Annotated in this window: 51 protein-coding genes (2 of these 51 cut by a window edge); 12 read left to right on the top strand and 39 right to left on the bottom strand. The window is 64.5% G+C overall.

All coding sequences use genetic code 11. The features are described from left to right. Nucleotides 1–560, top strand: partial view of a CAP domain-containing protein gene (locus tag AB4Y80_RS00510; RefSeq protein WP_442211282.1) — the 3' end only. 709 nt of this gene lie to the left of the window's left edge; the window shows 560 of its 1,269 coding nt (coding positions 710–1,269); its start codon lies off the left edge, out of view; the stop codon is at nt 558–560. Nucleotides 561–587: 27 nt separating this feature from the next. Here the strand turns inward: AB4Y80_RS00510 and AB4Y80_RS00505 are convergent, their stop codons facing one another. The 9 genes from AB4Y80_RS00505 to AB4Y80_RS00465 form a co-directional block, all read right to left on the bottom strand. After that, nucleotides 588–1,304 (bottom strand): SRPBCC family protein, encoded by a 717-nt coding sequence (locus AB4Y80_RS00505; protein WP_442211281.1) that lies wholly within the window; start codon nt 1,302–1,304, stop codon nt 588–590. A gap of 2 nt (nt 1,305–1,306) precedes the next feature. Further along, nucleotides 1,307–1,927, bottom strand: a complete 621-nt coding sequence (locus AB4Y80_RS00500; RefSeq protein ID WP_442211279.1) for a winged helix-turn-helix domain-containing protein — start codon at nt 1,925–1,927, stop codon at nt 1,307–1,309. Nucleotides 1,928–1,999: 72 nt separating this feature from the next. Further along, a complete protein-coding gene (locus tag AB4Y80_RS00495) occupies nt 2,000–3,055 on the bottom strand; it encodes a zinc-dependent alcohol dehydrogenase family protein (RefSeq protein WP_442211278.1) in 1,056 nt (351 codons plus the stop codon). Between the two features lie 86 nt (nt 3,056–3,141). After that, a complete protein-coding gene (locus AB4Y80_RS00490) occupies nt 3,142–4,206 on the bottom strand; it encodes an SIS domain-containing protein (RefSeq protein WP_442211277.1) in 1,065 nt (354 codons plus the stop codon). Between the two features lie 9 nt (nt 4,207–4,215). Next, nucleotides 4,216–5,064, bottom strand: a complete 849-nt coding sequence (locus AB4Y80_RS00485) for a carbohydrate ABC transporter permease (RefSeq protein ID WP_442211276.1) — start codon at nt 5,062–5,064, stop codon at nt 4,216–4,218. Then, nucleotides 5,061–6,008 (bottom strand): carbohydrate ABC transporter permease, encoded by a 948-nt coding sequence (locus tag AB4Y80_RS00480; protein ID WP_442211274.1) that lies wholly within the window; start codon nt 6,006–6,008, stop codon nt 5,061–5,063. The genes AB4Y80_RS00485 and AB4Y80_RS00480 overlap by 4 nt, the downstream gene beginning before the upstream one ends. A gap of 3 nt (nt 6,009–6,011) precedes the next feature. Further along, nucleotides 6,012–7,313, bottom strand: coding sequence for an extracellular solute-binding protein (locus tag AB4Y80_RS00475; RefSeq protein ID WP_442211272.1), 1,302 nt, complete (start codon nt 7,311–7,313; stop codon nt 6,012–6,014). A 16-nt stretch (nt 7,314–7,329) separates the two neighbouring features. After that, nucleotides 7,330–8,229 carry a BadF/BadG/BcrA/BcrD ATPase family protein gene (locus AB4Y80_RS00470; protein ID WP_442211270.1) on the bottom strand — a complete coding sequence of 300 codons (900 nt, stop codon included), beginning with the start codon at nt 8,227–8,229 and terminating at the stop codon, nt 7,330–7,332. A gap of 166 nt (nt 8,230–8,395) precedes the next feature. Continuing rightward, the gene (locus AB4Y80_RS00465) at nt 8,396–9,619 is read right to left on the bottom strand and encodes an ROK family protein (protein WP_442211268.1); all 1,224 of its coding nucleotides are present in this window, start codon (nt 9,617–9,619) and stop codon (nt 8,396–8,398) included. Nucleotides 9,620–9,825: 206 nt separating this feature from the next. On the opposite strand from AB4Y80_RS00465, the gene AB4Y80_RS00460 reads away from it, so the two are divergent. The 5 genes from AB4Y80_RS00460 (at nt 9,826) to AB4Y80_RS00440 (ending at nt 16,311) form a co-directional block, all read left to right on the top strand. Beyond that, a complete protein-coding gene (locus tag AB4Y80_RS00460; protein WP_442211266.1) occupies nt 9,826–11,181 on the top strand; it encodes a dihydroorotase in 1,356 nt (451 codons plus the stop codon). 33 nt (nt 11,182–11,214) lie between these two features. Further along, nucleotides 11,215–11,982 carry an IclR family transcriptional regulator gene (locus AB4Y80_RS00455; RefSeq protein WP_442211264.1) on the top strand — a complete coding sequence of 256 codons (768 nt, stop codon included), beginning with the start codon at nt 11,215–11,217 and terminating at the stop codon, nt 11,980–11,982. Nucleotides 11,983–12,036: 54 nt separating this feature from the next. After that, nucleotides 12,037–13,293 carry a M20 family metallo-hydrolase gene (locus AB4Y80_RS00450; protein ID WP_442211262.1) on the top strand — a complete coding sequence of 419 codons (1,257 nt, stop codon included), beginning with the start codon at nt 12,037–12,039 and terminating at the stop codon, nt 13,291–13,293. Between the two features lie 47 nt (nt 13,294–13,340). Next, nucleotides 13,341–14,684, top strand: coding sequence for an MFS transporter (locus tag AB4Y80_RS00445; RefSeq protein WP_442211260.1), 1,344 nt, complete (start codon nt 13,341–13,343; stop codon nt 14,682–14,684). A gap of 94 nt (nt 14,685–14,778) precedes the next feature. Then, the gene (locus tag AB4Y80_RS00440; RefSeq protein WP_442211258.1) at nt 14,779–16,311 is read left to right on the top strand and encodes an FAD-dependent monooxygenase; all 1,533 of its coding nucleotides are present in this window, start codon (nt 14,779–14,781) and stop codon (nt 16,309–16,311) included. A 23-nt stretch (nt 16,312–16,334) separates the two neighbouring features. Here the strand turns inward: AB4Y80_RS00440 and AB4Y80_RS00435 are convergent, their stop codons facing one another. Further along, a complete protein-coding gene (locus AB4Y80_RS00435; protein ID WP_442211540.1) occupies nt 16,335–17,114 on the bottom strand; it encodes an IclR family transcriptional regulator in 780 nt (259 codons plus the stop codon). 184 nt (nt 17,115–17,298) lie between these two features. Between AB4Y80_RS00435 and AB4Y80_RS00430 the strand changes: the two genes are divergently transcribed. From AB4Y80_RS00430 to AB4Y80_RS00410, 5 genes are all read left to right on the top strand, one after another. Further along, on the top strand, nt 17,299–18,027 hold the full coding sequence (locus tag AB4Y80_RS00430) for a CoA transferase subunit A (protein ID WP_442211256.1): 729 nt from the start codon (nt 17,299–17,301) through the stop codon (nt 18,025–18,027). 28 nt (nt 18,028–18,055) lie between these two features. Next, entirely contained in the window at nt 18,056–18,745 is a 690-nt protein-coding gene (locus tag AB4Y80_RS00425) for a 3-oxoacid CoA-transferase subunit B (protein WP_442211254.1), read from the top strand. Next, nucleotides 18,742–19,926 (top strand): acetyl-CoA acetyltransferase, encoded by a 1,185-nt coding sequence (locus tag AB4Y80_RS00420; protein WP_442211252.1) that lies wholly within the window; start codon nt 18,742–18,744, stop codon nt 19,924–19,926. Before AB4Y80_RS00425 ends, AB4Y80_RS00420 begins: the two co-directional genes overlap by 4 nt. Nucleotides 19,927–20,028: 102 nt before the next feature. After that, a complete protein-coding gene (locus AB4Y80_RS00415) occupies nt 20,029–20,364 on the top strand; it encodes a carboxymuconolactone decarboxylase family protein (protein ID WP_442211250.1) in 336 nt (111 codons plus the stop codon). 115 nt (nt 20,365–20,479) lie between these two features. Beyond that, nucleotides 20,480–23,290, top strand: coding sequence for a LuxR C-terminal-related transcriptional regulator (locus tag AB4Y80_RS00410; RefSeq protein WP_442211248.1), 2,811 nt, complete (start codon nt 20,480–20,482; stop codon nt 23,288–23,290). Between the two features lie 26 nt (nt 23,291–23,316). Here the strand turns inward: AB4Y80_RS00410 and AB4Y80_RS00405 are convergent, their stop codons facing one another. The 11 genes from AB4Y80_RS00405 to AB4Y80_RS00355 all read right to left on the bottom strand — a co-directional run bounded on the left by AB4Y80_RS00405 (nt 23,317) and on the right by AB4Y80_RS00355 (nt 37,855). Continuing rightward, on the bottom strand, nt 23,317–24,138 hold the full coding sequence (locus AB4Y80_RS00405) for a hypothetical protein (RefSeq protein ID WP_442211246.1): 822 nt from the start codon (nt 24,136–24,138) through the stop codon (nt 23,317–23,319). Nucleotides 24,139–24,233: 95 nt separating this feature from the next. Further along, nucleotides 24,234–26,564 (bottom strand): hydantoinase B/oxoprolinase family protein, encoded by a 2,331-nt coding sequence (locus AB4Y80_RS00400; protein ID WP_442211244.1) that lies wholly within the window; start codon nt 26,562–26,564, stop codon nt 24,234–24,236. A gap of 58 nt (nt 26,565–26,622) precedes the next feature. Beyond that, complete coding sequence (locus AB4Y80_RS00395) at nt 26,623–28,749, bottom strand: hydantoinase/oxoprolinase family protein (protein WP_442211242.1); 2,127 nt, start codon at nt 28,747–28,749, stop codon at nt 26,623–26,625. A 15-nt stretch (nt 28,750–28,764) separates the two neighbouring features. After that, nucleotides 28,765–29,220 (bottom strand): acetone carboxylase subunit gamma, encoded by a 456-nt coding sequence (locus tag AB4Y80_RS00390; protein ID WP_442211240.1) that lies wholly within the window; start codon nt 29,218–29,220, stop codon nt 28,765–28,767. Between the two features lie 48 nt (nt 29,221–29,268). Next, complete coding sequence (locus tag AB4Y80_RS00385) at nt 29,269–31,191, bottom strand: hydantoinase/oxoprolinase family protein (protein WP_442211238.1); 1,923 nt, start codon at nt 31,189–31,191, stop codon at nt 29,269–29,271. A gap of 405 nt (nt 31,192–31,596) precedes the next feature. Then, nucleotides 31,597–32,298: a DNA alkylation repair protein gene (locus AB4Y80_RS00380; RefSeq protein WP_442211236.1), complete on the bottom strand. Its 702-nt coding sequence runs from the start codon at nt 32,296–32,298 to the stop codon at nt 31,597–31,599. A 60-nt stretch (nt 32,299–32,358) separates the two neighbouring features. Next, on the bottom strand, nt 32,359–33,120 hold the full coding sequence (locus AB4Y80_RS00375; protein WP_442211234.1) for an ABC transporter permease: 762 nt from the start codon (nt 33,118–33,120) through the stop codon (nt 32,359–32,361). Nucleotides 33,121–33,130: 10 nt separating this feature from the next. Continuing rightward, on the bottom strand, nt 33,131–33,952 hold the full coding sequence (locus AB4Y80_RS00370; RefSeq protein WP_442211233.1) for an ABC transporter ATP-binding protein: 822 nt from the start codon (nt 33,950–33,952) through the stop codon (nt 33,131–33,133). A gap of 24 nt (nt 33,953–33,976) precedes the next feature. Further along, on the bottom strand, nt 33,977–34,342 hold the full coding sequence (locus AB4Y80_RS00365) for a DUF1048 domain-containing protein (RefSeq protein WP_442211232.1): 366 nt from the start codon (nt 34,340–34,342) through the stop codon (nt 33,977–33,979). 2 nt (nt 34,343–34,344) lie between these two features. Then, nucleotides 34,345–34,674, bottom strand: a complete 330-nt coding sequence (locus tag AB4Y80_RS00360; protein WP_442211230.1) for a PadR family transcriptional regulator — start codon at nt 34,672–34,674, stop codon at nt 34,345–34,347. 325 nt (nt 34,675–34,999) lie between these two features. Then, nucleotides 35,000–37,855 (bottom strand): FAD-binding and (Fe-S)-binding domain-containing protein, encoded by a 2,856-nt coding sequence (locus AB4Y80_RS00355; RefSeq protein ID WP_442211229.1) that lies wholly within the window; start codon nt 37,853–37,855, stop codon nt 35,000–35,002. Nucleotides 37,856–38,043: 188 nt separating this feature from the next. Between AB4Y80_RS00355 and AB4Y80_RS00350 the strand changes: the two genes are divergently transcribed. Next, complete coding sequence (locus tag AB4Y80_RS00350; RefSeq protein WP_442211228.1) at nt 38,044–38,778, top strand: GntR family transcriptional regulator; 735 nt, start codon at nt 38,044–38,046, stop codon at nt 38,776–38,778. Between the two features lie 74 nt (nt 38,779–38,852). Here AB4Y80_RS00350 and AB4Y80_RS00345 read toward each other — a convergent pair whose 3' ends face one another. The 18 genes from AB4Y80_RS00345 to AB4Y80_RS00260 form a co-directional block, all read right to left on the bottom strand. After that, the gene (locus AB4Y80_RS00345; protein WP_442211227.1) at nt 38,853–40,109 is read right to left on the bottom strand and encodes an acyl-CoA dehydrogenase family protein; all 1,257 of its coding nucleotides are present in this window, start codon (nt 40,107–40,109) and stop codon (nt 38,853–38,855) included. A 107-nt stretch (nt 40,110–40,216) separates the two neighbouring features. Next, the gene (locus AB4Y80_RS00340) at nt 40,217–40,930 is read right to left on the bottom strand and encodes a TetR/AcrR family transcriptional regulator (RefSeq protein WP_442211226.1); all 714 of its coding nucleotides are present in this window, start codon (nt 40,928–40,930) and stop codon (nt 40,217–40,219) included. A gap of 102 nt (nt 40,931–41,032) precedes the next feature. After that, entirely contained in the window at nt 41,033–42,118 is a 1,086-nt protein-coding gene (locus tag AB4Y80_RS00335; RefSeq protein WP_442211225.1) for a phosphotransferase family protein, read from the bottom strand. After that, nucleotides 42,118–43,344 carry an acyl-CoA dehydrogenase family protein gene (locus AB4Y80_RS00330; protein WP_442211224.1) on the bottom strand — a complete coding sequence of 409 codons (1,227 nt, stop codon included), beginning with the start codon at nt 43,342–43,344 and terminating at the stop codon, nt 42,118–42,120. Before AB4Y80_RS00330 ends, AB4Y80_RS00335 begins: the two co-directional genes overlap by 1 nt. Before the next feature lie 33 nt (nt 43,345–43,377). Then, on the bottom strand, nt 43,378–43,566 hold the full coding sequence (locus tag AB4Y80_RS00325) for a Rossmann fold domain-containing protein (protein WP_442211223.1): 189 nt from the start codon (nt 43,564–43,566) through the stop codon (nt 43,378–43,380). Further along, a complete protein-coding gene (locus AB4Y80_RS00320; RefSeq protein WP_442211222.1) occupies nt 43,566–44,537 on the bottom strand; it encodes an NAD(P)H-dependent flavin oxidoreductase in 972 nt (323 codons plus the stop codon). Before AB4Y80_RS00320 ends, AB4Y80_RS00325 begins: the two co-directional genes overlap by 1 nt. A gap of 124 nt (nt 44,538–44,661) precedes the next feature. Then, a complete protein-coding gene (locus AB4Y80_RS00315; protein ID WP_442211221.1) occupies nt 44,662–46,200 on the bottom strand; it encodes an ABC transporter substrate-binding protein in 1,539 nt (512 codons plus the stop codon). Between the two features lie 254 nt (nt 46,201–46,454). Continuing rightward, nucleotides 46,455–47,435, bottom strand: coding sequence for a zinc-binding dehydrogenase (locus AB4Y80_RS00310; RefSeq protein WP_442211220.1), 981 nt, complete (start codon nt 47,433–47,435; stop codon nt 46,455–46,457). 259 nt (nt 47,436–47,694) lie between these two features. Beyond that, nucleotides 47,695–49,137, bottom strand: coding sequence for a 2-oxoadipate dioxygenase/decarboxylase (hglS, locus tag AB4Y80_RS00305; protein WP_442211219.1), 1,443 nt, complete (start codon nt 49,135–49,137; stop codon nt 47,695–47,697). After that, on the bottom strand, nt 49,134–49,580 hold the full coding sequence (locus AB4Y80_RS00300; RefSeq protein ID WP_442211218.1) for an acyl-CoA thioesterase: 447 nt from the start codon (nt 49,578–49,580) through the stop codon (nt 49,134–49,136). The genes hglS and AB4Y80_RS00300 overlap by 4 nt, the downstream gene beginning before the upstream one ends. 214 nt (nt 49,581–49,794) lie before the next feature. Continuing rightward, complete coding sequence (locus tag AB4Y80_RS00295; RefSeq protein WP_442211217.1) at nt 49,795–50,784, bottom strand: ABC transporter ATP-binding protein; 990 nt, start codon at nt 50,782–50,784, stop codon at nt 49,795–49,797. Then, nucleotides 50,781–51,698, bottom strand: a complete 918-nt coding sequence (locus tag AB4Y80_RS00290) for an ABC transporter ATP-binding protein (protein WP_442211216.1) — start codon at nt 51,696–51,698, stop codon at nt 50,781–50,783. The genes AB4Y80_RS00295 and AB4Y80_RS00290 overlap by 4 nt, the downstream gene beginning before the upstream one ends. Before the next feature lie 143 nt (nt 51,699–51,841). Beyond that, nucleotides 51,842–52,807 carry an ABC transporter permease gene (locus AB4Y80_RS00285; protein WP_442211215.1) on the bottom strand — a complete coding sequence of 322 codons (966 nt, stop codon included), beginning with the start codon at nt 52,805–52,807 and terminating at the stop codon, nt 51,842–51,844. Further along, the gene (locus AB4Y80_RS00280; RefSeq protein ID WP_442211214.1) at nt 52,804–53,736 is read right to left on the bottom strand and encodes an ABC transporter permease; all 933 of its coding nucleotides are present in this window, start codon (nt 53,734–53,736) and stop codon (nt 52,804–52,806) included. Before AB4Y80_RS00280 ends, AB4Y80_RS00285 begins: the two co-directional genes overlap by 4 nt. Nucleotides 53,737–53,749: 13 nt before the next feature. Beyond that, nucleotides 53,750–54,961 (bottom strand): acetyl-CoA C-acyltransferase, encoded by a 1,212-nt coding sequence (locus AB4Y80_RS00275; protein WP_442211213.1) that lies wholly within the window; start codon nt 54,959–54,961, stop codon nt 53,750–53,752. Between the two features lie 96 nt (nt 54,962–55,057). Beyond that, nucleotides 55,058–56,053, bottom strand: coding sequence for a winged helix-turn-helix transcriptional regulator (locus AB4Y80_RS00270; protein ID WP_442211212.1), 996 nt, complete (start codon nt 56,051–56,053; stop codon nt 55,058–55,060). Between the two features lie 144 nt (nt 56,054–56,197). Next, nucleotides 56,198–56,983: an enoyl-CoA hydratase/isomerase family protein gene (locus tag AB4Y80_RS00265; protein WP_442211210.1), complete on the bottom strand. Its 786-nt coding sequence runs from the start codon at nt 56,981–56,983 to the stop codon at nt 56,198–56,200. Nucleotides 56,984–56,986: 3 nt separating this feature from the next. Further along, a protein-coding gene (locus AB4Y80_RS00260) for a VOC family protein (RefSeq protein WP_442211209.1) crosses the window boundary here: on the bottom strand, nt 56,987–57,671 show its 3' portion. Its footprint extends 32 nt past the window's final position; 685 of the gene's 717 nt are visible here — the last part of the coding sequence; the start codon falls outside the window, past its right edge; its stop codon occupies nt 56,987–56,989.

Raw genomic sequence — 57,671 nt, 5'->3', positions numbered from 1 at the left:
CCGTGTGGAAGACGGGCCGGCTCACCGTCAGCTACGGCCAGGCCGACGGCACCCTGAAGGCGCTGCTGACCATCGGCGCCGGCTGGGCCGCGTACGACATCATCGCGGCCAAGTGGAAGACCACGGACAAGTTCCCCGGACTCATCGCCCAGCAGCGCACCTCCGGTGAGGTCTTTTACTACCCCTCCCCCAACGGGGCGGGGTTTTCGGCCCGGACCAGGATCGGCATCGGGTTCCGGCCCATGAAGCTGGTCGGCGTGGATTTTGACCTCGACGGCCGCGTGGACATTGCCGCCCGCAATGCCAAGGGCCAGCTGATGCTCTACCGGGGCAACGGCAGCGGCGGGTTCGTCAGCGAGACGCGCAAGGTCATCGGCACCGGCTGGGGCGGGATGACCCACCTCTCCGGCATCACCAACCACCTGGGCACCAACGCCCAGGGCATCCTGGCCCGGGACGGCGCCGGCAACCTCCTGCACTACCCCCTCCACAAGAACGGCTTCGGTGCCCGCGCCCAAATCGGCACCGGCGGCTGGACACCGCTGCTGCTGGGCAGCTGAGCGGCCCGGCCCACCGGCCCGCCCCGCTTAGCCGGCGTACAGCCCGTTCAGCCAGGTGCCCCATGCGGCGCCGGCCGCCTCGGCGTCGGCCCCGTCGGCAAAGAGGTGGATGGTCAGGCCCACCACGGCGCCAAACGCGTTGCGGCCAAAGAAGCGGTACATGGCGTCCTCGGTGCGCAGCCCCACGAAGTTCGGATCCAGGTAGTCCACCTCCGCCTCGACGGTTCCGATGCCGGGGACGGTGACGCGCACGCGCCCGCCCGCCCCGCCGTCGGCGATGCCCAGGGCGGCCTTGACGGCCTCGAACCCTGCGGGGGTGTTGGACGCCGCGGGCCCCTGGACGTCGGCGAACGCGGCCGCCCGGCCGGGAAAGTACTTCACGTACTGGCCCAGCGTGTGCTGGTAGAACGCGGTGTGCTTGGCGGCGCCGTCGTACTGGTTGTCCCAGTCCTCGAAGAAGATGCCGCTGTGCACGTAGCGCAGCCAGGACTTCCCGCCGGGACGCTCGGCGATGTCGTAGTCGAGCGTGTTGAAGAAGCCGTCCTCGCCCTCCAGGCGGTTGGCGAAGCGGTGCGGCGGCTCCCACACGGTGACGGTGCTGCCGAAGGGGCCGGCGCCGCCGAGCCGCGGCTCGATCTCCATGGGCCAGAGCCAGCCCGCGTTGCCTTCCGTGGCGGCGTAAAACACCTGCTCCGGGGTGCCGTCGATCTCGGACTCGTGGACGATCGTGAATTCCTTGGCCATTATTACTCCTCGATGCGCCCCGGTGTCCCGGGGCTTGATACGGATTCCTTGATGCTGGGGTGAAGTGCGACGACGAGGCGATGGTGGCGCCCGCCGCCGGCGGTTGCGCTGTGGTATTTTTCCACCAGCCGCGCCACGTCGGCCGAGAGTTCGGCGACAAACGCGGCCCGGTCCGCCGCGGTGGCAAAAGTGAGCTCGCCGTCCAGGGCAAACGTGGCCAGACGCTTGTTCGCCCGCTCGGCGCCGGTGATCAGCGTGCCCACATCCGTGACCAGGCGGGCCGCCACGGCCAGCAGCCAGCGGGCCGAGAGCCGGTTGGGTGCCAGCGAGGGGTCCGGGGCGACACCGGGCAGGGCCGCCGGGGAAATCACGTAGGAGCGGGCCGTGGAGCCCATGATCCGTTCGGTGACATTGCCCTTGCGGCGCTCCTGGACCAGTTCCACGAGCCCGTGCCGCTCCAGCGCCTTCAGGTGGTAGTTCACCTTTTGCCGGGGCAGGCCGATGCGCGCGGCCACGGCCGCGGCCGAGGCGGGGCTGCGCAATTCGGCCAGGAGGCGGGAGCGGATGGGGTCCAGGGACGCCTCCGCCACTCCCGGGTCCGCGATCACCGCTATGTCCAACATGCTTCCAGCATCCCACCGAACAATTTATTTGTCCAGACTTTTTTTCTGTTCAGCGGAGTTATTCGGGGGCGCTTATGGGCGGAGCAGGACCTTGATGGCGCGGCGCTCATCCATGGCCCGGTACGCCTCGGCGGCGTCCTCCAGCGGCATGACGACGTCAAAGACCCGTCCCGGGTTGATGGCGCCGGCCAGCACGTCCGCCAAAAGCTCCGGCAGGTAGGTCCGCGCGGAGGCCATGCCGCCGGCCACGTGAATGTTGGAGTCAAAGAGATAGCGCAGGGGAATCTCGGCGCCGCCGGTGGGGACGCCGACAAAGCCCAGGCTGCCGCCCGGGCGGGTGCTGTGGAGGGCCTGTTCCATGGATTCTCGGGTGCCCACGCATTCGAGCACGGAGTCCGCCAGGACGCCGCCGAGCACCTCGCGGACCTTCCCCGCGCCGGCGTCCCCGCGTTCGCCGATGACGTCGGTGGCGCCGAATTCCCGGGCCAGCGCGGCCCGGTCCTCGTGCCGGGACATGGCGATGATCCGGGTGGCGCCCAGCCGCCGGGCCGCCAGGACACCGCACAGCCCGACGGCGCCGTCGCCCACCACCACGACGCTCCTGCCGGGCCCGGCGTTGGCGCTCACCGCCGCGTGGTGGCCGGTGGCCATGACGTCGGAGAGCGTCAGGAGGCTGGCGGTCAGCGCGTCGTCGGGCGCGGGATGCCCGGGGACCTTGACCAGGGTGGCCTCGGCCTGCGGGACCCGCACGGCCTGCCCCTGGGCGCCGTCGACGAAGAAGCCATGCTCATCGGCCTCCCCCCACCCGGCGATGTGTTCGCAGGCGACGGTGACCCCGTTGCGGCACGGCGGGCACGCCCCGCAGCTGGCCACGAAGGGGGCGATCACAAAATCGCCGACGGCCAGGGTGCGCACGTCCTCCCCCACGGTCTCAACCACGCCCACGAATTCATGGCCGATGGCGGCCGGCTCACGGACCGCCTTCACGCCGCGGTAGGGCCACAGATCGGAGCCGCACACGCACGCCGCACTCACCTTGACGATGACGTCGTCGGGGCGCCGCAGCGTGGGGTAGTCCCGGTCCTCGACCCGGATGTCCCCGGGCCCGTAGATCATAGTTGCGCGCATGCGTTGGTCCTCACTTCTCGGTTTGTCCACGTCGAGTCTAGTGACTGCGGAGTCCCGTGACTGCGGCGTCCCTGACCGGTTGGCGCCTAGTTCGGGAGGGGAAGGGACAGCGCGGCGGGAGTCTCCTCGATCTTGGTCCCCAGGTCCTCGAAGCGGAATTCCTCGAGCGGGAACGGCAGCTGCGCCACGGCGTGCGCCAGCACGAGCTGGGAGAAGACGGTTTCCACGATGGGCCGCACGAACGGGCTCAGGGCGGGATCGATCGGCACAATCGTCAGTCCGGCCCGGCCGGCGGACGGTATGTCGGCTGCCGGGGCCGCCGTCACGAGGACCAGGGGCACGCCGGCGGCCAGGAGGTGATCGGCCAGCCCCAGCTCCCGGCCGTCGCCGAAGGCGACCACGACCGTGCTGGGCGTGACCGCCTCCATGGGGCCGTGGAGGTATTCGAAGGTGTTGAAGGGGCAGCTTGGCAGGCGCAGGCCCTCCCGGACCATGAGCGCGAACTCGCAGGCGGAGGCGAAGGAGGCGCCCTGGCCAATTACGTCGATGGAGGACGCCGCTGCGGCGAGCCGGCCCACCCCGGCCGCGACGGCGTCGAAGGCGGTGAGTGCCTCGGCGACGATGGAGGGGATGCGGGCCACGTCCTCCGCCGCCGGCAGCAGCCCGACCCGGTCGAGCAGCAGGGCGTACGCCATGAGGGTGGCGGTGTAGCCGACCGTGTAGATGCCGGAGTCGGCGAGCCCGCCGAGGCCGAGGGCGACGTCGAGCACCTCGGCGATCTGGGCGCCCGGGAAGTTGCTGATGCCGATGCGCCGCCCGGGCGCCAGTGCCCGGGCGGCGTCGAGGGGTTCGGGGCTGCGCCCGGACTCCGAGACGATCACGTAGTGGTCGGCCGGCTCATAGCCGGGTGACGCCAGCAAGAGCTCGGAGGCGACGAGGTTGACGGCGCGGAAGCCGCAGGCGGCCAGGACGGCGACGAGGGCATGGCCGCTGTTGTTCGAGGCGCCCATGGCGATGATCCCCACGGTCTCCCCCGGTTTCCACGCGGCGAGGGTGGCCGCGTCGAGATCGCGCACCAGGCTGGTGTGGGCGAGGGCCAGCTGCCGCGGCTGGGACCGCATGGCTTCCTGGAAGGGGATTTTTTGGGACATAGGTTTTTCCTATCCTTTGACGGCGCCGGCGGCCATGCCGCTGACGACGTAGCGCTGGAAGATGATGGCGACGATGAGTGGGGGCAGGGCCGCCACGATTCCGCCGGCGGCGACCAGGCCGAAGTCGGTCGTGTAGCGGCCGGCGAACTCGCTGATGGCGACGGGGAGCGTCTTGGCGGCATCCGAGGAGGTGAAGATGAGCGCGTACATGAACTCGTCCCAGGCGAGGAGGAAGGCGAACATGATGGCGGCGAAGATGCCGGGGCCGGCGGCCGGCAGGACCACGTAGAACAAGGCCCCGAGTCGTGTGGTTCCGTCGATGCGTGCCGCTTCCTCGAGCTCCTCGGGGATGGTCATGAAGTAGTTGCTGAGGATCCACAGCACGAACGGGACCACCAGCGCACAGTCGACGAAGATCAGCCCGGTGGTGGTGTCCAGCAGCCCCAGCGAGTTCAGGATCAGGTACAGGGGAATGAGCAGGGCGATTTGGGGGAGCATGTAGCTCGCCAGAAACAGCATCAGCACCGCCCGGCGGAAGCGGAACCGCAGGCGCGCGAACGCGTAGGCGCCCAGGATGCCGACCACCATGGAGACCGTGACCGTGCCGACCGCAACGATCGTCGAGTTCAGCATCGCGGCGCGGAACGTGGCGCCGGCACTGTTCGCGTCGCCCTGGAAGATCAGGGCGTACCGGCTGAAGTCCAGGTGCTCCGGGATCCAGCGCAGCGGCGTCGTGATCAGGGCGCGCTGGGGCGTGAGGCTCGCCAGCACCATGTAGGCGAACGGGGCCAGGGCGCAGAGCGCGACCACTCCGGCGGCCAGGTGGAGGAGGATCGAGGTGCGGGTTGCGCGCTTCACAGCAGGCTCATTTCGGACTTGCGCAGCATCCGCAGGTAGATCGCGGACAGTGCCAGGATGATCACCACGATGATGTAGGACAGCGCCGAGCCGACGCCGAAGTTCTGGTCGGAAAACGCGGTCTGGTACGCGTAGTACGTCACGGTCGTGGTGCCGTTGACGGGGCCGCCGCGGGTCATGGCGTAGATGATGTCGAAGACCTTGAACGCCTCGACGGTGCGCAGCACCAGCACGATCGAGATCGAGGGCACCAGCATGGGCAGCACGATCGAGCGGAAGATGCGGGGCCAGCGGGCGCGGTCGAGTTTCGCGGCCTCATAGAGTTCGGTCGGGATGGACGTCAGCCCGGCCAGCAGGAAGAAGGCGACCAGCGGCACGGTCTTCCACACATCGGCCACGATGACCATGTTCAGGGCCAGGGTCGGGTCACCGAGCCATACCTTGTAGTCGGTGATGATGCCCCACTGCTGGAGCAGCGCATTGAGCGCACCGTACTGCGCGTTGTAGATGCCCTTCCACATGGCGGCGTTGACGATTGTGGGGATGGCCCACGGGATGACCACGATGGTGCGGAACAGCCACCGCGCCTTCAACTTGGCGTTGAGCAGGCCCGCGACGGCGAGGCCCAGGACCAGCTCGATGGCGGTCGAGACCAGGGTGAAGTACAGCGTGCGCCCCAGCGAGGCCCAAAAGGCGGGGCTGGCGAGCATGCGCAGGTAGTTGTCGAGCCCGACGAACGGGGTGTCCGTCGCCAGCGCGGAGTCCACCTGGAAAAGGGAGACCAGAAGGGTCCGGAACATCGGGTAGATGATGACCCCGAAGACCGTGACGGCCGCCGGCAGCAGCAGCCAAAAGGCGAGCCTGCCCTGCCGTTCCGATCCTCGTCGTCGCTTCACCGGTGGAAGCGGGTCCGCTTTCTTCTTCGCGCTGGCAACGGTCACCATGTGTTAGCCCTTGCTCGCTTTGGCCTGCTGCACGGCATCGTCCATGGCCTGCTGCGGGGCCTTCTTGCCCAGCAGCGCGTTCTGGAGTTCAACCTGGAGGATCTGTGAGACGGAGTTGTAGTTGGCAACGGCGGGACGGGAGATCATCGAGTCGTACGCCAGGCCCGCCGCGGCGAAGACCTTGGGGTTGGAGGCGGTGATGGCCGGGTCGGCGTAGCTGGCCTTCCAGTTGGTCATCGAACTCTTGACGAACTTGTCCTGCACGGCCTGGCTGGTCACGTACTGGATGAACTTCCAGGCCGCACCCTGGTGCTTGGAGCCGGTGGGGATGGACAGGGCCATGGAGCCGTTGACCCCGGGGTTCAGGCCGGTGGGGCCGGCGGGCGGGGCGCTCACGCCGGCCTGCCCGACGATCTTGGAAATCGAGGAGTCGTTCAGGTCGCGGAAGGTGGACTCCCAGTTCAGCTCCATTGCCGTCTTGCCGGCCGCCATGGACTTGTCGGTGTCGTCTTCGAGGAAGGTCAGCGACGCCGGGTCGGTGAGCCCGTCGTCGAGGGTCTTCTTCATCCAGGTCACGGCCTGGACGCCGGCGGCACTGTTGACGTCAAGGTTGCCGGAGGCGTCCGTGAAGCTGCCGCCAAAGGATCCGAGGATATTGGCATAGTCACAGATCAGGGCCTCGGCCTGGGACCAGCTCCAGGACAGCGGGTACTTGACCACTCCCGCCGCCTTCAGCTTGGTCGCGACGGCGAGCACGCCGTCCCACGTCTTTACATCGTCCTGCGTCGCCCCGACCTTGGCGAGCATGGCGTTGTTGACGAAGAACAGTTTGGTGGAGGGACCCCACGGCATGCCGAAGTACTTCCCGTCATACTCCGCCGAGCTGAGCGCGCCGCCGAGCATCTGCTCCTTCGCCGCGGCGGGGATCTTGTCGCTGACGTCGGTGATCAGGCCCTTGGAGGCGAATTCGGCGGGCCAGATCACATCCAGGTGCACCACGTCGTAGGTGCCCGCCGGTGCCGAGGTGACGATCTTGTCATGCAGGGCGTCGTAGGCGACAAAGGTGGGCTTGACCGTGATCTTCGGGTTGGTCTTTTCAAAGTCCTTGATCATGGCGGCGACGTCGGACTCGGAATACCCGGCCTGCTTCATGAAAAGGGCGTTGACGGTGCCGGTGTCCCCGCCGTCGGCGCCGGTCTTGGGGGCGGCGCCGGTGATGCTGCAACCGGAGAGGATGAGGGCGGCGACGGCGGCGATGCCAAGGCCCCCAATGGCTCGATGAGCCAGTGAGCTGCTGAACTTCATGTGGTCCTCCATTGGATCAGTGTGAACAGGGTTGGTTGTGAAGCTTTCTTGCCAATGCGACGGCCCCGGCRACCGGCGGGACCGTGAGCAGGTGTACCGACAGGCCGAGGTCGAGGTTCTCAATGTGCCGGGTCAGGGCCTTGAAGAGACGGGGCTGGTGGGTGATGACGCCGCCGGCGCAGATGACGTTCTCCCCGACGGCGCCGCGGGCCCGCACCCGCCCGACGTCCCGGGCGAGCCGGCCGGCCGCCCGGTCGATCACCGCATCGGCGATGGCGCTTCCCTCGTCCGCGGACGTGAACACCAGCGGGCCAGGGGCCGCCCAGGTTGAGAGGCGGGGATCTGCGCTGAAGGCGTAGGAGAGGGCCACCACGTCGCCGACCCCAAAGTGCGCCATGAGGTTCCGGCCGAGCGCATCCGGCGGGTCGCCGTCGTCGTACGCGTCGAGCACGGCCTTCATGGCTTCGCGGGCGAGCCCGGGGGAACTGCCGGGGTCATTGAAGAGGAAGCCGTGCCCGCCGGCGCAGACCAGTTCCCGCTCCGGGGTGTGGCCGACCGTCTTGGAGCCGGTTCCGACGATCACCGCGATGGCCTCGTCCATGCCGGCCGCCGGGGCGACGAGTTCGACGTCGTTCAGGGCCAGGACCCGCCCGGCGCGGCGGGCGGCGATGCGGTCCCGGAATTCCTCCACCTGCCAGTCGCTGTCCAGGCCATGCGCCCCGACGACGACGGACGCGGTGTCGGCGCCCTCGATCGGGGCGAAGAGGCGCAGCAGGCGCGCGACGTTCTCGACGTCGTCCAGCAGTTCGCCCTGCTGCCAACTGGACGTGGGCACGGAGGTGTCGAGGACTACTTTCCCCAGGGATTCCGCGACGACGCGCGTCTTCGTTCCACCGAGGTCGACACCAACTATCACTGAGGCTCCGTGCGCATGAGGCACCGGGTTGCCCCTGGCACCGAGTTCTTTCTTATCGAAGTGATAAGAAGTATTCCAACCATAACCGCCGGCAATTTCGGGTGTCAATAGAACACGGGATCGTTAATGCGTTCGAGCACGGCGTCCCGGGCGGCGGGGCGGGACGTCAGCGCGCCAGGTACGTGAAGTCGTTGACCTCCGTCACCGCCAGCTCCGCGATCCCCATGAGCACCGCGTCCTGCCCGAAGGTGGTGGGTTCCAGGCGGGGCACCCGGATGATGCGGCCGCTCAGCCGCTCATTGATGGCCGCGATGGCCTCCGTGGCGCCGCCGAGAATGCTGCTGCCGACGATGACCAGCTCCGGATCCAGGACCACCACGAGGGAGGCAATGGCAATGGAGACCATGTCGAGGATCTCGTCGCCGATTTCCCGTGCCGCGGCGTTGCCGGTGGCGGCCAGGTCAAAGAGGTAGTCGGCCGTCACCGTGCCCGACTCCGGCAGGGGAATCCCCCGTTCGTGGGCCCGCCGGGTGAGGGCCACCGAGCCGATTCGGTCTTCGAGGTCGCCCGATTCGCCGTAGCGCCGGTTGAGCGCGAACCGGTCCATCAGCAGATAACCCACCTCGCCGGCCTCCGAGCGGGCCCCCCGATAAAGCTCACGGTTGGCGATGATGCCGGCCCCGAAGCCGCGCTCGAGGAAGATCGCCACGAGGCTGGAGAGCCCCTTGCCGGCGCCGCGATGCAACTCTCCGTAGGCGAGGGCGTTGGCGTCGTTTTCGACGATCACCGGAATGTCGCAGCGTTCGCGCAACAGGCGCCCCAGGGGGAGGTCGTTCCAGCCGAACTCTGGGATGCTGCCCACCGACCCCTCGGGGAACCGCACGACGCCGGGGACGGCAACGCCCACCGCCAGCGCCGGCACCTTCATCTCCGCCGCGGTGGCCAGCAGGGAGTCGAACAGACCCATGATGACCTCGATTTGGGCGCTTTGGGCCGCGGCCCGCTCGTCCTCGGAACGATCGGCGGTGATGTCAATCGGGGCAAAGGGGCGCTCTCGGCGAAAGACGATCCGCCCGTCGAAGTCCACCAGCACCCCCGCGGCGCGATCCGCGTGCAGTTGCATGGCTGCCACCACCCGCGTTCCGCCCGAATACCGCAGCAGCACCGAGGGCCGCCCGCCGGTGGAGGGTTCCTGTCCGGCCGGCACGACGGCGCCCTCGGCGATCAGGGCCGCCGTGAGGCGGTTGACCGTGGCTGGACTGAGCCCGGTCTGCGCGCCGATCTGTTGACGGGACAGGGCACCGGAATCACGGAGGAGCTTGAGGATCGCCGTTTGGTTCAACCGCGCCAGGGTGGTCGACGTCGCGGTGCTCTCTCGATGGACGGACATTGCACCCTTTCCTGGCTTCTATCCCTAGAACAGCCGTTGCAGAACACGGTCGTCACCGGTGCGGCGCCCGTTCGAATTGTTCGAACCTCATTGTCTCAGTCCTACTGCGTAGTATCCTCCACTGCCGCGGGTCGGCGAACGGGCAGGATTTCTCATTGTGCGGGAAAAGTATTTTCACAATCCCCGCGCATTGGGATGCTGTGGGGATGAACACAGCAAAACTTGATCTGGTGGTGACGGGCCGCGTCCAGCGCGGCGAGCAGTGGAAGCGGCAGGACGTCCACATCGCCCATGGAAAAATTACGGCAATCACCGAGCCCTCGGCAACCACCGCGGCCGTGCGCACGCTGGACGTGGGCGACGCCTACCTGATCCCGGGCATGGTCGACGCCCACGTGCATTCGCTGTCGCATCCGGGTGAGGGCGTGGCCGCGTCCACCCGCTCGGCGGCCGCCGGCGGCGTGACCACCATTGTGGAGATGCCCTTCGACCTCGACGGGCCCATCAACACCGTGGAGCGCCTCAAGGCCAAGCGTGAACTCGTCGAGCGGGAGGCGTTCGTGGACGTCGCCATGATGGGCACGCTGGCTCCCGAGGGCGGTTGGCGGGCCGCCGAGGCCATCAGCGACGCCGGTGCCGTCGGTTTCAAGGTCTCCCTGTTCAACACGGACGCCGCCCGGTTCCCCCGGATCGACGACGCCGAGCTCCGCAACGTCATGGCCGCGACCGGCGGTGCCGGGCGGACGGTGGCCGTCCACGCCGAGAACAACGAGATCGTCCAGGCGATGCTCGCCCTCGAGAAGGAACGCAACCCCTTCGACCCCAAGGCCCACGTCCGCAGCCGGCCGCCGGTCAGCGAGACCATGGGCGTGCTGACCGCCCTGGAAATCGCCTTCGAGCAGTCCGCCAAGCTCCACCTGTGCCACCTGAGCCTCCCCCGCTCCGTTGACCTGGTGAACTGGTACCGGGAGCAGGGCCTTGACGTGACCCTGGAGACCTGCCCGCACTACCTGACGTTCACCGAGGATGACCACGACGCCCAGCGGGGCCGGTTGAAGATCAACCCGCCGCTGCGCAAGGCCGCCGACCGCGACGGCATGTGGAACCGCCTGGCCGCGGGCAAGATCGACGTCGTCTCCTCCGACCACGCCCCGTGGCCGACGGAGTACAAGGACCACGAGGGCATCTTCGCCAACCATTCCGGGGCGCCCGGCGTGCAGACCTCGATGGCGGTCACCCTGTCCGCCGCCCTCGGGCGCGGCCCGGAGGCGTTCAACGCCGCCGTGACGTCCCTGACGTCCGCGCCGGCGGAACGGTTTGGCGTGGGCCATGTTAAGGGCCGCCTCGACGTCGGGTTCGACGCCGACATCGCCGTCTTCGACCCCACCACCGCCTGGGACATCGACGCCGATGACATGTTCTCCAACGCCGGCTGGACACCGTACCAGGGCCTGAGGACGTCCGGGCGGGTGACCACCACCATCTCGCGCGGCACGGTCGTCTGGGACGGCACGGAACTGCTCGGCGTCCGTGGCCGCGGCGCCGTCGTCGAGTCTGCCTAAGGCCGTGCTGTGGTGGTGGCGAAAGGAACCGCGATGAGCCTGACCTCCCTCAGCCGGGGCCTGGCGATCCTGACCATGATCGCCGACAACGGCCGCATGCGCGTCGATGAGATTGCCTCGGTCCTGGACATCCCGGCGTCCTCGGCCTACCGCTACATCAAGTTGTTTCGCGAGACCGACTATCTCTATGAGCTGGGCGGCTACTACTACCCCGGCGTGAGGGTATCCAGTCGGGACGAGCAGTCGGAGAAGCAGCACCTGGTGGAGGTGGCGGCCCCCGTGCTCAATCGCCTGTGCGCCCAGACGGGCGAAACGGTGATCCTGACGGTCCGTGTGCAAATGGCCGCGCTGTGCCTGGAACGGCTCTCCCCCCGACGCGCCGACGCCCTGTCCTTCTACCGCGGCTCGGTTCGCCCGCTGCACGCCGGTGCCAGCGCCACCACGCTGCTGGCGTACGCCCCGGCCGACGTCGTGGCCACCGTGGAGCAAAGCAGCATGCGCAAGTTCACGGCCATGACCCCGGACGCCGACCGGCTCAAGGTCCTCCTGCCCGCCATCCGCTCCAACGGCTTCTCGGTCAGCGAGGGCGAGGTCGACCCCTTCATGGTGGCCGTCGCGGCCCCCGTGTTCCGGCACGGCCACTGCATTTGTGCGCTGAGCGTCGCCGGCCGCCAGCAGCGCCTGAACGGCCAGCGGCTCGACGACGTCGTGGACCTGGTCTGCAAGGCCGCCGCCGAACTGGGCAGTGAGCTCGGCTCGGCCGCCGGTTCCACCGCCTGGATGACCGAGGAAGGCTGGTAAGCCCTTGGAGCGCCACCGGCCGCCCTTCCACCCACCCCTTGAAATGGAAACCCTATGAACAACCCCACCTCCTCGCTGCTTCGCCCGGACGCCGACAGGCTCTGGGGCGAGATCATGGACCTCTCGGCGATCGTCGATTCGACCAGCCCGGGCTGGACCCGCGAGGTCTTTTCCGACCCGTACAAGGCCTCGCGTTCCTGGACGCTGGCCCGCATGCGCGACGCCGGGCTCCAGGCCCACATCGACGGCGCCGGGAACATCGTCGGGCGCCTGCCCGGGACCAACCCGAACGCCCCGGCCATCGTGACCGGCTCACACACGGACACCGTGCACTCCGGCGGCCGGTTCGACGGCGTCGTGGGGGTCCTGGGCGCGATCGAGGCGGCCCGGGTCCTGCAGGAATCCGGCACGCGCCTGACCAGCGACTTGATCGTCATGGACTTCCTCGGTGAGGAGGCCAACGGATTCGGCGTCAGCTGCGTCGGCTCCCGCGCCGTCGCCGGGGTGCTCGACGCCGCCCACCTCGCCCGCCGGGATGCCCACGGCGTCTCCATGGGCGACGCCATCGCCAGCTTCGGCGCGGACCCCAACGCGGCCGTGTCCATGGCTTGGAATCCCCGGGACATCAAGTCCTACATCGAACTTCACGTTGAACAAGGCCCCCTGCTGGAGCGCAGCGGCAGCCAGATCGGAGTGGTCACCTCCATCGCCGGCATTGAACGCGTCATGGCCGTCTTCACCGGCCGGGCCGACCACGCCGGCACCACTCCCATGGACCAACGTGCCGACGCCCTCCTGGCCGCCGCGGAGGCAATCCTGACCGTGGAACGCGTGGGGTGCGGTGCCCCCGTCCACGGGGTGAGCACCACGGGCCGGATCGCCACGGGCCACGGCGCGTTCAACGTCGTGCCCGATTCCGCCACCATCTGGGCGGAGATCCGCAGCATCGACCCGAGCTGGCTCACGGGGGCCCGGCGCAGCATCGCGGAAAAGATCGCGGTCGACGCGGCCCTGCGGGGCGTCGAGGTGGCCATCGACCTGCTCAATGACCAGGACCCGGTCCCGGCAGCCCAAACCATGCAGGACACCGTCGCGGCGGCCGCCGCCGACCTCGGCTACAGCTGGGAGGCCGTGCCCAGCGGCGCCGGCCACGACGCCGCCCACATGGCGCACCTGGGGCCGATGGGCATGATCTTTGTCCCTTCACAGGGCGGGCGCAGCCACTGCCCCGACGAATTTACGGACAAGACCCAGCTCGGCAACGGCGTCCATGTCCTCGCCAACACCATCCGACGCCTCGACCAGGCGTAGGAATCACCTTCACCGCCCAATGACGGGCACGATTCAGGAAGCAACACATGAAAACACAATTGACGGCGCCCATGCCGACTGACGCCACCTTGGCCAAGCAGCGCCGCGGCGCCCTCCGGGGCGGGATCTTCGGCTATTTCGTCGACCAATTCGACATCTTCTTGCCGATCATCACCCTGGCACCGGCCATGAGCTATTTCAACGGCGCGGGCACCCCGCCCGAGACGGTGGCCCTTTTCAGTTCGCTGATCTTCATCTCGACCCTGGTGGCCCGCCCCCTGGGCGCCGCCTTCTTCGGGCACATCGCGGACAAGACCGGCCGCCAGCTCACCACGCTGATCGCGATCGCCGGCTTTGGCGCGGCGACCCTGCTCATGGCCCTACTCCCGGGCTTTGAAACGGCCGGGCACCTTGGCCTGTTCCTGCTGATCGGGCTGCGGTTCATCGGCGGATTCTTCCTGGGCGGGGAATACTCCGTCGCCATCCCGCTGGCCATGGAGTGGGCCCCGAAGAAGCGCCGCGGACCGCTCAGCGGCATGATCACCTCGATGGCCTCCGTCGCCAACGTCAGCCTGGCCTTTTTGACCTTCATCTTGTTGTCCTTCATCCCGTCGGCCGGCCACGACTCCGCCTACGCGGTGTGGGGGTGGCGGATCCCGTTCTTCCTCGGCGCCGCCCTGGCCGCTGCCCTGTTTCTCTACTACCGCAAGAACGTGCACGACGCCCCCGGCACCGAGTCGGCCGTGAAGGCGGAGAACCCGATCAAGTCGCTCTTTAGCGGAGTGCACCGCCGCAGCCTCATCCAGATCTTCATCCTCATGACCGGCATGTGGATCCTGAGCAACGTCAGCAATGCCGTGCTCACCGGCCGGCTCAAGACGGACGCCCACATTCCCGACCAGACGGTCAGCATCATCATGACCATCGCCCCGCTCGTCACCGCCTGCGCGTTCGTGGCCTCCGGGTTCCTCTCGCAAAAAATCGGCCGACGCCGGTTCTACCGTTGGTATGCGGTGCTCATCACCGTCGTGGCGCCCGGCCTTTACATCGCCACCATGACGGTCGGCGCGAGCAACATTCTCCTGGCCGGGCTGCTGGCCGTGCTGGTCCAGGTCACCAGCCTGTGCGTGTTCGCCCCGGTGGGCGCCTACCTGTGCGAACGCTTCCCCTCCAGCATCCGCGCCAGCGGCTACGGGGTCGGCTACAGCCTGGCCGTCATCCTTCCGGCCTTCTACGCGTTCTACATCCAGGCGCTGGGCAATTTCATGCCCGACCGGGTGGCCGTCGCGTTGATGATCTGCTTCGCCGGCATCCTGGTCTGGATCGGCGCCACCATGGGCCCGGAAACCAAGGACGTGGACCTGAACGACGAGGCCAGCTTCACCGTCTAGCGGTATGACTCACGGCAAGCCCTTCCGCGACCAAGACGAAATTGCTCGGCGGGAGGGCTTGCCGCCGTCGTCACACCCGTGGTGGCATGGTGGAATGGCCGGCTCACATCCACCAGACGCCACGACCGCGAGCGCCCATGCCGTGGTGATCGCGGGAGGCGGCCCGACCGGGCTGATGCTGGCCGGCGAGCTGGCGTTGGCGGGCATCGACGTCGTCATCGTGGAGCAACGCGCCAGCCAGGAGCTCGACGGCTCGCGAGCCGGGGGGCTGCACTCCCGCACCCTCGAGGTACTCGACCAGCGGGGCGTCGCGGACCGCTTCCTTTCGGCGGGGAAAACCAGCCCCAGCCTGGGCTTCGCCGGGACCCTCCTGGACATCAGCGACTTCCCCACCCGGCACAACTACGTCCTGGCGCTCTGGCAGAACCAGATCGAGCGCCTCCTGGCCAGCTGGGTCGCCGAGCTGGGGGTTCCGATCCTGCGCAGCACCACGGTGGCGGGCTTCGCCCAGGACGACGCCGGCGTCGACGTCGTGCTCGACGCCGGCGCGCCGCTCCGGGCCCAGTTCCTCGTCGGCTGCGACGGCGGGCACAGCCTGGTCCGCAAGACCGCCGGCATCGACTTCCCCGGCCTGGATCCCTCCGCCAGCTGGATGATCGCCGAGGTCCAGATGACCGCGGAGCCAAAGATCGGCGTCCGCAGCGAAGGCGGCGGGATCGGACCCGTCAACCGGGAAAAGGGCGGCGGGCCGTACGGGGTCGTGCTCAGGGAACGGGACGTCGACCACGCCGGCGACCCCACCTTACCGGAGCTCCGGGCGGCCCTGATTGGCGCCTACGGGACGGACTACGGCGTGCACAGCGCGAGCCGGCTCTCCCGGTTCACGGACATGACCCGGCAGGCGGCCTCCTATCGCCAGGGACGGGTGCTGCTGGCCGGCGACGCCGCGCACGTTCATCCCCCGCAGGGCGGCCAGGGCCTCGGCACCGGCGTGCAGGATGCCGTGAATCTGGGCTGGAAGCTGGCCCAGGTGGTCACCGGGACCTCACCGACGAGCCTGCTGGACAGCTACCACGCCGAACGGCATCCGGTGGGTGCGCGGGTGTTGCGGTACACCTCGGCGCAGGTTGCGCTCAGTACCCCCGACGACCGTCACCAGGCCCTGCGCGACACCCTGGCCGAGCTGCTGGGCATGGACGAGCCGCGCCGGCACCTCGCCGCAATGCTCTCCGGCCTGGACATTCACTACGACCTCGGCGCCGGACACCCGGTGCTCGGGCGGCGCATGCCCGATCTCGAGCTGCGGACCGCGGAGGGCCCCACGCGCGTCTTCGCCCTGATGCACGACGCCCGGCCCATTCTCCTGAACCTCGGCGAACCCGGCGGGTTCGACCTCTCCCCCTGGGAGGATCGGGTCCGCTGGGTCGACGCCCGGCACGACGGCGACTGGGAGCTCCCGCTGCTCGGCGAGGTCGCGGCGCCCCCGGCCGTGCTGATCCGGCCCGACGGCCATGTCGCCTGGGCGGGAAAGCTCACGGACCGGGGGCTGCCCCAGGCCCTTGGCACCTGGTTCGGCGACAGGGGGTTCGGCGACACCGGGTTCGGCGCGGGCGCGTCGGCGCACTAGGGCACCCGACCTGGTGCCGCCGACTACTTCCAGTTGTTCGCCAGGGTGCCGGTGACCCGGTGTGCCTCTTCCAGGAGGAGTCTCCCGAGGAATTCCTGGCGATCCTTCCGGAACCGGGGTTCAATGCCCGTCAGTGAGAGGGCCCAGGCCGGCTTTCCCTGCGCGTCGAAGACGGCGGCGCCCATCCCCCAACTGCCTTCGAGCACAAGGCCGGGATTGACGGAGTATCCATTGTGGTGGGTCCGTGCCAGATTCTCCCTGACCAGGGCCACAGGGTGCGCGGGGGCGAAGGTCCCGGCGTGATCGTCCCAGCGGGCAAAGATCTCCTCCTGTTCAGCCGGCGGCAGGAAGGCCATGATGGCGTTGCCGGCCGAGGCGACACCCAGGGGAAAGCGCACTCCCTCATGGAGGACAAAGGAGCGGATGGGGAAGCTGCCTTCCTCCCGCAACAGGCACACGGTCTCACCGCCGCGACGAACCGAGAAGAAGGCGCTCTCCCCCGTTTCCTCGGCCAGCCGGCGCAGGCTGGGCCGGGCGATGTCCTCGATGGGAAATCGTGCGGCTGCGACGGAACCCATCAGCAGCGCCTCCGGGCCCAGCACCCAGTTCCCGGTTCCACCGTCGCGGTCCAGCAGCCCCTCGCTCGCGAGCGACGTCAACAGCCGGTGGACCGTGGGACGGGTCAGCCCAGACTCCTGGACCACCTCGACCAGGGCGGCCCCTTCCGGCTTCCTGCTGACAATTCGCAGCAGGGCCGCGACCCGGCCGACAACCTGCGCACCCTGCACCGTCACGTGATTCATCAAATTCATTCCCATCTGTCCATATTGTGGATAGTAATTAGCTTACCGTCCACACTATAGAAATCAATGAAAATGAAGCATTTTAGCGCCTTGACAGGGCAATTACCGCCCACCTATGCTCAACTTCATACCCTACAGTCCATAAAGTGGATTGACCCCCGACTGGCTCAATGAGGAGAACTTCATGACAAAGGTGCGCAGCAGTGCGGCCCAGGCAGTGGCCGATATAGTGCGGGACGGCATGACGCTGGCCGTGGGCGGCTTTGGGCTCAGCGGCATCCCGGCGGAGCTGATCGAGGCCGTCCGTGATTCCGGCGCCAAGGGCCTGACAGTGGTCTCGAACAACATGGGGATCGACGGCAAGGGCCTGGGCGTGCTCATTGAGGCCGGGCAGGTCGCCAAGGTCATCGCCTCCTACGTGGGCGAGAACAAGCTCTTCGCCGAGCAGTACCTGGCCGGGCTGCTGGAGGTCGAGTTCACCCCGCAGGGCACCCTGGCCGAGCGGCTCCGCGCCGGCGGCTCCGGCATCCCCGCGTTCTACACCAAGACCGGCGTCGGCACCCTGGTCGCCGAGGGCAAGCCGCACGAGGAGTTCGACGGCGAGACCTACGTTTTGGAGCGCGCCATCACCGCCGACCTCGCCCTGGTCCACGCGCACACCGCCGACACCGACGGAAACCTCATCTACCGGTACACGGCCCGCAACTTCAACCCCGTCGTCGCCACGGCCGGCCGGGTGACCATCGCCGAGGCCGAGGTCATCGTCGAACCCGGCCGCCTGGACCCCAACCACATCGTCACCCCGGGCGTCTTCGTCCAGCGCCTCATCCAGGCCACGGCCCGGGTGAAGGACATCGAGCAGCGCACCGTCCGCACCCGCCCCGAACACCTCACCTTCGCCGTCCCGGCCTAAACCACCCCGATCCAAGGAGCACACCAGCATGGCCTGGACCCGCAACGAAATGGCCGCCATCGCGGCCGAGGAACTCAACGACGGCGACTACGTCAACCTCGGGATCGGCATCCCCACCCTAGTCGCCAACAACCTGCCCGACGGCGTCCGCGTCGTGCTGCAAAGCGAAAACGGGCTCCTCGGCATGGGCCCCTTCCCCTACGAGGGCGAGGAGGACGCGGACCTGATCAACGCCGGCAAGCAAACGGTCACCCTGCTCCCCGGGGCCAGCATCTTTGATTCCACGACCTCCTTCGGCATGATCCGCGGCGGCCACGTCAAGGTCGCGATCCTCGGCGCCATGGAAGTCTCCGGCACGGGCGACCTCGCCAACTGGACCATCCCCGGCAAGATGGTCAAGGGCATGGGGGGCGCCATGGACCTGGTCGCCGGCACGCCGCGCGTCGTGGTCCTCACCGACCACACCGCCAAGGACGGCACCCCAAAAATCGTCAACGAGTGCTCCCTGCCGCTCACCGGGCGCCGCGTGGTGGACCGCATCATCACCAACCTCGCCGTCTTCGACATCGAACCCGCCACCGCGAACAGCGCCGGGAAGGACGACGTCGGGAGGCCGGCCCTGATGCTCACGCGCCTGGCGCCGGGGACCACCGTGGCGGATATCGAATCCCGCACCGATGCCGCCTTCGCCGTCCGCCTCGAAGGAGCCGTGGCATGAGCCTGCGCGAACAGTTCGGAAAAGACCTCCTCCTCACCGGCTGGGGACACAGCAAGTTCGGCAAGCTCACCGGGGAAACGCTCGAGTCCCTGATCGTCCAGGTCGCCACGGAGGCCATTACCACCGCCGGCGTCGAACCCGGAGCGATCGATGAAATCTACCTGGGCCAGTTCAACGCCGGCATGATGCCGCTGGCCTTCCCCTCCTCCCTGGCCCTGCAGGTTTCAGAAGACCTGGCCAACGTCCCGGCGACCCGGGTGGAAAACGCCTGCGCCTCCGGCTCGGCCGCCCTGCAGCAAGGCGCCAAGGCCCTGCTCGCCGGCACCGCGAGGACCGTGCTGGTCATTGGTGCCGAGAAGATGACGCACGCCGGCGCCGACGTCGTCGGGGCCGCCCTGCTTGGCGCTGACTACGACATGGCGGGGAAAGCCTCCACCACCGGCTTCACCGGACTCTTCGCCGAGGTCGCCAAGCACTACCAAAAACGCTACGGTCCAGTAGGCGACGTCTTGGGCTCGATCGCGGCGAAAAACCACCGCAACGGCGTCGACAACCCCTACGCCCAGCTCCGCAAGGACCTCGGCGAGGACTTCTGCCGCACCGTCTCCGAAAAGAACCCCATGGTCGCCGACCCGCTGCGCCGCACCGACTGCTCCCCTGTCTCCGACGGCGCCGCCGCCGTCATCCTCTCCACCTCCCCCACCGGCGGCGTCACGTCCCCGGTGCGGCTCGCCGGCTTCGGTCACGCCAACGACTTCCTGCCCGCCGAACGCCGCGACCCCACCGCATTCGCCGCCACCCGCGTCTCCTGGCAGCGCGCCCTGGGCATGGCCGGCGTCGAACTCGACGATCTGGACTTCGCCGAGGTCCATGACTGCTTCACGATCGCCGAACTGCTCATGTACGAGGCCATGGGACTCACCGAGCCCGGCCAGGGCAGCCGCGCCATCACCGAAGGTTGGGTGTACAAGGACGGGAAACTGCCCATCAACGTCTCCGGCGGGCTCAAGGCCAAGGGCCACCCCGTCGGCGCCACCGGCGTCTCCCAACACGTCATCGCCGCCATGCAACTCACGGGCACCGCCGGCGCCATGCAACTGCCCAATCCGCATCGGGCCGCCGTGCAAAACATGGGCGGCGTCGGCATCGCCAATTACGTGAGCATCCTCGAGTCCGTCTAAACCACCAGGGGAATATCTTTCACAGAAAGCGGCACGCGGGTGAGAATTTCAGGAACACACCAGGACACGTACAATGAGGGTCTGAGTATCCGCAAGGCCGTCATGGGTGCGGCCCACGTRGAGCGTAGTCTTGGGCAGGCCACGGAGTTTTCCCGTCCTATCCAAGAGCTGGTTACCGAGTATGCGTGGGGCAACGTGTGGTCCAGGCCTGGCCTGGACATCAAAACACGGAGCATGCTCAATTTGGCTTTGCTGACCGCACTTAACCGTCCCCATCAATTCGAGGGACACCTCCGGGGGGCTCTTAACAATGGCGTTACGGAACAGCAAATTCAAGAAGTACTGTTGCAGACGATGATCTACTGTGGCGCAGCTGCTGCCCTTGAGTCTTTTCGAGTGGCCGAGACCGTTCTGCAGGAAATCCGAGCCCAAGAGTAGGGACCATTGTCGCCTGCAGTGATACAGAACGGTGTCGTTCTGAGTATCTGCGGACATGGGTTCTTCGAGGGCATAGGGCTTTCCCGGCGCATGCCGGCGCACAAGGAGGTGGCGAATGACGGTTGTGCCGCGCGGTGCTTCAAGCAAGTTCCGTTCTCCGAGCCCGGTCGGCAAATGGGTCCCCCGGACGCGGTTGTCCGATTTCCTGGATATCGAACCGGCGTGGCGCCTGGCCCTTATCCATGCCCCGGCAGGCTTTGGCAAGTCCACCTTGGCGGCCCAATGGATGGATCTTCTCGCCGCGCGTGGACGGACCACCGTCTGGCTTTCCCTGGACCGGGATGACAACAACACCATCTGGTTCCTGTCCCATTTGTTGGAAGCGATCGGACGGGCACAGAAGAGTTTCGACGACGAGTTGCAGCAACTGCTCGAGGAAAGGCCCGACGACGCAGAACGCTACGTCATACCCGCCTTGATCAATGCCATCGACGAGGGCGGGCAGGACGTCGTCGTCGCGCTGGATGACTGGCATTTGGTCACGGACAAGCGAACCATGGACGTCGTCGAACGGCTGCTGGACGCCGGCGGAGCGCATCTGTCCTTCATCATCACCAGCCGCACCCGCGCGGGACTCCCGCTGGGGCGCCTGATGGTACGCGGCCAGCTGGTTGAGGTGGATGCCGTCTCGCTGCGCTTCGACCAGCAGGAATCCCAGTCCTTCCTGGTGGACATTAACCGTCTGAACCTCGACCACGAGGACGTGGCCAATCTTCATCGGACCACGGAAGGCTGGATCGCCGCCCTGCAACTCGTGTCCCTCTCCCTGCGAGATCATCGTGAAGCCTCGGCCCTCATTGAGAGACTGTCCGGGGGTCATCAGTCGATCGGTGAGTATCTGGCGGAGAACGTGTTCAACGCTTTGGAACCCGAGGTGTTGGACTTCCTCCTGACTTCCTCTGTTCCCGAGCGCCTGTGCGCGGGACTCGCGTCGGCGCTGTCGGGTGTGGAACAAGGACAAGTGATGCTCGAGCAGGTACAGGCCAAGGACTTGTTTCTGCAGCCGCTGGACGAGGACGGCACGTGGTACCGGTATCACCACCTCTTCGAGGACTACTTGCGCCGCCGCCTGGAGCGGGACTACCCGGGACGGATCAGGGAACTGCATCTCACCGCAGCGCGCTGGTACTCCGTGAATGGATTCCCCAGCGACGCCGTCGACCACGCACTGGCCGCGGGCGACGTCGACTTCGCCGTGGAAATTGTGGAGTCCCGCGCCATGTGGCTGGTGGAGCACTCGAGCATGGCGACCTTGCTCGCGCTGGTTGGCAAGATCCCGGCGGAACGCGTGGCCGGTCAGGCACGGCTCCAGATGGCCATTGCGTGGGCGAATACGCTCATCCATTTGGCCGCGGAAGCCCAGATTGCCCTTAACCAGGCCGGGGCCGTCATGCCCTTTGATGCGTCGCTCAACGATGACGACCGCTTTGAGCTGGGCGTCGAGAGCCTCGTCGTCCAGAGCTGCATTGACATGTATGGCGACAACGTCTGCCGCGTCGGCGAATTGGACGACAAGTGCTTCGCGCACGCCGAACGGCTCCGGTCCTGGATTGTCTCGGTCGGGGCAAACCTGTCAACCTTTAAGAAGATTCACGATGGCCAGTATGAGCAGGCGCTGGAGCAACAGCGCTGGGCGGACAGGTTCCACGACCGGACCTCCGGCCCGTTCAGCAATGTCTATGGGCACTGCTTTGCCGGTTTGGCGGCCTACGCCCTCCTCGACATGGAACAGGTTGAACGGCATTTTGCCCTGGCCGTCGAATTGGGCCGCAGCCACGCCGGACGACACTCCCACGCGGCCAGGCTGGCGGGCGCGATGATGGGGCAGCTGCTTTACGAACGCGGTGCCCTGGACAAGGCCGAAAGGCTTTTGGAAGAGACGCATGAGCTGGGGTCCGAAGGCGGGGTCGTGGACTTCATGATTTCCACATATTCCACTCTCGCCAAAATCAAGGAACTCCGAGGCGACACGTCCAAGGCCGTTGAGATACTCGATGAAGGCGACTCCGTCGCCGACAGTTTGGGCCTGACGCGGCTCAAACTCGTCATGAACCTTGAACGGGTGCGGATGGGCCTGGCACCCCGGCCGTTCCATCCCGCCGACGCCGCCGAGGCCTTCGAAGGGGACGACGTCCACGGGCCGCGGCTTGACGGATTGGCCGAGTCCAACTATCAGATTGTTCTTGCCACGCGGATCCGCTCGGATTTGGCCGCCGCGCACATCTCCGGCGCCGGTAGTCCGGAGGGCCTTGCCGCCGTGGAAACGGCCCGCCTGCTGCTGGGACGGGCCGCGGCCCACACGGGCCCGCGGGCGGAACTGCACGCGCGCATCCTGCTGGTTGAAGCGCTTCAGCAGGCTGGACTCCAGCACGAGGCCGAGGACACCCTCCTTCCAGCGCTCGAGACGTGTCATCGGTTGGGCCTGGTGAGGCCGCTGCTGGATGGCGGCGCCGGCTGCTCCGCAGTATTGCACGCCCTCTCCGAGAAGGTGAGGCTGGGCAGGGCGAAGAACCTCGACGCAGATCTGGGGTCGTTTCTCAGCCTCCTGATTCGACTGGATTCCAATACCGCAGTTGCTCGGGGCGGTTCCACCCTCCGAAGCGCGGGACCCCAGGACTGGCGGACCAAGGCGGAGTCCGTCGCGGAGCCCGGTCTCTCGGCACGCGAACAAACTATTCTGATGCTGGTCGAGAAGGGCCGCTCCAACCGGGAAATCGCCCAGGAGCTTCACCTGGGCATCAACACGGTGAAATGGTACCTGAAGAACCTGTTCAGCAGCCTTGGCGTTGGCGACCGGCAACGCTGTGTGGATGAAGCACGGCGCAGGCATTTGCTGCAGCAAGATGGCAGGTCCGAGGATCTGTAGGGCCGGACGAGACCGCCTGCGGCCGCCTATTGAAGGGCAACAAGTCGCATCAGGACATCCTCCGGCCGTGCCGCGCTGGGCACCTCGGCGAAGTAAAAATCGGCGGCGGGAAGTTCTCCCTGTGCATCCAGCCAGAACCTGTCGGGGATGTACCCTCCCACCGCGGTCTCGGCCTGAAGATGCAGGTGGTCGTCATCGAGTTGCCCCAACGTCCACCGATAGTTGCTGCTCACGTTGGCAATGGGGGTATAGGCGTCCAACCCAACGGACACATGCCGATGGTCCCCGCCAGTTGTTCGGTTGTCCAGAAGAACAGCGGCGATCGGCAAGAGCGCAAAAGCCCGCAACCAGTCGCTCACGTACATCGACGCGTTCTCCGCGTCATCCGGCCCCAGGTCCTCGACGGCGGCGACCCCGCCAAAGCGGTGGGTGGAGATGAGCCAGTCCATGGGGGATGGAATCCGAAGAACCACGGGCTGACGGGCTGTCTGGGCGAAGACCGTCGCGAAGTCCAACACCGCCTTATTGACGTCGCTATCTGCCAACAGTGTCCGGAGCGCAAAGCCCGTCCGGGACTTGGCCGCCATCGCCGCACCAAGTCCGGTGTTGCCCGCCGTCAGATATTCGCAGAGCCGCGCCAGGTCCAACAGGGCGGTGTCGGGCTTGAGCAGCCCTTGCGCCTGGGCAAAGAACGACGCGTATTCGATGGGGTTGTCCCATGGGACTTCATGGCCGCGAAGTATGACCGACGATGCGTAGTGGTGGTGATCGAAGACCACGGCCTTCGCCCTGCCCGACGGAGGGGCAGAGACTATGTTGGCCAGCGTGGTGGAAGTTGAGGTGGTCATGACGTCTCCAAAGGTTTGCTGTTCCGAGCGTCCAGCACCGCACCCTCCGTGAGGGCGGAGGATGCGGCGCTGAACGCTTCTTGAATGGGTTGAGGTTAGGACTTGCGCTGGATGACTTCCCCGTGCTTGGTTTCCAGTTCGCGGATTCTCTCCTCCAATTGCCCGATCTTGACTTCCCTGCGGTCCGGGATCATGATCAGCGGCAGCTTGTCCACGGTGGCCTTGACGCGCTCCGGGCCATTGTTGGTGAAGTGGGTGGCGGTGAGCTCATCCGTGTCGTCACCCCAGGACCCGTAGTAGAGCAGATCCTTCGGCGGCTCGGGCCGCACATAGCCCTCCACGAATTCCTTGTACGGCTTGCCGCGGGCCAGCCGGGCCGCCCGGGCATCCCGGCGCAGTTGACGGGTGGCTTCTTCATCCACCACGAACGTCTCAGCATCCCAAACGACGCCGTAGATGCTTGTGGCAACGTGCGCCGAAATGCGTCCGAGTTCCAGGTCCTTGGCCACCGATTCGGGGTCGCGTTCGAGCACGTCGCCGTAACCGCCGCCAGAGCCCTGGGCAATCATGTACAGCTCGCCATCCTTGGCGACGTCGAACTGAAGACCCATGTGCGCAGTGGTGTATTTCCCGCCCTCATAGGGTTGCCGGTTCATGATCTGCTCCATGGACAGGTCAAACTTGCTGGAGTCCTTGCGGATGATGTCGTAGATGTTGATGCCCTTGACCATCGCCAGCGGGTTGGTGCTGCAGCCGTAGCCGCCAAACATTCCGGTGACGGAGGAGAATTTGGAGCCCGAGGTGACCGTCATAAAGCCCCACATCGGCGTTCCCTCGGCGGCAACGATCATTTCATAGCCCATGCCTCCGCTGTTCTTCCCGAAGCCCTGGTTGTCGCGGACGATGCGCTTGCTCACCAACTGCATGAACGGGACTTCTTCCTCCATGACCTCCTGCTCGGCGGTGTCAGCCATGGCGCAGAATAATGGTGAGACGGCGTCCTCACCATCACGGAACGCCTTGGCCCCACCGCCCATGCCGTTGAGGTCGGCACACAGGTTGCCCACCTGGTCACCGTGCTGGGTCAGGCCTCCCCACAGGAAGGTGTTGATCTGGTTGAACCACGGAGCCAGGACGTTGGAGAACTTTTCCGGATTTGAGAACTGCATCTTCGCGAATGCCGTCTGCAGTGCCGAAAACGCGCGGAAGGAGGCCTGCAGCGACTGGCCCATCGGTGCATCGTAACCGGCATCGGCCCAGGTATGTTCATCCGAGATGATGTCAATGGGAGACATCGCCGACGTGCATCGTGGCAGGTCCGGCCACCAAAAGGCAAGGATTGCCTGCATCATCATGGACTTGACCGAGCACAACGGAGAATTGATGGCTCGGTTGAGGATTTCCGGCCCCGTCCCCCTAAGGTCGACGGTCATCTTATCGCCCTTAACGGTGACCTTGCAGGCAAATTTGATCAAGATGTTTTCTTTGAGCGTGGAGTCCATGAACTGGTTGAAGGTCACGGTCCCGTCGGGGAGCTCGCTGATGCGCCGCTTTACCTCCTCCTCCACGTCTTCGACCGTGACCCGAAGTGCCGCCACAAATGTCTCGATTCCGACCTCGTCAATGATGCTGTCGACGCGTTGTTGGATTCTCTGCACGGCACCGATCTTTACCTTAAGGTCGGCCAGTTGGAGTTTGGGGTCGCGAACCGAGTGCTGCAAGAACGTCAGCAGGTCCCGGCGGAGTTCGCCCTTCTCCACAATCTTGAAGGGGGACATCCGCAGTCCGTCGTCAAAGGGGGTCTCTGAGCCTGACGGCATTCCGCCGGGCTCGCAGGCGCCGTTCTCGCCTTCGTGGATTGTCGCCGCCACCCAGGCGATGATCTGGCCATCGCGCATGATCGGCGTGATCATCGACTGGTCCGTGTTGTGGACGTTTCCATACCGGGCATCGTTGTGGATGAACCCGTCACCGGGGTTGATGCCGACGGTTGGCTCGTCCTTCCAGTACTTCATGATGTAGCGGATGGGGTGGTGCAAGATGGCCGAGAAGGCGATCACCCCATGGCACGAGAGGTAGGCGACATCGCCTTCGGCCGTGTAGATGGCCGTCGTCAGATCCCCCCATTTGGCGCCGGGTGCAGCGCCCATGGCCTCGCACATTTCGTAGCCTTCATCCAGGGCGCCGGCGAGCCGTTTGCGGATGCGATCGATCTGGATGGGGTCGATGCCCCTGGAAATGCACTCATCTTCGTAGGCGGAGCGGGAGGTGATCGAGTGGCTGCGCATGATGGCCGGGTCGGGGCCGAGGAAGAGTGTTGTTTCGTCCATGAATTGGTCCACCCACTGCTGCTCCTGGGCGGTGAGCGGCTGCGACGTGTCATCGGTCCGCCCGGTCCTGCTGATTTCATTGGCTGTAAGCGTCATTGCTGTCTGGCTCCTTCAATGGTTTTTTCTGGAAGGTCTTAGGGTGATATGCCCGGTGTCAGTCTTTGAGGAACCACACGGCCCCCTGTGAGGTGGGTTCCAGTCGCCACGACGGCTCAACGAGGTACGTGGTGTTTTCCGTGGTCACGATGGCCGGGCCGTGAATGACATGTTGATGGTGCAGCGAATTGGCGTCGTATACCGGCGTATCGACGGCGCCGTCGATCTTCACAAAATGCACCTGGCGGATACCGATCGGGGACGGCATGGTCCTGTCGTGCCCGGAGTCGATCGAATCGAACTTCACGACGTCCCCCTCCACATAGGAGGACACGCGAACGGTCTGCGCCTTGATGCCCGCCTCGGGAGCCTGGCTTCCGGCACCGTAGCGCTGGCCGTAAATTTCGGAGAACGTGCGGATCAGGTGCAGGACGTCGGCGACGCCGTTGACACGGTTGATGTCGAAAACGACTGCCGTGGTCACCATTTGGTTGCCGTAGCGCAGGTCCATCTCGAGACTGTGGCGGATGTCTGCGAGATTGTAGCCCTGCCGTACCAGGTCTTCCCTGCCCTTGGCTTCAAGCTCCCGGATGACACGGTTCAGTTCGTCATAGGTGTTGTAGAGGCTTCGTTCCGTGGCGTTGTACAACACCACATGGGAGCCCCGCTCGTGAATATGGAGCGGCTTCATGTTGCCGGCCCCACACGCGGAGAAGACCGAGGAGAAGGGCGGCGCGAGGATCCTGCGGATGCCGGCATGGTCGGCGATGCCGCAGGCATGGAGCGGGCCGTTGCCGCCATAGGCGAGCATGGTGAAGTCTTCGGGAAGGTAGCCCCTGACCCGCAGTTCCTTCGACATGCCAATGGCCATTTGCTCATCGACGCCGTTCTTGACGATCTTGGCCACTTCAATGGTGTCCATCCCCAGTTCGTCGGAGAGAACCTCGTCGATCGCATAGACGGAACGCTTCTTGTTCAGCTTGATGTAGCCGTTGGCGTAGTTGTCGGGATCAAGGTAACCCAGCACGAGGTCCGCGTCGGTAACCGTCGGGCGGAGGCCGCCACGGTCGTAGCAAGCCGGGCCAGGGTCGGAACCGGCAGACTCGGGCCCGATCTGCACCGAATGGTGGATCCTGTCATAGCTGGCTATCGACCCCCCTCCCGCACCCAGGGTCAGCAGGTGGATCATGGGAACCGACACCAGCCAGCGTCCAATGGTGGGTTGGAAGTCGTAGTGCTTGACGCCTCCCTCGGGAACCAGCCCAATGTCGAAGGACGTCCCGCCCATATCCGTGGAGATGACGTTTCCCAACCCGGTACTCGCGGCAAGGTGCTGGGCGGCGCCTACGCCGGCGATGGGGCCCGAGTGGATGGTCTGCAGTGCGTCGGTGGAATTCGACTGGGCCATGCCGCCGGTGTTGTGGACCACAAGCATTGGTTTGTCATAGCCGGAACCGCGGAGGTTGTTGGACAGCTGCCCCAACGCGTGGAACATGATTTCGTGCAGGAACGCGTCAACAATGGTGGAGGTTGCACGGACATACTCGCCTTTCCGTCCGGACACCTGACTTCCCAGCAGAACGGGGATGGCTCCGAGCTCGTGGGCCGGGTATTCGTCCAGGATAATATCGAGAATTTGCTGTTCATGGATTGGATTTTCGGTCGAGTTGACCAGTGAGACCACGAGGGCTTCCGCACCCGCGTCCACCAGTTCCCGGACCTGCATCCGGACGTCCTCTTCCATCAGCGATACCACCACCTTGCCGGCGGAGTTAATGCGCTCCTTGACTGAGCGGATCAGTGCCCGCGGAACCAGCGGATCGGGGCGGGTGGCGTCGGGCATGTTCTGTTGCTTGGACGGGTCCAGCCCCTCACCGTAGCCGCGGCCGCGGGAAAGCGGGATGGTGTCCTCGAATCCGTGGGTCACCAGGGCCCCGACCCGCGGGCCCTTGCCTTCGATGAGCGCATTCGTGCCGAGTGTGGTGGCGTAGCGCACCGAATCCACTTCGGCCAGGACGAGGTCGCGGTCCAGGCCGGCGCGAGAGCAGGCAAGTTCGAGTGCCTCGTTGAAGCCCTGGGCCAGATTGTGTCGGGTTGTCAGTGCCTTCGCTTCGACATACACGTCGTCCCAAACGAAGAAACAGTCGGTAAAAGTACCGCCAATGTCGACGGAAATTCGTTTCATGACCAGTGGTTTCCTTTAGCTGTGCGAATGAGGTGCGGAAGGGGAAAAGCTGTTGTACGAGCCAAGTGCCGGGCTGAAATCCGCGACAGCTTCTTCGCCGGGTCCGTAGTTGATGACGGACTCGGGATCCGTTCCACGTTCGATCCACTTTTCGCGGAGCGAGTCAATATCCCAGAGCATGTCAACCGTCGGCGGGTGTCCCGGCGGAACGTACTCGGTTTCCAGTTGGGTGCCGCACCCGGGGCAGTAGAACTCGAGAATTCGGCAGAAAGTGGGGTCCGGAGCGAAGGTGAATTCGTACTTCTCCGGGTCCAAAATGGACTGGTGGATGTCCCGTGGATCCCGGTCGTAGACCAGGGTCCCCTCCTTGTAGTTGCCTCTGGCGTCGCCAAGGTCGTGGGCGCAGACCTTGCACGTCCAGCGCTCGGTGTCGAGATCGATAATCAGATATTCCGTCATTGGAATACGCATAGCTTGTCTCACCTGTTCTTCTGGCAATTGCTTATGTGATGGTCGGTGCTAGATGGTGTCGGTGAGCATGAGGTCACCGGAACCGCTTACGTCAAATTTCCAGCCGTGCGGGACCCGGGCCGTAAAGTAGGGGCCCTCAACGATGGCCGGGCCCGCCGCCGTCGCGCCGGCCTCCTGGCGTTCCAGCTCGAAAACCGGGACCTCATCCACCTGCTCCACTGAGGAACGGACCCTTCGAGTCGAGGAGGAGACGGCTGGCGACTTCGCCATCGATTCCACCGGCTTCATGGAGGCATGCGGGAGTTCATAGCGGGCCGTCAGGGTCAGCATCGCGTGGTGGGCGCTGATGCTGGGCTGGGGATCCGCTTCATCCAAGGGGAGCTCGGAGATCAGCTGCCCCTCAGCTCCTTCCTGGACCACCCTCCACTCGAGCCGGCATTCCTCGATCTCGTGGCCCTCCTGGAACATGTCCCGAGTGGCACGTTCCCGCAACCGTGTCTTGGTCGCATCGAATTCTTGCGCAGTCAACCCGGCGATATTGGCCTCATACGTCTGGGCGATGTCAGAGAAACCAATCCCGAATGCCGAGAACACCGCCGCCATTTTCGGCACCAGGACCCGGTGCACGCCTGAGATCCGTGCCGCGCCGCAGGCGCTCATGGGTCCGGCACCCCCGAAGGCGGCAATCGTCGTCGCATCCGCATCCAGGACATCGGCCGCAAAGCACTTGGACATGCGGTCGAAGTATGCTGCCTCCATCCGGATCAACGACTCTTCGAGGGAAATCCCCAGAGGGTCCGCTATGACCTCCATGATGACGGCCCGCGACCGCGCAGCGTCGAGACTGAACCCGCCGTCGAGGTACGTGTCCGGATCCAGGACGCCCAAGAGTAAATTGACGTCCGTGATCGTGGCCTGCTTGCCCCCAAAGCCAAAACAAGCAGGACCGGGAGCCGCCCCGACGCTCTCGGGCCCGACGGTGATGACACCATCGCGGAGCGCAATGATGGAACTGCCGCCCACACCATTGGAGTGGACATTGCTCATCTCAAAGGACACGGGAATGCCCTGGATGGACCCCCTGCGGTCCGTTGAAATGCTCGAGTTCTGAACCGAGCCCACATCGGTGGTGGTTCCGCCCACATCAATCATCAGGACATGCTCAAGTCCGTACGCACTTGCGAGCGCTTTTGTTCCTTCAAGGCCGCCGCGGGGGCCGGAGGAATATGTCTTGAGGGCCACGGACTTCGCCACGCGCGAGGAGGCGCCGTCGTTACGGTAAATGAGCAGCGGGTTCTTGACCTTGTGGTCGCGGAGCCGGTGCTCGGCGCTGTAGAGGAAGCGCTCCATCGTCGGATGGAGGAAGGAATTGATGATCCCGGACCACACGCGGCGTCCCCGGACGGCGTCCGGCGTGAATTCCCAGGTAAAAAGGATCGGCACGGAGCCCAGCAGGTGCCGGGGGAATTTTCGCAGCAGGATACCCTTGACCGCTCGTTCCTTCTCCTTGTCCGCCATCGCGACCACCAGCCTGGCCGCGCCATCGGTGGTGAGCCGGTTGACCTGCCGGACGATTTCATGTGTCAGGTCCTCCACGGCCTGGTCGGCGTTGACAACACCTATGCGCGTGCCCACGAGGTCTTCGAACAGCCCGGCTGCCGCGTCGCCGCGCCGAAGCTCCTCCGCCAGGGTGGGGCTGTCCGTGAGGATTCCGATGCGAGGTCCCTTGCGCTCCACGAGGGCATTCGTGCCCTGGGTGGTGGAATACCGGATATGCCGGGTGGAGTGCAGGAGTCGTGGAAGATCCTCCTCACCGAAAATGCCCTTGGAGGCCTTGGCGATCCCGTCAAAAAGACACTGAGACAAGTCAAAGGGTGTCGTCAGGGTCTTCGTAAACGAAAATCCCTCACCATCCCAGACACAGATGTCGGTCAGCGTCCCCCCGTTGTCGATATTGATGAGCCGTTCCATTGATACTCCTTTGTATATTGCGGCGAGATGACATCGGCGTCGTATGCCTCAAGAGGCGACTGTGATCCAAGCCACATTGAGAACTGACCTCAGTCTCACCCAACACATGGGGTGGCCGGCTACTACCTTCCCGGGTGGAATACACGGGGCAAGATGCGCCACCCGGGTGGGTGGCAGCGCAGTGGAGGGTGGCAACGGCCACCGGCCTGGGGGCGCGGCTAGGGAGCCGGCCAACCGCGGGGGGTGTGGTCGGGTTTTGGGCGCGGGTTTTTGGGCGCAGGGTTTTGGGCACTGACAACGGCTTAAGGCAGCTCAAGCCGTGGCGAGAATTCTCGCAGTTGTGGCTTCAATTCCCCCTAGGACGCCGAGGGCAGTCCCTCACGGGGAAAATGGGGGAGGCTTTTCCTACTTGCCGTCCTGTCGGCGCACCAGCTCGGTGATCCAGATGGGCGCGAACGGCGACGTGCAGTTGGGCGGCGTCGGGTAGTCCTTGAGGACCTCCAGGCGCTCACCGATGGCGATGGCCCGGGCACGGTGCCCGGGATGCTCGATCCCGATCTGGGCCAGGCAGTTGTTCATCGCCCACTGCAGGCGGTCCGGGGCGTCCTTCATTTGCGCCTCGATGATGTCCAGGAGTCCCGCGAGGTCCAGGCCGTCGGGTTTTTTCACCACACGTTCGCTGGTCAGCGCCCAGCCGGCGCTGGCGACCACGGGGTCCGGGTCGGCGAACCAGCCCACGCGCAGCGCTTCGGCGTGCTGGCTCTTCTTCACCACGTAGTTCACGAGCCAGTCCTGCACCTTGGGGATGCGCGCCTGGCGCACCATGGCATCCAGCTCGTCCCGCTCGAACGCCTTGGGGCGGCAAATCAGCAGCGCCACCAGCCTCGCCGCGGTGTCACCCGTCGCCCAAAGCTCGCGCGCCAAGTCCTGCTGCGTCTTCAGCCGCTTCGCGAGCGCCCGGAGCTTGCCCAGGTTCACCCCGTGGTCGTCGCCGTGCTTCTCGTTCACGGCCCGCGCCTTCGGGTCCTCCAGCGCGGCCAGCTCGGCCAGCACCTCGGCCACCGCGGTTCCGGTCTTCGTGGTCTGCGCCACCGTCGTCTCGGCCACCTCGGCCTCCTATTCCTCACGTGTGCGAATCAGCCTACTAGGATCCCGGTGATGCCGGTACTAGGCCACCTTGCGGCGGTACGCGACCATGGCGAAGAGGTACGCGAGGACGAGGATGCCAATACACCAGGCGAGGGCGATCCAGATGTTGGCGCCCACCGGCTGCTGTGCGAGCAGGTCCCGGATCGCGTTGACGATGGACGTCACCGGCTGGTTTTCGGCGAACCAGCGCACGGGGCCGGGCATGGTGGCGGTGGGGACGAAGGCGGAGCTGATGAACGGCAGGAAGATCAGCGGGTAGGAGAACGCGCTCGCCCCGTCCGCGGACTTCGCGGACAGGCCGGGGATGACGGCGATCCATGTCAGCGCCAGGGTGAACAGGATCAGGACGCCGGCAACCGCCAGCCACGCCAGCGCCCCGGCCCCGGAGCGGAAGCCCATGAGGAGGGCGACCAGCACCACCACCGCGACCGAGACGAGGTTTGCGACCAGGGAGGTCAGCACGTGCGCCCACAGCACGGACGACCGCGCGATCGGCATGGACTGGAACCGTTCGAAGATGCCGCTTGTCATATCCAGGAAGAGCCGGAAGGCGGTGTAGGAGACGCCCGAGGCAATCGTGATGAGCACGATGCCGGGCAGCAGGTAGTTCACGTAGTTGCCGGTGCCTGCCTTGATGGCCCCGCCAAAGACGTAGACGAACAGCAGCATGAAGGCGATCGGCATGAGCGTGGTGGTGATGATGGTGTCCAGGCTGCGGGTGATGTGGCGCAGGGATCGTCCCAGCAGGACGGCGGTGTCGCCGAAGAAATGAGTGGTCATTTCACGTTCCTTACTTGTCCGTACCGACGCGGGCCTGGCCGACGTCGGCGTCCGTGCCGTTCGCGCCGTCGTCACCGACGATCGCGAAGAAGACGTCCTCGAGGCTCGGCTGCTTCTCGACGTATTCGATCGTGGCGGGCGGGAGCAGCGCCTTGAGTTCGGCGAGGGTGCCGTTGACGATGATCCGGCCCTGGTGGAGGATCGCGATCCGGTCGGCGAGGTGTTCGGCCTCGTCCAGGTGCTGCGTGGTGAGCAGCACCGTGGTGCCGTGGGCGGCCAGTTCCTTGACGGCCTGCCACACCTCCAGGCGGGCCTGGGGGTCGAGCCCGGTGGTGGGCTCGTCGAGGAAGATGACCTGTGGATCGCCGATGAGGCTCATCGCGATGTCGAGGCGGCGGCGCATGCCGCCCGAATACGTGGACACCTTCCGTGCGGCGGCGTCGGTCAGGGAGAAGCGGTCCAGCAGGTCGTCAGCGATCGCGCCGGGGTCCTTGAGGTGCCGGAGCCGGGCGACGAGCACCAGGTTCTCCCGGCCGCTGAGGATCTCATCGACGGCCGCGAATTGTCCGGTGAGGCTGATGGACTCCCGAACCTCCGCGGCCTGCGTGGCGACGTCGAAGGTGTTGACGGTGGCGGTCCCGGCGTCGGCCCCGAGCAGCGTGGCCAGGATGTTCACGATGGTGGTTTTGCCGGCCCCGTTCGAGCCGAGCAGGGCGAATATGCTGCCCCGGGCGACGTCGAAGTCGACGCCGCGCAACACGGCCAGTTTCTTGTACGACTTCTCCAGGCCCTGCACATGGATCGCAGGTCCGTGGACCTGGTTGGCGTTCATCTGGATGTCCTTGTCTGTCGTTCGCTACGTTTCGTCGTCCGCGACGCGCTTGATGGCGGTGGTCAGCCGTTCGCGCTCCTTGTCGATCCACAGCTTGCCGCCGTAGGCCTGGGCGAACGTGTCCGCGAAATCGACCGGGTCCTCCCCGACGATCGCGCGCACGGGTGTTCCGTCCACGGCGGCGCGCTCCCAGAGCTCGACGAAGTCGCCCATCATGTTCAGGGCGGTGGCACCGTCCGTGACGCCGCCGTTGTACATGAAGTACCGCAGCAGCGCCTTCGCGGCGGTGCCATACGGCTCGGGGAGGGCGTCGACGCGGGCCTTGTACTGCCGGTACTGCTTCTTCTGCTCGAGCGATCCGGTGACCAGCTCGATCCACTTTGCCGCCATGTTTATCTACCTCCTTGTTGGAGCTGTTCGAGCCGGTCGGCCAGAAAGCCCCACGTTGTCCAGAACTCTTCGAGATATTCCTGGCCCTGGGCATTGAGTGAATACACCTTGCGTGGGGGCCCCTTCTCGGACGGGCGCTTCTCCACCTCGACGAGGCCGTTGCGCTCGATCCTGACCAGGATGGCGTAGACGGTGCCCTCGGCGATGTCGGTGAAGCCCTGATCCCGCAACCCTGCCGTGATTTCGTAGCCGTACGCGGGCCGCACGGACAGGATCGCCAGGACGATGCCCTCCAGGGTGCCCTTGAGCAGCTCCGTCATCTGTTTACCCACGGCACGACTCCTTTGGCTACCTAGCGCTATTGACTACTAGTACATAGTAGCACTGACTAGTGAGGTCGCAAGGAGTTTTCTCAGGAAGTTTCGTGCTACTCGCGGCTGGCGGAAATGTCAGAACGCAGAACCGAGTACAAGGTCATGTCGTGGAATGATCCATCGCGCCATGGGGCACTCCGGAGCGTGCCTTCCCGCGAGAACCCCGCCCGCTCAAGCGCCTTCCGTTCGGCGATGTTCTCGGCATTCGTGCAGGCCTGGATGCGGTTCCTGTGGGCCTCCCGCATCTAAGGCATGCCGGTGATGGGCTGGATCGGCTTGGACCCTATAACTGGGGCACCTGGTCCAAGGTCGAGTTTGATGCGTTCTGGCCCAGGGCAAGTTTGAGCACCTCGGCCAGATGGATTGCCTTTGCTCCGGTGCCTTGTGTGACCTGGGTGCGGCAAGAGAATCCGTCGGCGAGCACCATTGTGGTTTCGTCTTTGGTCCTGATCTTGGGGAAGAGTTCTCGTTCGCCCAGGGCCTGTGAGACGTCCCAGTGTCCGGGTTCGAAGCCAAAGTTGCCTGCGAGCCCGCAGCAACCGGAACCGATGACGTCCGTGTCTATCCCGAGCCTTTGCAGCACCGCCTTGTCAGGGTCGTAGGAGCCCTTGGCTTCTTGATGGCAGTGCACCTGCGAGATGGCCTTGACCTTGATTTCGCCGAACGGCCAAGCTCCCTGGTGCGCCGCCACTATGTCCGCAAGAGTCACGACCTGGCGGGCCAGCTTGGCTGCACGGGGATCATCGGGCAACAGTTCGGTGATCTCATCTGTGAGCATCACCGTGCAAGAGGGCTCCAGTCCGATGATGGGCATGTTTCCGTCCAGGGCCGAACCCAACGAATTCAGGGTCTGGGAAATGACCCGCTTGGCCATTTCCAGCTGCCCGGTGGAGTGCCACGTCAGCCCGCAGCACACCGGGCCGTCCGGAAGGACCACACGGTATCCCATTGCCTCCAGCACCTCGACTGCGGCTTGACCGACGCCGGGCGAATTGAAGTTGTTGAAGGTGTCAGGCCACAGCATCACCGTGGGCCGATTGCGTTCGTCCACTGCGTGGACGCCCGAGCCTCTTTGCTTCCCGAACCATTTCCGGAGAGTTTGCGGTGCGAAATAGATCATGCGGCGTCTAGGCTCAATGCCGGCCAGGCGCTTTACGAGTTCCTCAACGGGGCGAATCCCGAGAGCCAAGTTGACGAAACGAGCGGCGCCGGGAACAGCTTCAAGTACGCGGGAGGTCAGCGGCAACCATCCCATCGCATAATGCGCCATGGGGCGGAGGCGACCCTTGTAATGGTGGTGTAGGAACTCAGCTTTGTACGTAGACATATCAACGTTGACGGGGCATTCGGAAGAGCATGCCTTGCAGGACAGGCACAAGTCCAGCGCCTCGAGGGTCTCTTTGGAGCGCCAGCCGTCAGTCACTGACTCGCCCCGGAGCATCTCACTGAGAGCACGCGCCCGGCCGCGAGTGGAGTGGACCTCGTCGCGGGTGACTTGGTAGGAAGGGCACATGGACCCCACATCGGACCGGCAGGCTCCGACGCCGACGCAACGGTTCATGGCGCTGGCCAAGGATCCGCCGTCATGGCTGAAGGCGTGGACCGGAGTCAGCTCGAAAGTCCGATTTCCGGGACCCGGACGCAAACCCTGATCAACCGGTTCGGGATCCACCAGGATGCCGGGGTTGAAGAAGTTCTCTTCATCAAAGATGCTCTTGAACTGTGCGAACGCCCTCAGTGCCGAGTTGGAGTAAACATACGGTAGCAAGGCAGAGCGCGCGCGTCCGTCGCCGTGTTCACCTGACACGGAGCCACCGTAGCGGGCTACCAGTGCGGCAGCTTCTTCGACGAACTTCCGGTAACCACGAACGCCTTCTTCTGATCCGAGGCCGAAGTCGATGCGGATGTGTACGCAGCCCTCGCCGAAGTGGCCAAAAGGTATACCCCGCAGCCCATGTGCGTCAAGAAGTCCATACAAGTCACGCAGGTAATCGGCAAGGTGTTCCGGTGGCACTGCCGAATCTTCCCACCCCGGCCAGGCTTCGCCGCCGTCGGGAAGGCGGGTGACAATGCCGGCGCCCGCCTCACGGATATGCCAGAGTTCACGCGCCTGGGAACCCTCCGTGACGACAACCGAGTCGACGATCTGCCCCGTGCCGGCCAGCTCGTCGACAAGCGCCCGGGCGGCCTCACCGGCCTCATCGGGCGTCCGTCCGCCGACCTCCACGTATAGCCAGCCCCCGCCGGCCGGCAGTTCCGAACCTGCATCCTCCTGACCGGGCCGTGAACGCAATGCGGCCAAGAGGTCGGACCCCATTCCTTCAACCGTGTAGACGCCTTGTCGCCGTAAACCAGGTGCTGCCTTGGCTGCCAAGAAAACGTCCGAAAACCCGAGGACGGCCAACGCCGTGGCCTGCGGACGCTCAACAAGCCGGACGGTCAATTCGGTGATGACCCCGCAGGTGCCCTCGGTGCCGGCCATGGCCTGGGCGACATTGAAGCCATTCTCCGGCAACAGATGGTGAAGCCCATACCCGGAGACCTGGCGGGCAAATTGCCCCAATTCAGTACGCAGAATTCCCAGATGCTCGTCTCGGAGCTTCTTGAGCCTCTTCTCGATTTTCGGGTCACTGCAGTAGTCGGCGCCGATTTCGATCTCACGACCATCAGCGAGCATCAGCTTGAGGGACACGAGGTTGTCAGCGGCCGTGCCCCAGGCAACGGAGTGAGAGCCACAGGCATTGTTTGCAACCATTCCCCCCACGGTGCAGCGTGAATGCGTCGAGGGATCCGGCCCGTAAGTGAGCCCGAACTCCCCTGCCGCGTCCCGCAACGTATCGCACACCACACCTGGACGGATCCGTGCCGTCCGCGCCCCGGAGTCAATGGCAAGAATCTGATTGAAATAGCGGCTCACGTCGATGATCAGCCCATCACCGATCGCGTTTCCCGCCACCGACGTCCCGCCCCCGCGGCACACAACGGACCAGCCGCGTTCGGAAGCCATGCGCAGAGCTTCACGGATGTCCTCTACGGACCGGGGCTCGACGACTGCCGCTGGTAATCGCCGATAAATCGACGCATCCGAAACGTAGGCGGCACGCGTCGTGATGTCTTCACGCAGTTCGATGGGGGTCATTTCTCCTCCTAGGGCGAGTGGCAGCATAACTGTGCGCTGCCATAGTAGGTAGCTGCAGGAGGCAACTTTCTGGAGAAGATCGTCGCTTCATTCCGCGATACAGTAAGTAACATGCTACATGCGACTTGGATGCCAATGAAGTCCCACACGAGCGGAACCCGCTCTTACGCTGGGATATGGTGAATTCCATGGCACGGCCCGATCTTTCGTTTGAACCACTGGGGGAACAAGAATCCTCGCTGACTGACAAGGTCATGAACAGGGTGCGGGCTGCCGTCGTGTCAGGGGTGATGCAACCAGGCGAGCTGTATTCCGTCTATCAGCTTGCGGAGACCCTTGGTGTTTCCCGTTCACCGGTTCGGGATGCGATGCTGCGACTCGAAGAGGCCGGTTTGGTTCGGTTCGAACGAAACAGGGGATTTCGGGTGATTCAGCCTCGACCGGAAGACATTGCGGAGATATTTGCTCTCCGTCTGGCCCTGGAAGTGCCGTCCGCCAAGCGAGCGGCACTCCTGCGTTCAGATGAACTCCTCGTGGACTTACGACACGAGATCGCACTGATGGTCGACGCCACGGTCACAGACGACGAGGCACGGTTCTCTCAGCACGATCAGCGATTCCACGAGCTCATCATCGAAGTTTCCGGGAATCAGAGAATCCGTGACGTCGTCAACCGGCTTCGGACGTCAACCCGGATCCTCGGTGCCTCAACGGCGGGGGTTGACCGCACCCTGGTGGACATTGCCGAAGAGCACAACCCCATCGTCGAGGCCATTGGCCGAGGTGACGGAGGAGCCGCGGCGGCGGCTATGCACGCCCATCTTTGCCGTACCGGCCGCCTCCTGGTACAACAGAACGTCAAGAAACTCGGCCTGGACCTTGACGGCGACGAGGTCTGGGAGCGCATCACTTCGTACTACTAACGAGCTCCGCCGAGAATGACGGGGGCTTTCGAGGCGTCAACGGGCAAACGGCAACCTCGGGTTCGCTGGAATCCTTAGTTGAAGGCTGAGATGCCCGTGATGGAGCGGCCGATGATCAAGGCCTGGACGGTTTCGGTGCCCTCGTACGTGTGGAGGGCTTCGATGTCGGTCATATGACGGGCGACGCGGTTTGCGAGCAGGATACCGTTGCCCCCGAGCAGGTCCCTGGCAATGGACGCAATGGACCGCGCGGCGCGTGTGCAGGTAAACTTCGCCAGCGAAGCCTGCACCGGGGTGAGGACCCCGGCCTCGTCCAGGCGGGACATCTGCACCACCATCAGTTGCATCGTCGCCAGTTCGGAGAGCATGCGCGCCAGTCGTTCCTGGACAATCTGCGAGGCGGCGAGGGGCCGGCCGAACTGCTGGCGCTGCGCCGCGTACTGCACGGCGGTCTCGTAGCAGGCCGTGGCATGTCCGACGGCGGACCAGGCCACGCCCAGCCGGGTAGCAAGCAGCACCCGTGAGGTGTCCTTGAACGAGTTGGCGCCCGGCAAGATATTTTCCGCAGGGACGAAGACATTCTCCAACCGGATGTGGGCCTGCCAGATGGCCCGCAGCGAAACCTTGCCTTCGATGACCGTGGCCCTGTACCCCGGAGAGTCCTGCGGGACAAGGTACCCGTGGACCTGTCCGTCCTCGGCCCGGGCCCACACCACCGTGACACCGCCGACGGAGCCATTGCCGATCCACTTCTTCTCCCCGTTTAGCAGGACACCGCCGGGTGTGGACGTGGCCGTGGTCTCCAGTGCCACTGAGTCCGAGCCATGAGTCGGCTCGGTCAGGGCGAAGGCGCCGTAGTCCTCACCGCGGGCCAAGGCTGGCAGCCACTGCCGCTTCTGTTCTTCTGAGCCGCACAGTGCGATCGAACGCATGGCAAGGCCGCCCTGTACCGCGATGATGGTGCCGATAGACCCATCGCCGCGGCTGATTTCCATGTTCACAAGACCCGCGGCCATGGTAGACATGGGCGCAAAACCGTCCACGTCCAGTCCGTCGCGGAGCAGATCCTCCTCGCCCAGGCGCCGAAGCAGGTGCAGTGGGTAGGCCCCACGGTCCCAATAGCCGTCGATAACCGGCAGAATCTCGGCCTGGACAAATGCCCGCGCGCGGCTCCGATATGACCGATCCTCAGCGCTAAGCTCCAAGAAGACGCCAGCCGGGTCCGGATCCAGCGCATCGCTCAGCACGTAACCGGGTTCTATGGTGCCGGCAGGAAAGCCTTGCGGCACTTCGGCGGTGCTGGTTGTGGCGGCTGGGGTCAAAAGTGTCATCAAGCAGTCCTTAAACTATTTTCCCAAGGATTCCCCGCAGGACCCGTGGGACATCCACGTGGGATCAACAATGCCTGACACTGAGTCTCACGTCAAGGTACTTAGTGTCATAGTTGTTTTGGACTCAAAGCCTCGCGGACAGCATCGATGATCTGTTCGGTACCCGCCCCAGGTTCCAGGACGGCAACGACGACGGCAGGACGGGTGGGTTCCAAGACCGCAGCCGGAAAAAGCGCTGGCCGAAAGATGTCAGTCAGATTCCGCAATTCGCGGCCCAGCCGCGCAGTCATTGTGTGATCCAGCCGGTCATCGGAACCCTCTTCCGCATCCTGGAGCCAGTGCCGCAAGACCCTGTTGTGGACGGCCACCACGGCCGCCGCGAGGGACACGGCACTAAACTCCTGGCCCTCGTCGCTAAGGGCGGACTGCAAGTGACGGCGGAACAACCGCTCGTAACGGTGCGTTGTTACCAGTTCACGCTCCCGGAGCATCTGTACCTGGCGCAGCAGGCGGCTCCGGAGCAGGGACGTCTCCCGGTTGCGAACATGCTGATCGAAGACCATGAGCGCCGCCTCCGTCACCGCGGTAAGCGGATCGCCTGTAGCGCCTGCAAGGTCAGCTTCGACCCGAGCCAAAAGGCGCTCGTGATCAGCAAAAACCACCTCCTCCTTGGAACCGAACTTACGGAAGAACGTGCTTCGGCTGATGCCGGTCGCGTCCGCTAACTCTTCCACCGGGGTGGAGTTGTAACCCTGCCGGATCAGCAGTTCAAGGGCAACTGCGATAGCCGGGCCAGGATCTTGGGTTGCGGAGTTGACCATGGGCGTGAATTTAGCACGGGAATAGGTTCAACCCTAAGCGCGCGTCCAATTAAGCAAGGTCTCGATGGCATGGCTTCTGTTTGTGAAATTCAGTCACCAAAGTCATGAGCAGCCGGCGAACTCCCGGGACCGTTCAAGGATTCGAGGTACACCGTCTTTAAGGATTGGAGCAAAACTTGTGTCGTGGGGACGTTCCCCGTTCATCCAGCGGCTGTAGATGGCCTCACAGAAAATAGCAGCCTTCCACAATGCCAGGGTCTGGTACCAGGGCAGGGCGGTAAGGTCGAGCCCGGTACGTTCCTGGTACCGGGCGACGAGATTGTCCCTACCGAGGTATCCTGGCTCTCTTGTGACAGAGGTCAACTCCAACGGTGTTCTCGGGCTGCCTGCCTCTGCATACGTTGCAGTCAGGTAGCCCAGGTCAGCCAAGGGATCGCCGATGGTCGCCATTTCCCAGTCCAGAATGCCTGTCACCTGCGCAGGCGCCTGAAGGGCAAACATCAGGTTGCCAATCCGGAAATCCCCGTGCACCAAGGCAGTAGCCTGGCTATCCGGGAGGTTGCGTTCGAGCCAGCCCCCGATCCTTGCTACCTCGGGCAGCGACCTGGTCGTGTTCGTGTCCCATAGGTTGGAGAAACGCTCAACTTGGCGACGCAGATATCCCGCAGGTTTTGCCAAGGAGGCCAAGTCACCCGCAGTGACGTCCACTTGGTGGACCTGGATTAGCGAGTCAATGACAGCCTCACTCGTAGCCTTCCGTTGCCCCGCAGACGCGAGATAAGCCGGAATTCGGTCCGTTATGATGGTTCCTTCAATGAAGGACATGATGTAAAAAGGCACACCAAGTACGGAAGCATCCGCGCAGACGGCCAGGACTTTCGGAACGGGAATGCCATGTAACCCAATCAGTTGCTGGATCCGTGCTTCACGAACCATATCGTGCGTCGATTTCGGAAGCGGCGGACGCGGTCCGCGGCGCAGGACAAATACGTCGCCGCCACGCTGTATCCGAAAGGTGACATTAGATTGACCATCCCCGATGCGATCCCAGGAAAGCGGGCCCGTGCCGAGGCCATGGGCGGTCATGAACTCTTCCACGGCATCGAGAATCAGGAACGGAGGCAAGTTCAGACGCGCCGCCTCTGAAGCCGTGGCGACGACCTCAGTGCCGTCCGGGACGCTCTGCATCACAACGCTCCAACGGATTCCACGTCGGCCATGTACGGTTCACCGCACTCGACAGCGTGGCTCCGATGGGCTGAGGCCCGGCGCGAGATTGCCCACTTGTGCGTCTCGTTGGAGCCGTCATAGATTCGAAAAGGGCGGACTTCGTTGAGATAGGCCGCCAGGGGAAGAGCATCAGAGACCCCGTCTCCTCCACAAATTTGCATGGCGCGGTCGACCACACGATAGATCGACTCGGAGCAATGCACTTTTGCCACGGAGGACAGCGCGGATCCGGCTCTTGGGTCTGTTTCCAGGAGGGCCGCCGTCTTGGTGATGATGGCATCGGATGTTTCGATATCGATGACACACTGTGATATCAGTTCCTGGGCGAGCCCGAGGCCGTGAAGAGGGGATCCGAAAAGCTCCCGCCGCTGAGCCCTATCCAGTGCTATGTCAAGTGCCCGGCGGGCCAGACCGAGCCAGCGCATGCAGTGCGTGAGACGCGCAGGCCCAAGCCGCATCTGGACATATTTGAATCCTATGCCCGCGGCACCGAGGACTGCACCGTCTGGAACGAAACAGTCCTCAAAGTGGACGTGGGGATGTCCTCCGTCGATAGCCCTGTCGATGGTGTGGATCTGCTCACCGATACGGACCCCGGGAGTGTCCATGTCCACGAGGAACATTGTGGCCCCGGCCGGGGATTCCCCTGTTGCATCGTTTCTGGCCATCAAGATACAGAAGGCGGCGTCGTTGGCCCCGCTGATGAAGCGTTTGTGGCCGTTTATGGTCCAGCCACCTTCGACCTTCACGGCCTGGGTTTGCAGGGCAGCGGGATCGGAACCGGCACCCGGATGCGGTTCGGTCATGCCAAAACACGACCGTGTCGAACCGGCGGCCAGCGGTTTGAGATAGCGCAGTTTCTGTTCGTCCGTGGCAATGAGGTGGAGCATGTGCATGTTTCCCTCATCCGGGGCCATGCAATTGAGCACTGTGGGACCGATTGGCGAATAGCCGGCTTCCTGGAAGATCGGCGACCAGTAGCCGACGGGAACGCCTTGGCCGCCGTACTCCTTGGCGACGTGGGGGGCGAAGACACCGGCCGCTTTGGCCGCAGCTTGCAGACGGATCCGGGTGGCGTTTTCAAGCCGGTGTCCTGGCTTGGGCTCGGCTGGGATGACAACGGTGCGTATGAAGTCGCGGGTTCTCAGTCGAAGCTCCTCGATCTCCAGGGGGATCTGAGTCATGACATTGGTTCCTTTCGAAGTGGGGAATCGGCTTTAAGCGGTGCCGCCAGCGGCAAGCAGCCCGCCGTCGACGTCGAGGATCTGGCCCGTTATCCAGCTGGAGTCCGCCGATACGAGAAAAGCGGCGGCGGCGGCAAACCGGGTTTTCACTACCGCCGGGGAAACCGGATTGACGCGTACATGAGGTGCGAGTTCGACCGCCAGCGCGGTGGTCCGCGTCATCAGCCCTGCTGGACGCCGTTGGGAGCCAGGGAAGTGAACCGCCGGGCCGCTTCGCGGTACTGTTCCTCGATGCGGTCGACTACGGTCGAGGTGTCCTCGACAGACCTGATGGTCTCGATGCCCTGACCCGCCGCCCAGATGTCTTTCCACTTTTTGTGACGGGTGCTTGACCCGTAGACGCGCTCCTCGGGCGGGACCAGGTTGTCGGGATCCATGCCGTTGGCAATCAAGCTCGGTCGCAGCCAAGAGGCGTTGGTACCCGTGACACCGTCGCTTACGATCAGGTCGTCTGGTCCGTGATCGACAATCATCTGCTTGTACGGGTCGACGGCCCGGCTTTCGTTGGTGGCGAGGAATCGGGTCCCAATGTAGGCGAGATCGGCGCCGGCAACGATCGCTCCGGCCACCCCGGAACCGTCGCTGATGCCGCCACCGACCGCGATAATCCCGTCGAAGAAGTCCCGCACGGCGGAGACAAACGAGAACGGCGACAGGTGGCCGGTGTGGCCTCCGGCTCCGCTGGACACACAGGCGAGGCCGTCGACGCCGACGGCTGCGGCCTTGCGGGCCAGCTTCTGGTTGACAACGTCCGCGATAACCAGCCCGCCGTAGGACTTGACGACCTCCATCACGGGCCGAGGCGAGCCGAGGGCCGTGATCACGATCGGTGGCTTGTACTCCGCCACCAATTGGAGGTCATCGGGGAGCCGGCTATTGGAGCTATGCGTGATCATGTTGAGCGCCCACGGAGCGATGGGATGGGGCGCTCCCTGGTCCTTGAGACGGCGCACACCGTCGGTTATCTCCCCCATCCATTCGTCCAGATCCGCGGTCGTCCGGCAGTTGGGTGCGGGAAAGGATCCGACGACTCCCGAACCGCAGGCTGCGAGGACCAGTTCCGGCCCGGAGACGAGGAACATCGGTGCCGCCACGATCGGCAGACGCAAGGGGAAAGGAAATCGCGAAGTCATGGTGGCTTTCTGGATCGGACGATAGCCTGCGGCATGGTGCGCAGAACAAGGAACAGGGATAGCCTGTGCGACGATCGTCGGGTCCGGACCAGGTGAGCCCGGACCCGACGATCGGCCGCTTGAATTACTTGGTCAGGCCGACGCCGCGAAACTCAAGCTTGCCACTTTGCCAAGTCTGCAGACCGGTGACCTTTTTGGCCGAGGCAACAGCGTTGACGGACTGGAACAGGATGATCGGGCTGCCTGGGTTCTCCACAATCTCCGTTGAGATCTGAGCGAGAAGTTCAGCACGCTTGGCCGGGTCCAACTCGTTGCGCTGCTGCTGGTAAAGCGAGACCAGCTTCTCAGACGCCTTACCACCGGGGTTTGTGATGCCCGTGGGTAGGAACATCTGCTCCAGGGTGAGCGACGGGTCGGCACGACCGGTCCACACGGTGGTCACCGCTTCCAGGTTCTTGGTTGTCGAGAGTCCTTGGGCCAGCGCGGCACCCTCGAGGTTTTTGACCTTGACGCGGATACCGACCTTCTCGAGCTGCGCTGCCACTGCCTCGCTGACTCGCTGGTTGGGGCCTGGGGCGTTGGTCAGGGTCAGGTCGAAGCCGTTGGCATAGCCGGCTGCCGCGAGGAGCTTCTTCGCCTCCGCCGGGTCATGACTGTATGCCGGGGCGTCACTGCGGCCCGCTGAACCCTCGGGGAAGGGCTGATTGGCGGGCTTACCGTAGCCGAAGAGGATTGAGGAGACGATGTCCTCACGGTTGATGGCCAGGTTGATGGCCTTCACCACGCGCGGATCCTGCAGGGGCTTGTTCAGCTGCTGGTTGATCACGATGGCCCCGAAGCCGACGCCGTAGCCCTCGACGATGTTCAGGCCTGCGGACTTGGCCGGATCAATCGTGCTGTCGCGGAGGTAGCCAGCATCCACAGTTGAGCTGCGGATGGCGTTTAGCGCCGCGGTCGGGTCCGTGTTGAAGCTCATGGAAACCCCGGCGAGCATCTGCGCCTTGGGGTCCCAATAGCCATCGAACTGCTTGACGTCGAGCTTGACGCCGACTTGGTAGTCCCCATCGATCTGGTACATCCCCGTGCCGACCGGCTTGGTACCGAGGTCGCCGCGCTCGATGCTGGCTGGGCTCGCTATGGCGCCAGCCCTGCCGCTGAGCTTAGCGACGAGCGCGACATCGGTTTCTTTCAGCTCAAGGTCGACCCGGAGAGGGTCCACGACCTTGACATTTGAGATGCTTTGAAGATCGGTCTTTACGAAAGATGCCTTGACGGTGAGTCCGTACTCGATGTTGGCCTTGACGGCGTCGCTGTTGAATTGGGTGCCGTCGTGGAACTTCACGCCGTCACGGAGCTTCAGGCTGAGGGTCTTCCCGTCCTTGGAGTAGGTCCACGACTCGGCAAGGCCCGGCACCGGTTTGCCTTCGGGACTGATGTGGATCAGGCGGTCGAACATGAGAAACAGCGGCACGTCATAGTACGCCGAGTTCGAGGTGGCCGGATCCAGCGTGGCTGGCGCGTGGCTGTATACGAAACGCAGGGTGGCCTTCTCTTCGGTGTCCACGCTGCTGCTACTGCCGGGACTACAGGCCGTCACGGCCATGAGTAGCACCGCCAGGACGGTCGCGAAGGACCAGCGTTTCAAGGTGGGTTGCCAAGTCATGTTTTTTCTCCTTTGAAAAAAGCGAGGGAAAGGCTGATGCGACCGGAGTCAGTCATCTGAAGTTACTATGATTTACAAAGTTTGCCCTGTCAAGCAATTTCGCATTAGTTATGCATTTCGCCAAAAAATCGATGTCTTAAAGGCTTGGTTGGGGTCGAGCGTGCCGGTTTGATCAACCCGCAAGGTCTCACACAGTCATCCATACTTCGAAGTGTCAGGCCTTCGCGGTGTCGCGCCATACAATTTGCGCCCCTTCAGGGGAACGTTATAACCACCTTGTGCTGGCCAACTTTTGGCACGGTGGCCGCTTCGTAAGCCTTTGCCGCGTACTCACGGGTGAAGATGTGGGTAGACATCACCTCAGCAAGGCCAGGGTGGGCCTGCAGGTAAGACTCCCCCTCACGGAGAGCCTCCCGTCGGGCACCTGCCAACACGAAGCCGGCCTGCAACGTCAGATTCTTGCGCAGCAGCACGTCCATTCCCAACGGGTAGACGGGGTCGTCGGGAATCCCAAAGTAGAAGACCCGCCCCCCGACGGCGACTCCAGCCAGCGCATCCGAGAGGGTTCCCACCTGGTGCCCGACCGCCTCGACCACGATCTCGGTGGCATCCTCGGGATCGACCCCCCCGGCCCACTGGTTGCTCGAGAGGTGAACCACCTCATCGAGACCGAAGACAGCGGCCACCTCCGACCGGTCCACCCGGTCCACCCCCACCACCCACCGCGCTCCTCGAGCCTTGGCCGCATGGGCGAAAAGCAGACCGATGGGGCCGAGACCCAAGATCGTCACGGTCCGACCAGAGACGTCACCAAGCTGTTGCAGGGCGTGCAGGACGCAGGCAAGGGGCTGGATGAGGATCGCCCGCTCCGGCGTGAGCCGGGCATCGTAGGCATGGATCTCCTGCCCGCTGGTGACGACGTATTCTGCCAACCCATCCCGATTCGATGCCCAGCCGACAACCATCTGGCCGGGACTAAAGCCCGGATCGGCGCTGGCGACGACCTCAGCGACGAGTTCGTGGCACGGATAGCCGGGAATCCCCACTCCCCGGTCGAAGACCTCGGGGCCGACGCTTGGGGACCGCTTCCCTGAAAATGCAGGCAGGTCGCTGCCGCAGATTCCGGCGACAACCATCCTCACCAGCACCTGACCATCGCTCAGGTCGCATGCCCGCGGAGTTGGCGCGTCGATCTCGATCAGTCGAGTCGGGCCAACGAGTTGATGCGCTTTCATTGCTGACCTCCAGGGTCGTTTCGAGCCGCGGTCGTCGACCGGTGCACGGGCGACGAGCCGATAAGTTGAGCGAAGCCGCCCAACGGGGCACGCTCGCGCCTGGCCGCTACAGCAGACACATGTCGTCTCAAAGCCCATGCTCGCTGCGAGGTGACAGTGCGGCTGGCGGTGAAGTAGGCGTCCGCGCAAGGGTCGCCGACCCCGCGGACTCCGCTGGCCCGGTGCGCGGCGGCGCGAGCCGGGTCGGGGACGGTGGTGGTCACGGGAGTCGCCCCGGCACTTCGCCGCACATCGTCGATGCCGTCGGCATTTCGATTCCCTGCCTCAGACCCAGTTCGGTCGCGACCAGTTCCAGCGAGCGAGCGCGCTCTCGCGCGTACAATTCCTCGGGCACGTGAACCTCGCGGCCGATCACCTCGGCCATCCACGTGATGTCGCGAACCGCTTCGCCCTGGCTCAGGTCGACCAGGCCGTCACTGGAGAGGTTGGAGGCGAAGATGCCGGCCGCCGATCTGGGGAGAAAATCCTCGTAAACGATGGGCTTGGCGGTGATCCAGCCGTTTTCCAGCAGATCCACCAGTCGATGGCCAGGCGGGGGCCCCTCGGGCAGGTCGGGGGCGACGTGGAAGGTGAAGAACGCCAAGTCCCTAATGGCGAGGTCGTGCTCGGTTGTCGGCAACGACTGCTCCCAGACGCGCGCCGCGTGCTGCTGTCGGGTGGTCCCTGGACCGGCCGCGGTCGCGGCGTCGATTTCGATCATAAGCTGGTCGTAGAGCTGCCGACCGGCCGGCGTAAGCGCGATACCCCGGGCTTCGACCTCCCCGAAGCGCACACGAAGATCGCCGGACGCCACCGTGCCGTCAACTTCCCGGAAGTTCCGGGCCTCGGCCAGTGCACGGAAGGATGTCTGCCGTAGCAGCACGTCGGGACCGTCCCAGCGCGGCGGTCCTTGAATCTGGTCGATCATCTCGATACCGCGCGCCTGCATCCGCGCATACAGGGCGTCGATGTCGAGCACCCGAGGGGTGAGGTGATTGATGTGGGTGCTGCCCACGCCACCGATGTCGGCGGCCACGCTCGAGATTGAGTGCAGAGTCTCATACCAGGCCCGATCGACCGGGTCGACCGAGAGTTCGAAGGCCCCGGTCGCCAGTTCGATCAGGCGGTCGGCTGCCATCTCGTCCATGCCGCCGTCGGCCTCAGCACGGTCAGCCAAGTCGAGCAGCTCGTCGGGGAAGAGGGTACGGGACTCCAGGAACGCGACGAGGCGCGCCTCGACCTCCTCGTCGAAGAACCGCCGATCCTGGGGAACGAGCATCGAGGTAAAAACTCGGAAGGGGTTAATCGCCAATTCTTGCCGGTCGACAGGCCGGAAAGCGGTGGATATAACCGGAACGGGGTTGGGTTGGGCATCGCGCAGATCGTAGAAGCCCGTGGGGTACATGCCGAAGGCCGCGAAGATGCGGGTCACTTGGGCCAGTTCGCCGGGCGTCCCGACCCGGATTGCACCGTGGCGCTCCGCGGTGACCCTCTCGATCGAGCCGAGGCGCTCCGCGTCGTTGCCGCGCTCGGCGATGACCGCGGCGTTGACCTCCTGGGCGACCTCGACCAGTTCACGATAGGCCGGCACTTCCTTCCCGTATAGCTCGGAGAGGCTGCGAGCAAACCGTGCGCGCAGCTCAGTCGTGGAAATCTTCGTCATGTTCCTTCTCCTTTTTCGGCCGCCGCGAGGAATGGCCGCAGATAATCCGCCTCAGCGGGAGTGACGAAACGTGCTGTCCCCGATGCATCCAGGGTTACTAGGATCGTCGAGGCGACGACTGCCTCGACGCTGTTCTGGCTCACGCGGTAGGCCACCGTGTAGGACTTGGTCCCGATCCGGGTCACATGCATGGCAATCTGGACCGGGGCGTTGCCGTACAGCGGCCGTGCGTAGTCGACGGCCAGCGAAACGACCACCCGAGGTGCCTCGAAGTCAGCGAAACCCTTGCGGGGGGCGGTCTGGCCGAGCCACCGAATGCGAGCCTCCTGTAGGAGGTCCACCACCTTGACGTGATTAACGTGGCCGAGCGAGTCCTCGTCGCTCCATCTAAGTTCGAGATCGACCACAAACGTTTCGTGGCCGCACTTGCCGCTGAAATCCATCGCCCTTCTTCCATCTGCAGAACCCTCGCCGGACCGACGCCCGGACCGTTCCAGACACACTAATTACTACGAACTGGAGAGTCAAATAGCCTTAGGATAGCCATAAAGCTGCAGACAACTCCCTAATAATTATTTGATAATACTACGTATTAGAGAGTCAATCAAGAGGTTTGGTAGCGGGTCGCGTCTGTGTAGTGCTCATTAGGCGGAACTCCTAGGTGGCGGAGATCAGCTCGAGTGGGTGATGACAAGCCACGGCTGATGCGCCGGCATGCCGGAAGACGGGCACGTCGGTGCGGCACTGGTCCGTTGCGAAGTTGCACCTGCTCGCGAAGGCACAGCCCTTGGGTGGTCTGGCGATGTCTGGGATCTCGCCGGTCAGGGCTGTCTTCCCTCGGTTACGTTGCTGGACGGGGTCCGGAGTCGGTACGGCGTTCAGCAGTGCAGCCGTGTAGGGGTGCTGCGGCCGCGCGAAGATCTGCTCGGTGGGCCCAATTTCGACGATGCGGCCAAAGTACATCACGGCGACCCTGTGCGAGATGTGCTGTACTACGGCCAGGTCGTGGGAGATGAAAAGGTAGGCGACGTCCAATTTCCTCTGGAGCTGCTCCAATAGTGCGATGATCTGGTTCTGGGTGGAGACGTCGAGGGCGCTGACTGCCTCATCGCAAATAACCAGCGACGGATTCAGCGCGAGCGCCCGGGCTATCGCGATGCGCTGGCGCTGACCGCCCGAGAACTCGTAGGGATACCGCTCGATGTGATGAGCCCCGAGACCCACCAGGTCCAGCAATTCCGCCACTCGGGCTTCACGTTCGCGGCGGCTCAGGTCGGTATGCACCTCGAGCGGCTCGCCCACACTGTCTGCAATGAGTATCGAGGGATCCAGAGAGGAGTACGGATCTTGGAAGACCATTTGGATGTTTCGGCGCGCGGCGCGGAGCTTCTTACCCGTCAATCCGGTAATCTCCCGGCCGTTGAGCTCCACCCGGCCGTCGGCGGGCGGGATCAGCTGCATGACCGCCCGCGCAACGGTCGACTTGCCAGACCCGGATTCACCGACCAGGCCGAGGGTTTCGCCCCGCGAGATCGTGAAATCGACTGACTTGACGGCATGGAGGGTCTCTGCGCGCACACCCCGGCGACGACGACCGGGGAAGTTCACGGAGAGCCCGGAGACGGAGAGAACTTCGTCGGTGTTCATAGATTTGCTCCTAGCTTCAGTTCGGCGACACGGGCACACCGGGATTGGCGGTCACCCACCTCAATCAGGGGCAGTACCCGTTCACTGCAGCTCGCCACCGAATAGGGACACCGCGGTTCGAAACGGCACCCGGGTGGCATGGCCCAAGGTGCTGGCGTTGAGCCAGGGATCGACACCAGGTCGTTGTGGCCGTTGAGCTTGGGCATCGCTCGCAGCAGTCCCTCGGTGTACGGGTGGCGCGGTCGGCGGAAGAGATCGAAGACATCACCATGCTCGACAATCTCGCCGGCGTACATCACGGCAACCTCGTCACAGACGTCCGCAACCACGCCCATATTGTGGGTGATCAGCATAATTGCCAGCCCCCGCTCCTCGCACAGGGTCCGCAGGAGCTGGAGGATTTGGTCTTGGATCGTCACGTCCAATGCGGTGGTGGGTTCATCGGCGATCAGGACCCTCGGGTTGCAGGAGAGCCCCATCGCGATCATCGCCCGCTGCCGCATACCGCCGGAGAACTCATGGGGATAGCGCTTCGCACGCCCTGAAGCGTTGGGGATTCCGACATCGTCGAGGGCCTTCACAGCCCTGGCCCAGGCGTCGCGACGGTTAAGGCCCTCGTGTCGTCGTACCGTCTCCGCGATCTGCTCACCGATCGTGAAAGCCGGGTTGAGGCTTGTCATTGGCTCCTGGAAGATCATGGCCATCGTGTTGCCGCGCAGGGCCGAGAGCTCCCTTGGTCTGAGGGTGGCGAGATCGACACCGTCCACTTCGATGGTGCCGCTGGCGATCCTGGCAGCGGACTTCGGCAGCAGGTTCATGATGGCCAGGCTGGTGACGCTCTTGCCGGATCCCGACTCACCCACTACGCCAAGGATCCGACCGGGATGCACATCGAGGGACACGTCGTTGATCACGCGTTGGTAGCCCTGGTTTGTCGAGAACTCGATCGATAGCTCGCGGACTCGCACCAAGGGGCGGCCCCGGACTTGGTCGGTCCCGGGCACGGCAGAGATCTCCCCAGCAGCCTCGCTGCTGGCCGGGAGTAAGTTCGATGGCATTAGTTGTTCCTCGATTCGCGTCCAAGCGAGTCGCGCAGCGAGTCACCGGCGACGTTGAAGGCAAGCACCACGATCGCGATCGCGATGCCGGGGTAATAGATAAGGAAGGGTGCACGGTCGATGAACGGCATCGCACGGCCGAGCATGGCTCCCCAGCTGGCCTCGGGGTACTGGGCTCCCATGCCCAGGAAGCTCAGGCTTGCCTCGCTCAGCATTGCCCGACCGACCAGCAGTGACACACCAACGATGAACGGGGACCGCACGTTGCCTAGCACATGGCGATAGACGATCCGGGTCGTCGAGGCGCCGATGCTGCGGGAGGCTTCGATGTAGGTCTCCTCTTTCACCTCCATCACGCTTCCACGCACGATTCGCAGGATGCGGGGGGCGAACACGATACCGATGGCTATCATCGCGTTTGTCAGGCCCGGGCCGAGCATACCGACGATCGCAATGGCCAGCAGTAGGCCTGGCATGGCCATGATCGCGTCATTCACGAACATGATCGCCCGGTCAACGGCCCCACCGAGGTAGCCGGCGATCAGACCGAACGGCAGGCCCAAGACAACCGCGATGACGGTGGCCTCCAACGCAGCCACCAGGGAGACCCGGGTGCCGTAGACCAGCCGCGACAAGACGTCGCGCCCGACGTCGTCGGTCCCCATCCAGTGCTGCGAGCTGGGCGCCTGCAGGATGTTGCTCAGGTTCTGGTTATTGGGGTCCAGAGGTGCAACGTATGCCTCGAAGATCGCGACGAAGCAGACGAGCGCCAGCACAAGCACCGACACGACGCCGGTCTTTTGCTTGAGGAAGCGGGTCTTGAATCGTGCCCAGGGGCGGGTCCTCACGGCGGTTTCGCCCGCTGCAGATTGCCTGACGGCGGCAGCTTCACGTCGGGTTGCCTCGGCCCAGACATCGATGTCCGGATCGTCGGGAGCCATTGTTTTGTTGTCCGCCATGCTCATTGCACCTTCGGGTTGAAGTAACGGTAAGAGAGGTCGACCATGAGGTTGACGACGAGGACTGCCAGCGCGGCGACGAGGACCGTACCTTGGATGAGCGGGATGTCACGTTGCAGCACCGCCGTGATTGATAGTGCGCCCAACCCCGGGACTCCAAAGATCTGTTCCACGATGACCGCCCCGCCGAGCAGGAAGGTCATTTGGAGTCCAATCATGGTCATTGCCGGAACGCCCGCGTTCTTCAGGGCATGTTTGAGCAGCACACTGGGTGTGGGCAGCCCTTTGGCCCTGGCGGTGCGGACGTAGTCCTGGTCGAGGATGTCGATCATTGAGGCCCGCAACTGGCGCGCAATTTCTGCCGCCGGCGCCGCTGCCAGCGTGGCCGCCGGAAGGATTAGGTACTGCAGCCACCGCGACGGTGACTCGGTAAACGGCACATAGCCCGATGATGGCAGGATCCTCAACGTCAAGGAAAACACGATCACGAGTACCAAGCCGAGCCAGAAGGCCGGCACCGCGGTGCCCGCCGACGCGGCGATGGTGATGACGCGGTCTAGCAGGCTCCCTTGACGTACCGCGGCGATCACTCCGACCGGCACAGCCACGAGAAGGGCCAGGATGATCGCCAGGAGTGCCAGCCCGACGGTGACCGGGAACCGTTCCAGCACGAGATCAGCGACGGGCGTGCCGCCTTGCAACGTCACCCCCAGGTCGCCGGTGACCGCGGAGTGGATCCACCTGACGAACTGTACGAGGATGTTGTCGCCGAGGCCGAGGCGCTTTCTGGTCTCCTCGATCTGTTCGGCTGTGGCCTCGGGTCCCGCGGCAGTCACTGCAGGGTCGCCGGGGACCATGAGGATCATGAAGAAGGTCATTCCCGACACCATGACCAACAGGCCAACGGATGTGAATAGACGCTTGGCGAAAAACACGTGACAGCTCCTTCTAATCGATTCGCTCGACGAGCGTGGCGACACCGATGCCGGTCGCGCCGCTTATGGAGACCACTCCGTAGCGCCCGCGACAGCGCTCGAGTTCGTCGATGAGGTTGGCCAGTAGGAACGGACCGGTGGCGCCGAACGCGTGGCCGATGGCAATCGTGCCGCCGTTAACGTTGAACCGATCGTCGCCGACTCCAAGCTCGCGCTGGAACTTGAGGCAAAGCGCGCCGAACGCCTCGGCGAACTCGAAACGGTCTATGTCGTCGAGCTTGAGACCGGCCCGTGCGATCACGGCGGTCGTCGCTTCCTGGCCGGCCGTCATCATCTCGATCGGGCTAGCGCCGACCGTGGCTGAGGCGACTATCCTGGCACGGGGCCGGCAACCCACTGCGGACGCGCCGCCCTCATCGCCCAGGAGCAGTACACCTGCCCCGTCGGCGAGCGAAGGGGAAGTGCCGCGGGTGTGGAGATGACGAATGGCTGAGAGTTGCGGATAACTTCGGAGCGCGACCTGGTCCTGCCCGGCGGCGCCCATCTCGGCGAAGGCGGGCGGCATGGCCGCCAGCTGCTCGAGTGTCGTCCCCGGACGTACGTGCTCGTCTGCGTCGAGCAACGTCGTACCGTCCGCGCTGGCGACCGGGACGAGGGACCTTGCGAATCGGCCGGCGGCTTGCGCGGCAGAAGCAGCGGCCTGAGAGCGAACCCCCATTTGGTCGATCTCCTCGCGCTCGTAGCCCAGAAGGGTGGCCACAAGATCGGCGGCGACACCCATGTGGATCGCCCCAATCGTCTCGGACACTTTCGGATCGTGCCATAGCGGGCCCATGTCGCTGCCCATCGGGACTCTGGAGAGCGATTCCACTCCCCCGGCCACGATGAGCGATGCATCCCCTGCCTTGATTCGTGCGGCAGCGATATTGACGGCGTCCAGTCCGGACGCGCACGCCCTGCTGACGGTGCCCCCGCCCACGGAGTTGGGCCAGCCGGCCATCAGTGGCGCCAGCCTGCCCACGTTGGAGGCCTGCTCGTAATGCTGCCGGGCAGTGCCGATGACGACGTCCTCGACGCGTTCGACGTCAAGATTTGTACGGCACTCGAGCTCCTTGAACAGCAGAGTGAGCATATCCAGCGGCGTGTGCTCGGCGAGTCCGCCGGTAGGCTTCGCCTTACCTCGTGCTGTCCTAATCGCTTCGAAAATAAAAGCGCCGCCAGGCATGTAGTCTCCTAGTGTCGCGAACCCCTAACGCTTTCGGCATCAGTAAGCAAAGGTCAGCAACTTATACATTTACTATGAGATACAAAGGCAGCTTCGTCAAGAGCCGATCTGGATGAGCGTAGAATTTCGCCTCTCGCCGAGCACGAAGTAGATGTCCTGGCGTCGCAACCGCAGCCCGCAGTGACCACACTGGTACTCCGGTTGCAACTTCCGACCACAGGCGTCGTGAATGACCTCGATGGCGACCTCCGCACCATTCGACTTGAGGTGCTCATTGGCCCAGCAGACGATCTCGATCAGGAATCCGCTCATTGCTCTTCCCCGGTCGGTCAGGCGGTAGTCGGAGCGCCTCTTGCCTCCCGCCAGTTCCTGCACTCGCAGGATTCCCAAGTCGACGAACCGCGACAGTCGGGCCGACAGCACTGTCGGGGGGATCCCGAGGAACCGCTCGAAGTCGCTAAACCTGCGGATGCCGATGATGGCCGAGGAGGCCAGGGCCGTGTTCCACCGGTCCCCAAGGAGCTCCAGCGTCTCGCTGCGCAGCTCCAGTGGGTCGGTACGAGACTTCAGTATGGTGCGCTGCTGTGTGTGGTGCCGGCGTGGAGCGCTGCCGACGTAGCTCAAGGTCTCACGGGAGCGCTTCACGGAAGTTTCACGTGGCCGGACGGGCAGGTCGCACTTGCCGCACACCAGCTCAGGAACAGCCTCGTCGCCACACAGTCGGTGCATCAGGATCGGACGCGGTCCGGGAATGGGGTCCAACCATTGTCGTTCCCACACGTGTGCCGCGACGAAGATCCTCCACGTCGCCATCCCCATAGCGGTGAGATGATACTCGTAACGAACACGCCCATCAACGTAGGGCTTTTTCGCCAGGAGGCCGCCCTCGATCAGCCCCTTCAGACGATCGGCAAGGACAGAGTCGGACGCGCCGATCGAATCCCTAAGCTGTTGATACCGGCGCTCACCACGGAAGACGCGCTGAAGGATCTTCAGCGTCCAGTGGTCGCCCAGTAGTGCGAGACCAAGCCCTGTTGAACTCGATACAGTTCCCGGAGTTGGCCCGTCAGACAATGGAAGTCTGCCGGTCATGGTCCATGGAAAATTCCTCCTCTTTAGCGCCTGCCCAGATACTCGCGGGGACAGGCAATGTCGAGCCCGCACACTTCCTCAGGTTTCCAAAACAGTCTGGCACGAATGAGAGTTATGGCCCAGTTGCCGCTCCGCCCCGGCCGGTCACGTGCCTGTGAACACAGCAGGGCGCTTCTCGAGGAATGCTCGAACGCCTTCTTTGTGGTCATCGGACTCCCGGCACCTCTGGACCGCGACGTCGTGCGCCTTCAAGTGCTCGGATCGTGTGCGGGATCCCGCAGCGTCGATCAACGCCTTCGCCTCGCGTACGGCGAAGGGCGAACCGGTCGAGACCTTTCGGGCGAGCTCCCGTGCCGCCGTGGGCAGGTCCTCCGGTTCCACGACGTCCAACACAAACCCAATCCGATGGGCCTCCTGTGCCGAGATGAACTCACCGGAGAACACCAATCGCTTGGCCTGCTGCTGGCCGATCTGCTGCGGCAGCAGCCACGTCCCGGCTCCCGTGTCGGGAATGAGCCCACGCTGGACGAAGATCCAGCTGAACCGTGCCCGGGTTGAGGCAATGCGGAAGTCACTTTGGGTCGCGATCTCCACGCCGAGCCCTGCGGCAGGACCGTCCACGGCCGTGATCACGGGCTTCGTGCAGTCGACCACGAACCAGTGGTCATCCTCGCGGGGAGCGCCTTTATCCCCGCTTGCCTCCTTGGCCGCACCGGGCCGGTCGAGGTCGGTCAGGTCGGTCCCGGCACAGAACTGCTCGGGAACCCCGGTGATGATGATGGCGGTCACCGCGGGGTCCGTTTCCGCTTCGACCAGGTGCCGCCTGAGTGCATGATACATCGCCCAACTGAGCGCGTTGCGCTTCGCCGGTCGGTCGATAGTGATGGTCGCTAGACCATCTGTCACGTCGTAGCGGATGAACTCGGTCATCTCTCAGCCCTCCGTCGTCGCCGCGACGAATGAGAAGTCGACGCCGCTCAGGTGGATTGTTTCGCCTACCCGTGCCGGGTCCGTTGCTGTCACGTCGACCGTGACCAGCCCGGTGCGGTTGCCCGCGGGCACGAAACGCACCTGCGTTTTCTCGAGTAGGACAGTCGCGTCGTCCACCACCTCGGCGTCCAGCACTGTGCCCCAAGTCTTCGCTGTCGCTATCGGGTCCGGGACCGCCAGCACTGCTGCCACCATGTCCTGCGCGACTTCAGTGCACGATGCCTCGAAGATCCCTGGAGCGAAGTGCCAGGTGTCGTGCGGTTCGACTTGGTCGAACTCGGCGAGAGTACCAAAGGCCTTGGGATGCCACTGGGAGATCTCGTGCCCGTCCATCTCCCGCGCGAAGAGCGGGTGGATGTCGAGCTCGGCCGCACGGGCGGAAACGCTCGCGAGGTCGCCAACCTGGACATCGACCATGTATCCCATCGGGCCGCGGCGCTTGACAAGCTTTCCCGCGTGCGAATCCGGGCTTAGCGGCGCGCAGATCTCTAAGAAGGTGTCGCCGAAAGTGAAGATCTCGTGCTCGAAGCCGAGTTGGGCCATCCCCTCCTCATGACGAGTGCCCCGAGTAAACCCAAATGCTTGCCGGAACTCGGCAAGGGCGGGCTCAAGGTCAGGTACGAGTAGG

The organism is Specibacter sp. RAF43, assembly GCF_052114065.1.
In the GTDB taxonomy this organism is placed as follows: domain Bacteria; phylum Actinomycetota; class Actinomycetes; order Actinomycetales; family Micrococcaceae; genus Specibacter.
Note: the sequence above shows the minus strand (reverse complement) of the source record. Positions and strands in the feature narration are given on the sequence as shown.

Excerpts from the sequence above, each read along its gene's own strand:
- AB4Y80_RS00505 (WP_442211281.1), bottom strand. The coding sequence starts at position 1,304 with ATGGCCAAGGAATTCACGATCGTCCACGAGTCCGAGATCGACGGCACC.
- AB4Y80_RS00500 (WP_442211279.1), bottom strand. The coding sequence starts at position 1,927 with ATGTTGGACATAGCGGTGATCGCGGACCCGGGAGTGGCGGAGGCGTCC.
- AB4Y80_RS00495 (WP_442211278.1), bottom strand. The coding sequence starts at position 3,055 with ATGCGCGCAACTATGATCTACGGGCCCGGGGACATCCGGGTCGAGGAC.
- AB4Y80_RS00490 (WP_442211277.1), bottom strand. The coding sequence starts at position 4,206 with ATGTCCCAAAAAATCCCCTTCCAGGAAGCCATGCGGTCCCAGCCGCGG.
- AB4Y80_RS00480 (WP_442211274.1), bottom strand. The coding sequence starts at position 6,008 with ATGGTGACCGTTGCCAGCGCGAAGAAGAAAGCGGACCCGCTTCCACCG.
- AB4Y80_RS00475 (WP_442211272.1), bottom strand. The coding sequence starts at position 7,313 with ATGAAGTTCAGCAGCTCACTGGCTCATCGAGCCATTGGGGGCCTTGGC.
- AB4Y80_RS00465 (WP_442211268.1), bottom strand. The coding sequence starts at position 9,619 with ATGTCCGTCCATCGAGAGAGCACCGCGACGTCGACCACCCTGGCGCGG.
- AB4Y80_RS00460 (WP_442211266.1), top strand. The coding sequence starts at position 9,826 with ATGAACACAGCAAAACTTGATCTGGTGGTGACGGGCCGCGTCCAGCGC.
- AB4Y80_RS00455 (WP_442211264.1), top strand. The coding sequence starts at position 11,215 with ATGAGCCTGACCTCCCTCAGCCGGGGCCTGGCGATCCTGACCATGATC.
- AB4Y80_RS00450 (WP_442211262.1), top strand. The coding sequence starts at position 12,037 with ATGAACAACCCCACCTCCTCGCTGCTTCGCCCGGACGCCGACAGGCTC.
- AB4Y80_RS00445 (WP_442211260.1), top strand. The coding sequence starts at position 13,341 with ATGAAAACACAATTGACGGCGCCCATGCCGACTGACGCCACCTTGGCC.
- AB4Y80_RS00440 (WP_442211258.1), top strand. The coding sequence starts at position 14,779 with ATGGCCGGCTCACATCCACCAGACGCCACGACCGCGAGCGCCCATGCC.
- AB4Y80_RS00435 (WP_442211540.1), bottom strand. The coding sequence starts at position 17,114 with ATGAATCACGTGACGGTGCAGGGTGCGCAGGTTGTCGGCCGGGTCGCG.
- AB4Y80_RS00430 (WP_442211256.1), top strand. The coding sequence starts at position 17,299 with ATGACAAAGGTGCGCAGCAGTGCGGCCCAGGCAGTGGCCGATATAGTG.
- AB4Y80_RS00425 (WP_442211254.1), top strand. The coding sequence starts at position 18,056 with ATGGCCTGGACCCGCAACGAAATGGCCGCCATCGCGGCCGAGGAACTC.
- AB4Y80_RS00420 (WP_442211252.1), top strand. The coding sequence starts at position 18,742 with ATGAGCCTGCGCGAACAGTTCGGAAAAGACCTCCTCCTCACCGGCTGG.
- AB4Y80_RS00410 (WP_442211248.1), top strand. The coding sequence starts at position 20,480 with ATGACGGTTGTGCCGCGCGGTGCTTCAAGCAAGTTCCGTTCTCCGAGC.
- AB4Y80_RS00405 (WP_442211246.1), bottom strand. The coding sequence starts at position 24,138 with ATGACCACCTCAACTTCCACCACGCTGGCCAACATAGTCTCTGCCCCT.
- AB4Y80_RS00400 (WP_442211244.1), bottom strand. The coding sequence starts at position 26,564 with ATGACGCTTACAGCCAATGAAATCAGCAGGACCGGGCGGACCGATGAC.
- AB4Y80_RS00395 (WP_442211242.1), bottom strand. The coding sequence starts at position 28,749 with ATGAAACGAATTTCCGTCGACATTGGCGGTACTTTTACCGACTGTTTC.
- AB4Y80_RS00390 (WP_442211240.1), bottom strand. The coding sequence starts at position 29,220 with ATGCGTATTCCAATGACGGAATATCTGATTATCGATCTCGACACCGAG.
- AB4Y80_RS00385 (WP_442211238.1), bottom strand. The coding sequence starts at position 31,191 with ATGGAACGGCTCATCAATATCGACAACGGGGGGACGCTGACCGACATC.
- AB4Y80_RS00375 (WP_442211234.1), bottom strand. The coding sequence starts at position 33,120 with ATGACCACTCATTTCTTCGGCGACACCGCCGTCCTGCTGGGACGATCC.
- AB4Y80_RS00370 (WP_442211233.1), bottom strand. The coding sequence starts at position 33,952 with ATGAACGCCAACCAGGTCCACGGACCTGCGATCCATGTGCAGGGCCTG.
- AB4Y80_RS00365 (WP_442211232.1), bottom strand. The coding sequence starts at position 34,342 with ATGGCGGCAAAGTGGATCGAGCTGGTCACCGGATCGCTCGAGCAGAAG.
- AB4Y80_RS00355 (WP_442211229.1), bottom strand. The coding sequence starts at position 37,855 with ATGACCCCCATCGAACTGCGTGAAGACATCACGACGCGTGCCGCCTAC.
- AB4Y80_RS00350 (WP_442211228.1), top strand. The coding sequence starts at position 38,044 with ATGGCACGGCCCGATCTTTCGTTTGAACCACTGGGGGAACAAGAATCC.
- AB4Y80_RS00345 (WP_442211227.1), bottom strand. The coding sequence starts at position 40,109 with ATGACACTTTTGACCCCAGCCGCCACAACCAGCACCGCCGAAGTGCCG.
- AB4Y80_RS00340 (WP_442211226.1), bottom strand. The coding sequence starts at position 40,930 with ATGGTCAACTCCGCAACCCAAGATCCTGGCCCGGCTATCGCAGTTGCC.
- AB4Y80_RS00335 (WP_442211225.1), bottom strand. The coding sequence starts at position 42,118 with ATGCAGAGCGTCCCGGACGGCACTGAGGTCGTCGCCACGGCTTCAGAG.
- AB4Y80_RS00330 (WP_442211224.1), bottom strand. The coding sequence starts at position 43,344 with ATGACTCAGATCCCCCTGGAGATCGAGGAGCTTCGACTGAGAACCCGC.
- AB4Y80_RS00325 (WP_442211223.1), bottom strand. The coding sequence starts at position 43,566 with ATGACGCGGACCACCGCGCTGGCGGTCGAACTCGCACCTCATGTACGC.
- AB4Y80_RS00320 (WP_442211222.1), bottom strand. The coding sequence starts at position 44,537 with ATGACTTCGCGATTTCCTTTCCCCTTGCGTCTGCCGATCGTGGCGGCA.
- AB4Y80_RS00315 (WP_442211221.1), bottom strand. The coding sequence starts at position 46,200 with ATGACTTGGCAACCCACCTTGAAACGCTGGTCCTTCGCGACCGTCCTG.
- AB4Y80_RS00310 (WP_442211220.1), bottom strand. The coding sequence starts at position 47,435 with ATGAAAGCGCATCAACTCGTTGGCCCGACTCGACTGATCGAGATCGAC.
- hglS (WP_442211219.1), bottom strand. The coding sequence starts at position 49,137 with ATGACGAAGATTTCCACGACTGAGCTGCGCGCACGGTTTGCTCGCAGC.
- AB4Y80_RS00300 (WP_442211218.1), bottom strand. The coding sequence starts at position 49,580 with ATGGATTTCAGCGGCAAGTGCGGCCACGAAACGTTTGTGGTCGATCTC.
- AB4Y80_RS00295 (WP_442211217.1), bottom strand. The coding sequence starts at position 50,784 with ATGAACACCGACGAAGTTCTCTCCGTCTCCGGGCTCTCCGTGAACTTC.
- AB4Y80_RS00285 (WP_442211215.1), bottom strand. The coding sequence starts at position 52,807 with ATGAGCATGGCGGACAACAAAACAATGGCTCCCGACGATCCGGACATC.
- AB4Y80_RS00275 (WP_442211213.1), bottom strand. The coding sequence starts at position 54,961 with ATGCCTGGCGGCGCTTTTATTTTCGAAGCGATTAGGACAGCACGAGGT.
- AB4Y80_RS00270 (WP_442211212.1), bottom strand. The coding sequence starts at position 56,053 with ATGACCGGCAGACTTCCATTGTCTGACGGGCCAACTCCGGGAACTGTA.
- AB4Y80_RS00265 (WP_442211210.1), bottom strand. The coding sequence starts at position 56,983 with ATGACCGAGTTCATCCGCTACGACGTGACAGATGGTCTAGCGACCATC.